Origin of the sequence: Pelagerythrobacter marinus (assembly GCF_009827515.1) — a bacterium.
In the GTDB taxonomy this organism is placed as follows: Bacteria; Pseudomonadota; Alphaproteobacteria; order Sphingomonadales; family Sphingomonadaceae; genus Pelagerythrobacter; species Pelagerythrobacter marinus.
On record NZ_WTYO01000008.1, the window covers coordinates 1 to 56363 of the forward strand.

51 protein-coding genes and 4 pseudogenes (1 of these 55 running past the window's edge) are annotated in these 56363 nt (G+C 66.3%); 36 read left to right on the top strand and 19 right to left on the bottom strand.

Translation table 11 applies throughout. The features are described from left to right. Nucleotides 1-810 (bottom strand): annotated as a pseudogene (locus GRI72_RS13585) (IS3-like element ISEli1 family transposase); the annotation flags it as partial. A 39-nt stretch (nucleotides 811-849) separates the two neighbouring features. Here GRI72_RS13585 and GRI72_RS13590 point away from each other — a divergent pair. The 5 genes from GRI72_RS13590 to GRI72_RS13610 all read left to right on the top strand — a co-directional run bounded on the left by GRI72_RS13590 (nucleotide 850) and on the right by GRI72_RS13610 (nucleotide 7992). After that, entirely contained in the window at nucleotides 850-2046 is a 1197-nt protein-coding gene (locus tag GRI72_RS13590) for a TolC family protein (RefSeq protein ID WP_202389129.1), read from the top strand. Nucleotides 2047-2057: 11 nt separating this feature from the next. Continuing rightward, the gene (locus tag GRI72_RS13595; protein WP_160734463.1) at nucleotides 2058-3206 is read left to right on the top strand and encodes an efflux RND transporter periplasmic adaptor subunit; all 1149 of its coding nucleotides are present in this window, start codon (nucleotides 2058-2060) and stop codon (nucleotides 3204-3206) included. Between the two features lie 43 nt (nucleotides 3207-3249). Then, entirely contained in the window at nucleotides 3250-6513 is a 3264-nt protein-coding gene (locus GRI72_RS13600; RefSeq protein WP_160734513.1) for an efflux RND transporter permease subunit, read from the top strand. 163 nt (nucleotides 6514-6676) lie between these two features. Then, the gene (locus tag GRI72_RS13605; protein WP_160734464.1) at nucleotides 6677-7315 is read left to right on the top strand and encodes a cation diffusion facilitator family transporter; all 639 of its coding nucleotides are present in this window, start codon (nucleotides 6677-6679) and stop codon (nucleotides 7313-7315) included. 233 nt (nucleotides 7316-7548) lie between these two features. Continuing rightward, on the top strand, nucleotides 7549-7992 hold the full coding sequence (locus tag GRI72_RS13610; protein ID WP_067468590.1) for a CBS domain-containing protein: 444 nt from the start codon (nucleotides 7549-7551) through the stop codon (nucleotides 7990-7992). Between the two features lie 218 nt (nucleotides 7993-8210). Here GRI72_RS13610 and GRI72_RS13615 read toward each other — a convergent pair. Beyond that, a pseudogene (locus GRI72_RS13615) lies at nucleotides 8211-9573 on the bottom strand (IS3 family transposase). Between the two features lie 69 nt (nucleotides 9574-9642). Here GRI72_RS13615 and GRI72_RS13620 point away from each other — a divergent pair. From GRI72_RS13620 to GRI72_RS13635, 4 genes and pseudogenes are all read left to right on the top strand, one after another. Continuing rightward, nucleotides 9643-10506, top strand: coding sequence for a multicopper oxidase family protein (locus GRI72_RS13620; RefSeq protein ID WP_238474068.1), 864 nt, complete (start codon nucleotides 9643-9645; stop codon nucleotides 10504-10506). 12 nt (nucleotides 10507-10518) lie between these two features. Beyond that, a pseudogene (locus GRI72_RS13625) lies at nucleotides 10519-10763 on the top strand (YHS domain-containing protein); the annotation flags it as partial. Nucleotides 10764-11432: 669 nt separating this feature from the next. Beyond that, on the top strand, nucleotides 11433-12338 hold the full coding sequence (locus GRI72_RS13630) for an alpha/beta fold hydrolase (protein ID WP_160734465.1): 906 nt from the start codon (nucleotides 11433-11435) through the stop codon (nucleotides 12336-12338). Continuing rightward, a complete protein-coding gene (locus GRI72_RS13635) occupies nucleotides 12335-12829 on the top strand; it encodes a hotdog fold thioesterase (RefSeq protein WP_160734466.1) in 495 nt (164 codons plus the stop codon). The genes GRI72_RS13630 and GRI72_RS13635 overlap by 4 nt, the downstream gene beginning before the upstream one ends. Here GRI72_RS13635 and GRI72_RS13640 read toward each other — a convergent pair. From GRI72_RS13640 to GRI72_RS13650, 3 genes are read right to left on the bottom strand one after another with little or no spacing between them, the layout of a single operon-like run. Then, on the bottom strand, nucleotides 12759-14219 hold the full coding sequence (locus GRI72_RS13640; protein ID WP_160734467.1) for an efflux transporter outer membrane subunit: 1461 nt from the start codon (nucleotides 14217-14219) through the stop codon (nucleotides 12759-12761). The genes GRI72_RS13635 and GRI72_RS13640 overlap by 71 nt on opposite strands. Before the next feature lie 10 nt (nucleotides 14220-14229). Next, nucleotides 14230-15801 carry an MDR family MFS transporter gene (locus GRI72_RS13645; protein WP_160734468.1) on the bottom strand — a complete coding sequence of 524 codons (1572 nt, stop codon included), beginning with the start codon at nucleotides 15799-15801 and terminating at the stop codon, nucleotides 14230-14232. Further along, nucleotides 15798-16925, bottom strand: coding sequence for an HlyD family secretion protein (locus tag GRI72_RS13650; protein ID WP_160734469.1), 1128 nt, complete (start codon nucleotides 16923-16925; stop codon nucleotides 15798-15800). Before GRI72_RS13650 ends, GRI72_RS13645 begins: the two co-directional genes overlap by 4 nt. Nucleotides 16926-17050: 125 nt before the next feature. On the opposite strand from GRI72_RS13650, the gene GRI72_RS13655 reads away from it, so the two are divergent. From GRI72_RS13655 to GRI72_RS13665, 3 genes are all read left to right on the top strand, one after another. Beyond that, on the top strand, nucleotides 17051-17542 hold the full coding sequence (locus tag GRI72_RS13655; protein ID WP_054523095.1) for a MarR family winged helix-turn-helix transcriptional regulator: 492 nt from the start codon (nucleotides 17051-17053) through the stop codon (nucleotides 17540-17542). Continuing rightward, nucleotides 17493-19133, top strand: coding sequence for an ABC1 kinase family protein (locus tag GRI72_RS13660; RefSeq protein WP_237487201.1), 1641 nt, complete (start codon nucleotides 17493-17495; stop codon nucleotides 19131-19133). The genes GRI72_RS13655 and GRI72_RS13660 overlap by 50 nt, the downstream gene beginning before the upstream one ends. 311 nt (nucleotides 19134-19444) lie before the next feature. After that, nucleotides 19445-20467: a hypothetical protein gene (locus GRI72_RS13665; protein ID WP_160734470.1), complete on the top strand. Its 1023-nt coding sequence runs from the start codon at nucleotides 19445-19447 to the stop codon at nucleotides 20465-20467. A 39-nt stretch (nucleotides 20468-20506) separates the two neighbouring features. On the opposite strand, the pseudogene GRI72_RS13670 reads toward GRI72_RS13665, so the two are convergent. Beyond that, nucleotides 20507-21160: pseudogene (locus GRI72_RS13670) on the bottom strand (magnesium chelatase domain-containing protein); the annotation flags it as partial. Nucleotides 21161-21392: 232 nt separating this feature from the next. On the opposite strand from GRI72_RS13670, the gene GRI72_RS13675 reads away from it, so the two are divergent. The 8 genes from GRI72_RS13675 (at nucleotide 21393) to bla (ending at nucleotide 26987) form a co-directional block, all read left to right on the top strand. Further along, on the top strand, nucleotides 21393-22115 hold the full coding sequence (locus GRI72_RS13675) for an alpha/beta hydrolase (protein WP_202389130.1): 723 nt from the start codon (nucleotides 21393-21395) through the stop codon (nucleotides 22113-22115). 98 nt (nucleotides 22116-22213) lie between these two features. Beyond that, nucleotides 22214-22348: a 50S ribosomal protein L34 gene (gene rpmH, locus GRI72_RS13680; RefSeq protein WP_160734471.1), complete on the top strand. Its 135-nt coding sequence runs from the start codon at nucleotides 22214-22216 to the stop codon at nucleotides 22346-22348. A gap of 162 nt (nucleotides 22349-22510) precedes the next feature. After that, entirely contained in the window at nucleotides 22511-22903 is a 393-nt protein-coding gene (gene rnpA / locus GRI72_RS13685; RefSeq protein WP_160734472.1) for a ribonuclease P protein component, read from the top strand. Further along, nucleotides 22900-23109, top strand: coding sequence for a membrane protein insertion efficiency factor YidD (gene yidD / locus GRI72_RS13690; protein WP_160734473.1), 210 nt, complete (start codon nucleotides 22900-22902; stop codon nucleotides 23107-23109). The genes rnpA and yidD overlap by 4 nt, the downstream gene beginning before the upstream one ends. Before the next feature lie 45 nt (nucleotides 23110-23154). Then, on the top strand, nucleotides 23155-24927 hold the full coding sequence (gene yidC, locus GRI72_RS13695) for a membrane protein insertase YidC (protein WP_160734474.1): 1773 nt from the start codon (nucleotides 23155-23157) through the stop codon (nucleotides 24925-24927). Next, nucleotides 24924-25562 carry a ribosome biogenesis GTP-binding protein YihA/YsxC gene (gene yihA, locus GRI72_RS13700; RefSeq protein WP_160734475.1) on the top strand — a complete coding sequence of 213 codons (639 nt, stop codon included), beginning with the start codon at nucleotides 24924-24926 and terminating at the stop codon, nucleotides 25560-25562. Before yidC ends, yihA begins: the two co-directional genes overlap by 4 nt. Before the next feature lie 55 nt (nucleotides 25563-25617). Then, nucleotides 25618-26079, top strand: a complete 462-nt coding sequence (locus tag GRI72_RS13705; protein WP_160734476.1) for a GNAT family N-acetyltransferase — start codon at nucleotides 25618-25620, stop codon at nucleotides 26077-26079. Next, the gene (bla, locus tag GRI72_RS13710; RefSeq protein WP_160734477.1) at nucleotides 26076-26987 is read left to right on the top strand and encodes a class A beta-lactamase; all 912 of its coding nucleotides are present in this window, start codon (nucleotides 26076-26078) and stop codon (nucleotides 26985-26987) included. The genes GRI72_RS13705 and bla overlap by 4 nt, the downstream gene beginning before the upstream one ends. Before the next feature lie 50 nt (nucleotides 26988-27037). On the opposite strand, the gene GRI72_RS13715 is transcribed toward bla, so the two are convergent. Then, a complete protein-coding gene (locus GRI72_RS13715; protein WP_160734478.1) occupies nucleotides 27038-28045 on the bottom strand; it encodes an isoaspartyl peptidase/L-asparaginase family protein in 1008 nt (335 codons plus the stop codon). Nucleotides 28046-28216: 171 nt separating this feature from the next. Here GRI72_RS13715 and GRI72_RS13720 point away from each other — a divergent pair, with 171 nt between their 5' ends. Continuing rightward, a complete protein-coding gene (locus tag GRI72_RS13720) occupies nucleotides 28217-29440 on the top strand; it encodes a mechanosensitive ion channel (RefSeq protein ID WP_160734479.1) in 1224 nt (407 codons plus the stop codon). Nucleotides 29441-29527: 87 nt separating this feature from the next. Here GRI72_RS13720 and GRI72_RS13725 read toward each other — a convergent pair whose 3' ends face one another. After that, on the bottom strand, nucleotides 29528-30208 hold the full coding sequence (locus tag GRI72_RS13725; protein ID WP_160734480.1) for a hypothetical protein: 681 nt from the start codon (nucleotides 30206-30208) through the stop codon (nucleotides 29528-29530). Nucleotides 30209-30462: 254 nt separating this feature from the next. Here GRI72_RS13725 and ispG point away from each other — a divergent pair, with 254 nt between their 5' ends. Together ispG and GRI72_RS13735 are read left to right on the top strand one after the other, a co-directional pair. After that, entirely contained in the window at nucleotides 30463-31614 is a 1152-nt protein-coding gene (gene ispG, locus GRI72_RS13730; RefSeq protein WP_160734481.1) for a flavodoxin-dependent (E)-4-hydroxy-3-methylbut-2-enyl-diphosphate synthase, read from the top strand. Between the two features lie 87 nt (nucleotides 31615-31701). Further along, the gene (locus GRI72_RS13735; protein ID WP_160734482.1) at nucleotides 31702-32418 is read left to right on the top strand and encodes a murein L,D-transpeptidase catalytic domain-containing protein; all 717 of its coding nucleotides are present in this window, start codon (nucleotides 31702-31704) and stop codon (nucleotides 32416-32418) included. A 24-nt stretch (nucleotides 32419-32442) separates the two neighbouring features. Here GRI72_RS13735 and GRI72_RS13740 read toward each other — a convergent pair whose 3' ends face one another. After that, nucleotides 32443-33924, bottom strand: a complete 1482-nt coding sequence (locus GRI72_RS13740; protein WP_160734483.1) for a L,D-transpeptidase family protein — start codon at nucleotides 33922-33924, stop codon at nucleotides 32443-32445. A gap of 149 nt (nucleotides 33925-34073) precedes the next feature. Here GRI72_RS13740 and GRI72_RS13745 point away from each other — a divergent pair, with 149 nt between their 5' ends. Further along, the gene (locus GRI72_RS13745; RefSeq protein ID WP_337191199.1) at nucleotides 34074-34955 is read left to right on the top strand and encodes a DMT family transporter; all 882 of its coding nucleotides are present in this window, start codon (nucleotides 34074-34076) and stop codon (nucleotides 34953-34955) included. On the opposite strand, the gene GRI72_RS13750 is transcribed toward GRI72_RS13745, so the two are convergent. Next, complete coding sequence (locus GRI72_RS13750; RefSeq protein ID WP_160734484.1) at nucleotides 34952-35107, bottom strand: hypothetical protein; 156 nt, start codon at nucleotides 35105-35107, stop codon at nucleotides 34952-34954. The genes GRI72_RS13745 and GRI72_RS13750 overlap by 4 nt on opposite strands. A 214-nt stretch (nucleotides 35108-35321) precedes the next feature. Between GRI72_RS13750 and acnA the strand changes: the two genes are divergently transcribed. Both acnA and GRI72_RS14780 read left to right on the top strand, forming a co-directional pair. After that, nucleotides 35322-37994: an aconitate hydratase AcnA gene (acnA, locus tag GRI72_RS13755; RefSeq protein ID WP_160734485.1), complete on the top strand. Its 2673-nt coding sequence runs from the start codon at nucleotides 35322-35324 to the stop codon at nucleotides 37992-37994. Between the two features lie 245 nt (nucleotides 37995-38239). Beyond that, nucleotides 38240-38833, top strand: a complete 594-nt coding sequence (locus GRI72_RS14780; RefSeq protein WP_237487206.1) for a hypothetical protein — start codon at nucleotides 38240-38242, stop codon at nucleotides 38831-38833. A gap of 547 nt (nucleotides 38834-39380) precedes the next feature. Here GRI72_RS14780 and ruvB read toward each other — a convergent pair. Beyond that, nucleotides 39381-40412 carry a Holliday junction branch migration DNA helicase RuvB gene (gene ruvB, locus GRI72_RS13765; RefSeq protein ID WP_160734487.1) on the bottom strand — a complete coding sequence of 344 codons (1032 nt, stop codon included), beginning with the start codon at nucleotides 40410-40412 and terminating at the stop codon, nucleotides 39381-39383. A gap of 133 nt (nucleotides 40413-40545) precedes the next feature. On the opposite strand from ruvB, the gene GRI72_RS13770 reads away from it, so the two are divergent. Further along, nucleotides 40546-40881, top strand: a complete 336-nt coding sequence (locus GRI72_RS13770) for a GIY-YIG nuclease family protein (protein WP_237487208.1) — start codon at nucleotides 40546-40548, stop codon at nucleotides 40879-40881. Nucleotides 40882-40934: 53 nt separating this feature from the next. On the opposite strand, the gene ruvA is transcribed toward GRI72_RS13770, so the two are convergent. After that, nucleotides 40935-41543, bottom strand: a complete 609-nt coding sequence (gene ruvA, locus GRI72_RS13775) for a Holliday junction branch migration protein RuvA (protein ID WP_160734489.1) — start codon at nucleotides 41541-41543, stop codon at nucleotides 40935-40937. A gap of 292 nt (nucleotides 41544-41835) precedes the next feature. On the opposite strand from ruvA, the gene aroC reads away from it, so the two are divergent. From aroC to ahpF, 4 genes are all read left to right on the top strand, one after another. After that, the gene (gene aroC / locus GRI72_RS13780) at nucleotides 41836-42918 is read left to right on the top strand and encodes a chorismate synthase (protein ID WP_160734490.1); all 1083 of its coding nucleotides are present in this window, start codon (nucleotides 41836-41838) and stop codon (nucleotides 42916-42918) included. Between the two features lie 103 nt (nucleotides 42919-43021). Continuing rightward, nucleotides 43022-43819 (top strand): TSUP family transporter, encoded by a 798-nt coding sequence (locus GRI72_RS13785; RefSeq protein ID WP_160734491.1) that lies wholly within the window; start codon nucleotides 43022-43024, stop codon nucleotides 43817-43819. A 158-nt stretch (nucleotides 43820-43977) separates the two neighbouring features. Then, a complete protein-coding gene (gene ahpC, locus GRI72_RS13790; RefSeq protein ID WP_160734492.1) occupies nucleotides 43978-44544 on the top strand; it encodes an alkyl hydroperoxide reductase subunit C in 567 nt (188 codons plus the stop codon). Between the two features lie 210 nt (nucleotides 44545-44754). Then, complete coding sequence (ahpF, locus tag GRI72_RS13795; RefSeq protein ID WP_160734493.1) at nucleotides 44755-46341, top strand: alkyl hydroperoxide reductase subunit F; 1587 nt, start codon at nucleotides 44755-44757, stop codon at nucleotides 46339-46341. Between the two features lie 28 nt (nucleotides 46342-46369). Here the strand turns inward: ahpF and GRI72_RS14950 are convergent, their stop codons facing one another. From GRI72_RS14950 to GRI72_RS13810, 3 genes are all read right to left on the bottom strand, one after another. Beyond that, entirely contained in the window at nucleotides 46370-46768 is a 399-nt protein-coding gene (locus GRI72_RS14950; RefSeq protein ID WP_322295685.1) for a Smr/MutS family protein, read from the bottom strand. A 233-nt stretch (nucleotides 46769-47001) separates the two neighbouring features. Next, nucleotides 47002-48210, bottom strand: a complete 1209-nt coding sequence (gene mltA / locus GRI72_RS13805; RefSeq protein ID WP_160734495.1) for a murein transglycosylase A — start codon at nucleotides 48208-48210, stop codon at nucleotides 47002-47004. Between the two features lie 25 nt (nucleotides 48211-48235). Next, nucleotides 48236-48886 carry a Tim44/TimA family putative adaptor protein gene (locus GRI72_RS13810; RefSeq protein WP_251104891.1) on the bottom strand — a complete coding sequence of 217 codons (651 nt, stop codon included), beginning with the start codon at nucleotides 48884-48886 and terminating at the stop codon, nucleotides 48236-48238. 230 nt (nucleotides 48887-49116) lie between these two features. On the opposite strand from GRI72_RS13810, the gene secB reads away from it, so the two are divergent. The 4 genes from secB (at nucleotide 49117) to GRI72_RS13830 (ending at nucleotide 53242) form a co-directional block, all read left to right on the top strand. Then, entirely contained in the window at nucleotides 49117-49641 is a 525-nt protein-coding gene (gene secB / locus GRI72_RS13815) for a protein-export chaperone SecB (RefSeq protein WP_160734496.1), read from the top strand. A 37-nt stretch (nucleotides 49642-49678) separates the two neighbouring features. Next, nucleotides 49679-51250, top strand: a complete 1572-nt coding sequence (gene murJ, locus GRI72_RS13820) for a murein biosynthesis integral membrane protein MurJ (RefSeq protein WP_160734497.1) — start codon at nucleotides 49679-49681, stop codon at nucleotides 51248-51250. Between the two features lie 73 nt (nucleotides 51251-51323). Then, entirely contained in the window at nucleotides 51324-52340 is a 1017-nt protein-coding gene (gene trpS, locus GRI72_RS13825) for a tryptophan--tRNA ligase (protein WP_160734498.1), read from the top strand. A gap of 191 nt (nucleotides 52341-52531) precedes the next feature. After that, nucleotides 52532-53242, top strand: a complete 711-nt coding sequence (locus GRI72_RS13830; protein ID WP_160734499.1) for a DUF4136 domain-containing protein — start codon at nucleotides 52532-52534, stop codon at nucleotides 53240-53242. A 93-nt stretch (nucleotides 53243-53335) separates the two neighbouring features. Here the strand turns inward: GRI72_RS13830 and dut are convergent, their stop codons facing one another. Together dut and coaBC are read right to left on the bottom strand one after the other, a co-directional pair. Beyond that, nucleotides 53336-53797, bottom strand: a complete 462-nt coding sequence (gene dut / locus GRI72_RS13835; RefSeq protein ID WP_160734500.1) for a dUTP diphosphatase — start codon at nucleotides 53795-53797, stop codon at nucleotides 53336-53338. Beyond that, nucleotides 53794-55095: a bifunctional phosphopantothenoylcysteine decarboxylase/phosphopantothenate--cysteine ligase CoaBC gene (gene coaBC / locus GRI72_RS13840; RefSeq protein ID WP_160734501.1), complete on the bottom strand. Its 1302-nt coding sequence runs from the start codon at nucleotides 55093-55095 to the stop codon at nucleotides 53794-53796. Before coaBC ends, dut begins: the two co-directional genes overlap by 4 nt. 176 nt (nucleotides 55096-55271) lie before the next feature. On the opposite strand from coaBC, the gene GRI72_RS13845 reads away from it, so the two are divergent. Further along, nucleotides 55272-55655, top strand: a complete 384-nt coding sequence (locus GRI72_RS13845; RefSeq protein WP_160734502.1) for a DUF4345 family protein — start codon at nucleotides 55272-55274, stop codon at nucleotides 55653-55655. A gap of 8 nt (nucleotides 55656-55663) precedes the next feature. Here the strand turns inward: GRI72_RS13845 and GRI72_RS13850 are convergent, their stop codons facing one another. Further along, entirely contained in the window at nucleotides 55664-56092 is a 429-nt protein-coding gene (locus GRI72_RS13850) for a hypothetical protein (protein ID WP_160734503.1), read from the bottom strand. Between the two features lie 32 nt (nucleotides 56093-56124). Beyond that, nucleotides 56125-56363, bottom strand: partial view of a 2-polyprenylphenol 6-hydroxylase gene (ubiB, locus tag GRI72_RS13855; protein ID WP_160734504.1) — the end only. Its footprint extends 1318 nt past the window's final position; only the last 239 of its 1557 coding nucleotides appear in the window; the start codon falls outside the window, past its right edge; its stop codon occupies nucleotides 56125-56127.

The following is a 56363-nucleotide window of genomic DNA, read 5'->3' on the forward strand; positions in this document are numbered from 1 at the left end:
CGTTGTCGCTGACGATCATGCCGGGCTTGCCACGCTGGGCGATCAGCTCGGTCAGCTCGCGAACGACACGGCGACCAGAGATCGAGGTATCCGGCACCGCTGCGAGACACTCCCTCGTCACGTCATCGACGACGTTGAGCACGCGGAACCGCCTGCCAGACGCCATCTGATCGTGAACGAAGTCGAGGCTCCAGCGCTGGTTCGGTAAGGCGAGCACCGGAGCAGGTGCCCTCGTGCCGACTGCGCGCCTGCGGCTGCGTCGACGCCTCACCGCCAAGCCTTCCTCCTTGTAGAGCCTCTGGGTCTTCTTCCGGTTGATCATGATCCCCTCCCGACGCAGCAGGATATGCAGACGGCGATAGCCGAACCGGCGACGCTGGTTGGCCAGCTCCCGCAGCTTCTCTCGCAGACCGGCATCATCGTCCCGGGTGGAACGGTAACGCACGCTCTTGCGATCGGCATCGATGACACGGCACGCCCGCCGCTCGCTCATCCCGTGGCATGCCTGAAGATGAGCGACAGCTTCCCGCTGCGCGGCGGGCGTCAGAACTTTTTTGCCAGAAGATCCTTCAGCGCAGCCTTGTCCAACATCGCATCGGCCAGCAACCGCTTGAGCTTGGCGTTCTCGCTCTCCAGCTCCTTGAGCCGCCGGGCATCGGATACCTCCAGCCCGCCATACTTCGACTTCCAGTTGTAGATCGTCGCTTCCGAAACCCCGTGTCGCCGGGCCAGGTCGGCGGTCTTCGCTCCCGCCTCCGCCTCCTTGAGCACGCCGATGATCTGCTCTTCTGAAAACCTCGTTCTCTTCATCTCGTCCGTCCTTCTGTCAGGGCCGGACTCTAATCCAACTTGGAGGAAAATCAGGGGGTCACGTCAGAGCTTCTGACGCTCGAGGATGCATTGAGCCGGACAGGCGTGGTCGGCGAAACTGCAGACCCCGAATTAAACCCGCGCATCGTCGGTCCGCGGGCGGAGGCCGAGGCAGCACAGGCGCTAGTCGGTCAGGCGCGGCTGCGGCCCAATCCTGAAGTATCGCTCGAGGTTGAGAACATCGCCGGTAGTGGTGCATTCTCGGGACTCAGCGCAACCGAATATACGCTTGCTGTCGGCCAGCAGCTCGAACTTGGAGGCAAGCGTGGCGCGCGCGTGGAGGCTGCACGGGCACAGGCGCAGCTGGCAGGCTTGCGAGCCGACCTCGCCGATGTCGAGCTCAGCTTTCTCGTTCGTGAGCGCTACGTTGCGGCAGTTGCGGCTGCCTCGCGTGTCGCACTCGCTCGCGATGTGGTTGAGCGGAACGAAGAACTCGCCCGCATAGCCGGTGTGCTGGTCGAAGTGGGCCGCGAACCGCCTCTACGCGCATTGCGCGCAGAAGCGGCCCTGGCGGAAGCACGTGCCGAGCTTCAAGCGGCGCAAGCAGCCAGTCTCGCGGCGCGCACGGCGCTCGCCTCGCTTTGGAGCGACCAGGAAGCGCCGCCGCTCGTTCCGACCGACTTTCCCGAAATCGTGCCTCCGGGCATCGTAATGGCCTCGGCGACGGGGCTGCAATTACAAGTAGCGCGAGCCGAAAGCACCGCCGCAGCCGCCGAGATCGATCGTGAGCGCAGCTTGCGCATTCCCGATCCTGTCGTATCCGCCGGTGTTCGCCGCTTTGAGGAAAGCAACGACAGTGCCTTTCTTGTCGGCGTCTCGATACCGCTTCCTTTCCGCAATCGGAACCAGGGTAACATCGCTGCTGCCGAGGCTAGGCTGCGGGCCGCCAATGCCCGCGAGGCAGTTGCGCTCGCTGACTTCGAACAGTCCATAACCCGCGCTCGTGCCGAATATCTTGCCGCCGAAGCGCGCGTCGAGACACTTTCCACGACATCACTCCCCCAGGCTGAAGAGGCGCTGCGGCTTGTTCGCATCGGGTATCGCAACGGTCGCTTTCCGCTGATCGAGGTGTTGAGCGCAGCCGAAGCGCGTGACGCCATACGCGAGGCGTTGATCGCCGCGCAGCAAGACCGGGGACAAGCTGCCGCCGAACTGATCAGGCTGGCCGCACAATGAGGAACCTCCCAATGAACCGCAGAAAACTGGCGATCGTCGCCGGAATCGTCATACTCGCCGCGGCACTGCTATTATTGCTGTGGCCTGACTATCAAGCTGATCCTCTTGCAGAAAACGAAGCCGCCGAAACTGAATTGCCAGAAGGCCTCGTTCTGATCGACGAAGAACAGATCCGCACGGCAGAGATCGAGGTCGCCGCAGTGCAGGCCGGTGCTGCAGTCGAACTGGTCTTCCCAGCGACCGTTGCGGCGAGCCCGACCGCAAGTGCAAGAATCGATGCGCGCGCTTCGGGCGTCGTCCGCAGCGTTGGCAAGACGCTTGGCGACTATGTCCGCAAAGGCGAGACTGTTGCACGGATCGAAAGCGCCGATGCGGCGGCACTCGCTTCCCAGCTTAGTTCCGCCCGCGCCCGCGTGACCGAGCTTTCGGCAGCCTATGAGCGGGAGCGTCGTCTTTTTGAAGCTAACGTGACAGCGCGCCAAGATCTCGAAGCGGCGCGCGCCAATCTTGACGTTGCCCGTGCCGAATTGAACCGTGCGCAGGCTGCTGTCGCTGCAGCGGGTGTAAGTGGTGATGGACGTTCGCTTGCGGTGACGAGTCCACTCTCGGGCCGCGTCACCGCTGCCCCGATCGTGCTCGGCTCGTTCGTCGATGCCGGTGAAGAACTCTACCGCGTGGTCAATCCGAACGGCCTTCAGGTAGAAGTTGCGCTGCCTTCCGAAGATGCCGCGCGCATTCAGCCTGGCGATGAAGCCGCGGTGATCGTGGGGGATGGCCGCGAGATCGGCGCACGTGTCCGATCGGTCACGCCTTCGCTCGATCCGGAGAGCCGCAGTGCCACCGCCGTGCTCAGTCTCACACGCGCTGTTCCCGGCCTCCAGCCCGGTTCGTTTCTCCAGGTACGCATTCGCCCGTCAGGCGAAGTCGACCAGAGCCGCATCACGGTTCCAGAGGACGCCGTGCAAGTGCTCGAAGGGCGCGATGTCGTTTTCGTGCGCACACAGCGCGGGTTCCAGGCGCGTGAAGTGGCCACAGGCAGCCGGTCCGCCGGAATGGTGACGATACTGTCCGGTCTTGAGCCGGGGCAACAGATCGCGACCGACAATGCCTTTCTGCTGAAGGCCGAACTCGAAAAGGAGAACGTCGAAGATGACGACTGATCATGTATCGACGCCTTCGGATGAGGGCAGCCACCGCCATGGCCTGATCGGGATGGTGCTGGATATCGCCGTGCGTTTTCGCTGGGCGATCATCGCTCTAACCATACTTGCTGCGATCTACGGCGCGCTCAATTTGTTGCGTTTGCCGATCGATGCGGTGCCTGACATCACCAATACGCAGGTCCAGATCAACACCACCGCGCCTGCGCTCTCGCCTTCGCAGGTCGAGACGCAAGTAACTTTTCCCATCGAGACCGGATTGGCCGGGATTGAGGGATTGGAGATGACTCGCTCGATCTCGCGCAATGGCTTCAGCCAGGTCACCGCTATCTTCGAGGAAGGGACCGATCTCTATTTCGCGCGGAGCCAGGTAAACGAGCGTCTTGCACCAATCGGTGCTTCGCTGCCTGAGGGAGCGGAGCCCACCATGGGGCCGATTTCCACCGGCCTTGGCGAAGTGCTGATGTATACGATCGAGTATGAGCACCCCGGTGGCAAGGGTGCGACCACTGGCGGCCGGACAGGCTGGCAGTCCGATGGCAGCTTTATCACCGAACGTGGCGACCGCCTCGAAAGCGATGTCGCCAAGGCGGCCTATCTGCGCACTGTGCAGGACTGGGTCGTCGCACCGCTGATGCGTTCAGTCGACGGCGTCGCCGGGGTGGACTCAATCGGAGGCTTTGAAAAGCAATTCCTTGTTCAACCCGATCCGGCCCGTTTGACCGGCTACGGTTTGTCCTTCGACTCTCTGATCGATGCGCTCGAGGCGGCCAATCTGGCGGCCGGTGCCAATTTCGTCGACCGCGCAGACGAGGCTCTGCTTGTAAGGGTCGATGCGCGGCTTGGCGGGATCGCGGATATCGAGCAAGCAGTCGTCGCCACCCGCGAAGGTGTGCCTATCCGTATAGGTGATGTCGCCGATGTCGAGATCGGTGGCGACCTGCGAACAGGCGCCGCATCGTTAAACGGCGAAGAAGCCGTGGTCGGAACGGTTCTGATGCGCAGCGGTGAGAACAGCCGCACGGTATCGGCTCAGGCAGCCGAACGACTTGAAGAAGTCCGTGACTCGCTCCCTGCGGGGGTAGAGGCCGATATCGTCTATAACCGGTCGTCTCTTGTCGATGCGACCATAGCCACAGTCGAGAAAAACCTGCTCGAAGGCGCGCTGCTGGTCATTGCGGTGCTATTCCTCCTACTTGGCAACATCCGCGCCGCGATCATAACGGCACTGGTTATCCCAGTCTCCATGCTGATGGCAGCGGTCGGTATGAACCGGCTCGGCGTGTCGGGCAATCTGATGAGTCTCGGAGCGCTCGACTTCGGCCTTATCGTCGATGGCGCGGTGATCATTGTCGAGAACAGCGTCGCACGTCTCGCGGCGCGACAACACCGGGAGGGGCGACTTCTCACCTTGGGCGAGCGGCTCACCGAAACACGCCTTGCGGCGCAGGAAATGATCAAGCCGACCGTCTACGGGCAGGCGATCATCTTCCTCGTCTTCGCCCCGCTGCTCACTTTTACCGGAGTCGAAGGCAAGACGTTCTCGCCAATGGCGATCACGATGATGCTCGCGCTGGCGTCGGCCTTCGTGCTTTCGCTGACCTTCGTTCCGGCGATGATCGCGGTCCTGCTCAACAAGAAGCTCACCGAAAAGGAGGTGAAGCCCATTCGCTGGTCGAAGGAGCGTTATGGCCCAGCGGTTCGCAAGGCCATTGCGCGGCCTTGGCCGGTTATCGGCACCGGTTTCGGCATCTTCGCGGTTGCAGCTGTCGCCTTTAGTCTTCTGGGGAGTGAATTCACTCCACAGCTCGACGAAAGGGATCTCCTAGTCCAGTCGATCCGCATTCCTTCGACCCCCATCGAACGCTCGGTCGAAATGCAAAGACGGGTTGAAGACCGGCTCGTTGGTTTTCCTGAAGTTGAACTGGTTTTTTCGAAAACCGGTACCGCAGAAGTGGCGAGCGATCCCATGCCGCCAAATATCTCGGATGCCTTCGTCATACTTCGCCCGCGGGACGAATGGCCCGACCCCTCCAAGAGCAAAGAAGAGCTCATATCAGAAATAGAGGAGGAGCTCGGCGGTTTAGTTGGAAATCTGTATGAATTCACCCAACCTATCGAAATGCGCTTCAACGAATTGATTGCCGGTAGCCGCAGCGATCTGGCCGTTAAGATCTATGGCAACGATCTGGCGCAATTGACAGCCGCAGCTGATGACGTGGCCGGTGTTTTGCGGCAGGTCGAAGGTGCGGCAGACGTTCGCGTTCAACAAGTTACCGGCTTTCCCACACTCGACATCGCTTTCGATCGTCCGGTCATCGCACGATATGGGCTAACCGTCGAAGACGTGGCTCAGTCGGTCGCCATTGCGCTAGGCGGACGGCCTGCGGGTCTGGTGTTCGAAGGCGATCGGCGGTTCGACGTCGTCGTGCGTTTGCAAGATGCCACCCGAAACGATTTCGACCAGCTCGGCGCTCTCCCGATCGTCCTTGAAAACGGCGTGACGGTTCCGCTGCGAACATTGGCTGATTTCGAAGTGGTTGATGGCCTCGCCGAGGTCCGCCGTGAACAAGGGCGGCGGCTGGTGATCGTCTCGGCCAACGTGCGCGAACGCGATCTCGGGTCCTTCGTCCAAGAAGCACAGGCCGGGGTCGAAGCGCAGGTTGATCTGCCACCTGCATCTTTCATCGAATGGGGCGGCCAGTATCAGAACCTTCAAGAAGCACAGGCAAGGCTTGCGATCGTGGTGCCCATCTGTTTCGCTATGGTCCTCCTGCTCCTTTATCTGGCGCTTGGCGGATGGATCCCGGCCCTCGCGGTGTTTAGCGCCATTCCTATGGCGCTTGCAGGAGGCGTGTTCGCTCTGGTGCTGAGGGGCATGCCCTTCTCGGTCTCTACCGCGGTCGGGTTCATTGCACTCTCAGGTGTGGCGGTGCTCAACGGTCTCGTCATGATGACCGCGATCCGGCAGCGTCTCGAGAGAGGAATGCCGCTCGACGAAGCTATTGCCGATGGCGCGCTTGCACGTCTGCGACCGGTGTTGATGACGGCGCTGGTGGCTTCGCTCGGCTTCGTGCCTATGGCACTCGCTACCGGAACCGGGGCCGAGGTGCAACGTCCACTGGCGACGGTGGTGATCGGTGGGCTGATCACGGCAACCGCGCTGACGCTGTTCGTTCTTCCTGCAATAGCGCGGCTTGTGCTGCACCGTTCTGATGACGAGCGCAGCTGGCGCGAGAAATGGTGGGACCGTCTGCGGCGCAACGTAACGCGCGAGGAGCGGCGGGAATTAAAAAATGTAACATGACCGTACAGAGTTGGAGACGTCGAATGTTGGAAATTACCGAAGACAAACCATCGACCGGACTACAAGTCGGAGGAACATCTGAAAGTTTTGACCAAGACCTTTTTGTGGGTCGGTTCACGCCGGCTGCTGCCAAAGTTTCATGCCGGAGCGGAGGGAGTACCACATGAGCGGCGAAGGAGAAGTTGAGCTCGACTCGGCCGATAAGCGACGTACACTTTGGATCGTTTTATGGCTCAATGTGGCGATCGCTATAGGTTTTTTCATTGTTGGATATTTTGCTGATTCCAACGGATTGCTTGCAAACGGCTTGGACAATTCGTCCGACGCGATAGTCTATCTGTTAAGCCTTCTGGCACTAACCCGTTCTCGAACCTGGAAGCGCGGTGCCGCGCGCTTTTCTGGTATCATGCTCCTCATCTTCGCTGGCGGCGTCATCGCCGATGCTTTCCGACGCTTTGTGGAAGGCTCCGATCCGGGCGGCGTCATGATGATGGTGATGGCGGCGGTGGCCGGCGTGGTGAATCTCGTCTGCCTGCGAATGCTTCAGAACATGAAGAAGAAGGACGTCAATCTGCGCGCTGCCACGACCTTTAGCTTCAACGATTTCATCTCTAACGGCGGGATCATCATTGCGGGCATCATCGTCATGCTTACCGGCGCGAACTGGCCCGATCTTGTCGTGGGTGTCGCCGTTGCGGGTATCGCGCTTTACGGCGGCATCGACATTTTGCGAGATGCGCATAAGGATCGCCATGACGAAGAGGGTACCGAGCACCGCAAGGGCGACGAATTTGGCAGATAACCGGCCAAGGTGGTTATATTTGCGACGCGTTTGACATCCGGCTGCGAACCCTTGGTTATCTACATTGCTGATGCAGTCGGAACCCAAGCCTCCGCTATAAGAGGCGACGCCGGACAGAAATCTCAGAACGGGATAGCTTCTACGCCCCACAGGTGGCCGACATGCGCGGAACTAACACTCGGAATGCCTCGTTTCCACCATTGAAAGCTCGATTACGAATGAGGAGATAAGCCATGAAAGCCCAAGATGTAATGACAGCTAACCCCGCATGCTGCAGTCCATCGAGCACCGTGCAAGAGGCAGCTTCATTGATGGTCGATAATGATTGCGGCGAAATCCCCGTTGTCGATGATTCCGGTGCGTTGGTGGGCGTGGTGACCGACAGGGACATCGCCTGCCGCTGTGTTGCCAAAGGCAATTCCTCCGACCAACGCGTTGAGGAGGTGATGACATCATCACCTGTTACTGTCACCGCCGATGCAAGCGTCGACGAATGCTGCACCAAGATGGAAGACAATCAGGTTCGGCGGCTTCCGGTGGTCGATGACGAAGGCAAATGCTGCGGCATCGTTGCGCAGGCCGATATCGCCAGAAGCGCAGCTGAGAAGGAAACGGGTGACCTCGTGCGCGAGGTATCCGAAGCTAGTTCGGAGCCAGCTTCGGCGGGATGCTGCTAGTCGCAAAAGACTATTTATTTTACGCGCTTAAAGCGGACGGGGCGATCTGATCGGTCCCCGTCCGCAATCGCTCGTTACTTGCCAATCGCCTCGCCCCCGACTATCCCGGGCCGGTGAAGTTCATTCGTACCTTGACCTTGATCCTGTCCGTCGTCAGAACATTTGGCGCAGATCGCTGCGTAAATTAGCGGAGTGTGGGCCTCGTTCTGGGGTTGATATTAAGCGGCGAGCCTGCGGTGCTGCAAGCGCCGATGTTCGATGGTCTGTCGCTTGATCCTTTCGCGCTGTTTGATGATGGCGGGTGCCTTGCCGAGGTAGGTATCGGCGGGTGTCACGTTGTCGAGGCTCTCGTGGTAGCGGCGGTGATTGTAATGTTCGACGAACGCCTCGATCTCCTGCTCGAGATCGCCGGGCAGGAAGTAGTTTTCGAGAAGGATGCGGTTTTTCAGGGTCTGGTGCCAACGTTCGATCTTGCCCTGGGTTTGCGGATGGAACGGGGCGCCGCGCACATGGGTCATCTTCTGGGCCTCGATATATTCCGCCAGCTCGCCCGCGATGTACTGGGACCGTTGTCGCTGAGCAGCCTGGGCTTGTGCAACACGGTGGCGCTGTCGCAGCCCGAAGCCGCAAGAGCGAGGTCCAGCGAGTCGGTGACGTCGCTGGCGCACATGGTGGAGCACAGGCGCCAGGCGATGATGTAGCGGGAGTAATCGTCGAGCACGGTCGACAGATACATCCAGCCCCACCCGATGATTTTGAAGTAGGTAAAATCGGTCTGCCACATCTCGTTCGGGCGTGTGGTCTGCGTGTGGAACGCCTCGGCCGCCTTGATCACGACATAGGCCGGGCTGGTGATCAGATCGTGGGCCTTGAGCAGGCGGTAGACCGTGGCTTCCGACACGAAGTAGCGCTTCTCGTCGGTGAAGCGCACGGCCAGTTCGCGCGGTGACAACTCGGTCTGCTCCAGCGCCATCTCGATGATCTGGCCGCGGATATCGTCCTCGATCCGGTTCCATACCCGGCTCGGCGCCGATGGCCGATCCTCCAGCGCCTCCGGCCCGCCTTCGCGGTAGCGGTCATACCAGCGGTAGAAGGTCCGGCGGGCGATGCCGAGCCCGTCCAGCGTGCGTTTGGCAGGCAGGTGCGACTGCTCGACGATCCTGATGATCTCGAGCTTCTCGGATGCTGGGTATCTCATGCGTCGTCGTCCCCATCCGCGATCATGCTTTTTTTAAGCAGGCGGTTCTCGATAGTGAGATCGGCCACGCATTCCTTCAGGTCGCGCGCCTCGCGGCGCAGGCCCTTCACTTCGTCCGTCGTGGCGGCACGGGCGGTGTCGCCCGCCAAGCGACGCTTGCCGGCTTCCATGAACTCCTTCGACCAGGTGTAATACAGGCTCTGCGCGATACCTTCCCGTCGGCACAGCTCGGCAATGCTGTCATCGCCGCGCAGGCCATCGAGCACGATCCGGATCTTGTCCTCGGCCGAGAAATGCCGGCGGGTCTGGCGCCGGATGTTCTTCACCACCTGTGCCGCAGGAGCCTTGGCTGGCGATTTTGCATTGGAGGATTTGGGCTTCATCTTCGTTCCTTCGTCACTACGACGAAGCCCAAATCCTCCTTAAATCACAACCTCAAATCTGTGCCATTGGTGCTGACGGCGGACAGCGGGGATCGTATCTACGTCAATGGCACGCAAAACGCGGTGTTTGACGCTCGGACCGGTCAGTTACGCTTGCGGATCCTCAATGGATCGAACGCACGCTTCTACGATTTCTCGCTGTCCGGTGGTCAGACCATGGAGCTCATCGCGAGCGATAGCGGCTTGCTGGATCGCCCGCATGCGGTCCGCTCGCTCAGGCTCGCACCGGGTGAGCGGGCGCAGATCCTCGTCGATCTTTCCGAAGGGCGCCCACTCAGCCTTGTGGCGACCAGTCCGGACAATTCGATGGGCATGATGGGAGGCGACGGCGGCGGTATGATGGGAGGCGGTATGGGCCGACGGCGCGACGATGCCCGGATGGACGAGCCGTTCCGCGCCCTCGATATCAGGCCCGCCGGCTCCTCGCCGCGAAGGATTCTTCCGCCGCAGCTTGCCGCGCTCCCAGCACTCAACCCTTCACTTGCAGTGCGAACCCGGCGGTTCGTGCTCGATATGGGAATGAGGGGCGGCGGGATGTCTATAAATGGTGCCAACATGGACATGAATGTCATCAACCAGCGGGTGCCCGTCGACCAGTGGGAGATTTGGGAGATCGCCAATGCCTCGATGATGGCCCATCCCTTTCATATCCATAATGCGCAGTTTCGCGTGATCGATCGCGGCGGCCGCACGCCGCCGCCGCTGGAAACGGGATTCAAGGATACGGTCGTCGTCAATCCGCGCGAGCAGGTGCGCGTGCTCCTGCGCTTCGCGGAACATAACGATCCGGACCTGCCTTACATGTATCACTGCCACATTCTCGAACATGAGGACGCAGGCATGATGGGACAGTTCGTCGTGGTGAAGAGCTAGAAAGGAGTTCGCATGAGCAAGGAGGACAGCGTTATTAAGGGCACAGCGAACGATCCGGTCTGCGGTATGCGCGTTACGGTCGAGGGCGCCAAACAGAGGCCCGCCACGAGGGCTCTGAGCATTATTTCTGTTCATCGCGCTGTCTCGACAAATTCGAGATTGATCCCGAGCTTTATCTCTCACGAGCGCATCTCGACGCGGTGGAGGACTTGCCGACCGGCATGATTTACACCTGCCCGATGCATCCCGAGATACGTTCAACGGAGGGCCATTCGGAGAGGTATTTTATTGAATAGCGCCCCGATCCACGAACAGCCATAGCAATCGATATCGACAATCTCTTCGATACGTCAAACCAACGGGAACGGTTGATGTTTTTTCCGAGCTGTGCCCGGATCAACCGCTAGAGAGTTTCGTGAGCGAAACCGCCATCTGAACTTCGGCATCACGTTGAAGCGCAGCTTCGGCAGCGCCAACACCCCCACCAAGCAGTGTACGCCTCGAGCTTCTAACTCCAAGACGGGTCTCCCTTAAGGGTGTCCGCTTTCGGGCGATTGCGATTAGTTCCCAAATGCCCGGATGGAGGGCGCGAAGCTGCTGTTGCGTGAAATGCAATTGGCGGCTGTGCCATTTTGAGCAGGTTGGATACAGCTACACCGGTCGTGTGGAAGCCTGTGGATAGGCCGATCAAATGGCAGAGATTGGGCCGGAAGCGGAAAGGCAGCTTTTATATCTTTGAGCGGATTATGCGGACAGCGACTGCTGACCGAATCGCAAGCCGGTGCATTAGAGAATGGTCTGGAGAAACCCCTCTTGGCATAGACTTTTGCCGTCGTTGAAACGCCCCTGCAGGACAGTCAACACGGAGCCGAGAGCCACAAACTAAATCGGTTTGCTATTTAGCGCGCCTTTCCTACCATCCAGAGATGGCGAGAGAAACCTTTACGATTGAGGGCGCAGGCGCGATTTCTCTTACAGCCGAGGCTGAGGGGGATGCCTACGCCATACCCGTCCTTCTTGCGCACGGCGGCGGGCAGACACGGCGCGCGTGGAGAAGGGTGGTCAGCGAGCTGGCTCAAGCCGGCTTTCGCGCAATCGCCTTCGACATGCGCGGTCACGGAGACAGCGATTGGTCGCCATGCGGAGCTTATGAAATGCGCGACTTCGCGGCGGATCTGGTCGCTGCAGCGTCGCGCCTGGACCAGAAGCCAGCGCTGGTCGGCGCTTCACTGGGCGGGCTCGCCGGACTGATTGCCGAAGGGGAGCTTGCTCCAGGTAGCTTTGCTTCGCTCACATTGGTCGACATTGCCCCGCTTATGGAACCCAGCGGTGTGATGCGCGTGGTTGGTTTCATGGAAGAGCATGTCGATAGCGGCTTCGCCTCACCAGAGGAGGCGGCCGACGTGATCGCTCGCTACATGCCGCATCGTCCCAGGCGGGGCGCGAGCGATGGTCTGAAAAGCTATCTGCGGCAGAAGCCGGATGGGCGCTTCTATTGGCACTGGGACCCTGTGTTTATCCGTAATATAATGTCAGCCAGACAAGGCGACCCAGACAGCCAAGAACGTCAATCGGCAATGCTGAGCCAAGCTGCGGCGAATCTCACGCTTCCGCTTCACCTCATCCGAGGCGGCTCTAGCGACCTTGTTTCCGAAGAGGCCGTTTTGCATCTGCGACAACTCGCCCCCCATGCAGAATACACCGATATTGCCGATGCCACGCACATGGTCGTGGGCGATGCGAACGATGCCTTTTCCGCCGCTATCGTCGATTTCCTAGGGCGCTATCACTCATCCGATACGGCTCAGCCACAGGGGACGAGGGAGCTATGATCGATCGAGAGCGCTTGCAGGAAATGCTGAATATCGCGCCGTTTCACCGATGGCTTGGGCTGGAGATTGCAACATGCTCCGACCAGTCAATCTCGATCACCATGCCATGGCGCGAAGAGATCGTGTCGAACCCTATGATTGGGTCGGCGCATGGAGGGGTCCTGGCTTCACTGGTCGACCTCACCGGGCTTTATACTCTGCTTGCCGGGGGCGTCGCGGCGAGAGCGACGGCCGATCTGCATGTCGATTACCACCGTCCTGCAACCTCAGGACCTCTCACTGCTCACGGACAGATCGTGAAGATCGGGCGACAGATTTCGGTGGCGGAAACCCGGGTTCTCGAGCCCGACGGCAAGTTGGTCGCCAGCGGCAGGGGCGCTTACTTCTCGTCAACCGGATCAATTGATCAGCGCCGCGGGACTATTGATCTCGAACAGGCTCTTGCCACCCAAGGCCCAGCGACTTCTGCAGCGCAATCCACGACAGCGTAAGGGCGCCTCTTGCCCGGACGAGGTCTCCTGAGGCCTGCTGCTGTTCTCGCAGGGCCCGGTTGAGGTCAGCCTTCGAGATCGCTCCTGCGGCAAAACGTTGGCGGTTCAGGTCTGCCGCGACGTCAGCCTGCTTCTTGATTTGCATACTGGCAGCGAGCGCAACACGCTGCTGGCCGAAGCGAGCCAAGGCACGTTCGGCGTCTTGCAGTGCCAGAAGCACCGTCTGCTGGTAATTGGCGACTGCTTCGTTGCGCGCTGCCCCGGCTTGGTCGATCGCAGCGTCTACCCTGCCGAAATCCAGAAAATTCCACTGGAGGCGCGGAATCGCGAGTGCGGAGAAATCGCCGACATCGACAACGTCGTCCAACGAGGATCCGCCGAGGCCCAGGATCCCTGTGAAGGACAATTTCGGGAACCGCGCCGCCTCGGCCACCCCGATCCGCGCCGTCGACGCGGCAAGAGACCGTTCGGCCGCCCTTATGTCAGGCCGACGCGCCACCAGGCTTGCCGGATCGCCGATCGCGACCTGCTCTGGCGGCATGGGAATGGAATGCGCAGTCGTGAGCGCTGCATCAACTGATCCCGGCACCTGTCCGGTCAGTATAGCGAGTGCATCAGACAGGACTGCGATATCCGCTTCAGCTTCGGCAAGTTGTGACTTGAGCATCTGCAGTTCGGCATTCGCGGTGCCTACCGGGAAAAGCGGCAATGCACCGCGCTGATAGCGTTGGTATGTCAGCGCCAGGATCTCTTCCTGCAACGAAATCTGCGCCTCAAATTGTTCTGCGCGGAATTGGGCCTCCCGCAAATTGACGTAGGTGCTGGCCACTTGGGCAGTCAACTGGACCTTTGCGTCCTCTGCATTGGCCACCGTTGCAGCAGCTTGGGCATTGCTGGCTTCAATGCGCCTGCGCGAGCCACCGGCGAACTCCAGCTCCCAGTTGGCGTTAAGGCCCACATTGAAAAAGCTGAGCGAGTCATCGGTTTCTGCGTCGGAATTGGTTTGCTCTGACGGGGGGGGCGCCCCGCCTTGAATGTCGAGACCAGGAAGCCGGCCCTGCACGGTGGTGGCCTGTGCCCCAAGCGATGGCATTCGACCCGCACGGTCTTGCCTGATGGATGCCCGTGCCTGGGCAATGCGCGCCTGCGCTGCGGCGAGCGAAGGGTTGCCGGACAGCGCAGCCTCCACCAGCCGCGTCAACTCGGGATCGCCGAGCAGCAGCCACCATTGAGCGACAACCGGATCAGATGCGCTCACATCACTGCCAGCGCGCACAAAGCGAGTGCCCGTGTCTGCTGACACAACTTCCGGGGGGCCTGCATAATCGGGCCCTGCCGTGCATCCAGCTAGCAAGGCGATAGTGATAATCGGAGGTAGCAAGTGGCGCATCGTGTAGGGCTCAGTGCATCGAAAGGGAGACATTTTTTGGAAGCGGCCTCAGGAAGAGGACCAGCGGAACCGTCGCGAGGGTCAGAATCCCCATAACCAGGAACACATCATTGTAGGTCATTATGAACGCCTCGCGTTGGAGGGTGCGGCTCAGGACGGCCATCGCCCCCTCCATGCCGCCGAAGTTTCGCGCCAGCCCGTCGAGATAGTCCTGTAGCGAAACGCTGTTCGCATTCAGGGTCTCTTCCATCCGCCGGCTATGATGCCAGATCCGCTGGTCCTGGAACGATGCCAGTGCCGAAAGAGCGAAAGAGCCACCGAGATTGCGGGCCGCGTTGAAAATGCCCGAGGCATCGCCCGCGTCTTCCTTGGCCACCGACGCAACCGTTGCCTGATTCAGGAACATCATCGCAAGTATCATTCCGGCCCCGCGGATAAGCTGACTTTCAGTGAAGACAGCGCCGCCGGATTCGGCGGTCAGACTCGTGCTGACAAAGCAGCTGATCGCCATCAGCAGCATTCCGGTGCCGACGGCAATGCGGATGTCCACCTTGCGGATCATCAGGGGCAGAACCGGCATCAGGAGAAAGGCCGGGACACCCATCCAGAAGATGACCAGTCCCGTCTGAAAAGCATTATAGTCAGAGATGATCGCGAGGAACTGGGGGATAACGTAGGTTGAACCATACATCACCATGCCCAGGGCGAGCGCCATGATCGCGACGCTGGCGAACTGTCGATTGAACAGGAGCCGAAGTTTCAAGACCGGCTTGCGTGCTTTCACTTGTCCGTAAATCAAACAGGCAAAGCCGATAATGGTCACCATCGTTAGCAAGCGAATGAGAGAGGATTCAAACCATTCCTCGCGGTGGCCCTCCTCAAGGACGACCGTAAGTCCGCCCAGCCCCAAGATAAGCCCGACAATGCCCGCCCAATCGGCGTCCGTGAGATATTCCCACTTGGGCTTCTCGTGAGGCAGCCCGATAAACAGCAAGAGCAGCAGGATTGCGCAGACTGGCACATTGACGAAAAAGGCATAGTGCCAGCTCAGGTTCTCGGTCAGCCAGCCGCCGATCAATGGCCCCATCACGGGGCCAAGAACCACAGTCATGCCGAACAGGGCCATTCCGATTGGCTGTTGGTGCGGCGGCAATCGTTTAGCCACAATAGTCATTGCGGTCGGAATGAGGACTCCGCCCATGAAGCCCTGGCCCGTTCGGCCAATGATCATGGTCGTAAGGTCGGTGGCTACACCGCATAGCACCGAAAATGCGGTGAACGCGCTGACCGCGATGATGAGGAGGGTTCGCAGACCGAACAGCCGTTCCAGCCAAGCGCTCAGCGGAATGACGACGATTTCAGCAACGAGAAATGACGTAGCAATCCAGGTGCCTTCGGCGCCTGTGGCACCGATCTCGCCCTGAATGACGGGGAGTGCGGAATTGACGATTGATATGTCCAGCGTCGCGAGCATGGCGCCGAGCGCGCCCGCGGCCACAGCGACCCAGGCAGTCACGTCTGCGTTCTTTCGGCTCCCGGCCGGCCCGATCGAAGTGTCCTGCGCTGCCAGTATCTCGGTCATTGAGTCCGACTCGAGATCTCTTCCAATTCGCCGGCAGCATTCCGGGTGTCGACCGTAGCCACTACCGACATGCCGGGAACGAGCAGACGCCGCACTTCAGGGGGAGCATCGATAGCGATGCGGACGGGTATCCGTTGAACGATCTTGGTAAAGTTGCCGGTGGCATTTTCGGGGGGGAGGATGGAAAATTCCGCGCCCGTTCCCGGCGATATGCTGACCACTCGTCCCGCGATCTCAAGGCCTGGCAGGGCGTCAACTTCGAGCCTGACGCTCTGGCCGGCCCGGATGAGGCCGACCTGCGTTTCTTTGAAGTTCGCGGTCACGTAGATCGCGTTCACCGGAACCACCGTCATCAAACGTTGACCCGGTTGCACGAACTGGCCCACCCTCACCGAGAGATCGCCGACGCGGCCGGCCTTGCTGGCGCGCAGCAAGGTCGATTCAACCGTAAGGTCGGCTGTTTCCAGCTGAGCGCGGGCAGCGTCCGCCTGCGCCTGGGTCTGGCTGATCTGCTCGAACAGGGTCCCCCGGCGAGCGGTCGCGGCAGCCACCGCCGCCTGCGCAGCGGCGAGTTCGGCCCGCGCCTGCCGCGCCTGCGCCTCATACTGGTCTAGCTTTTCCCGCGGTTCGGCTCCTGTCGCGGCAAGGGGCCGATATCGCGCCACCTGGTCGTTCGCGAGGTCCAGTGCTGCGCGCGCGGCGGCGAGTTGGGCCCGCGCCTGGCGAATGGCTGCATCCTGTTCGGCTACCTGAGAACGGATTGTGTCGGCACCGGCCAGGGTCGCAGCGATCTGCGCGCGCGCCTGTTGCGCTTGCGCCTGATAATCCCGCAAATCCAGTTGTACGAGGGCTCCGCCGCGAGCAACCTGCTCGTTCTCCCCCACGAAGACCTCTTCGACGTATCCCGCTACCTTGGAAGAGATAACGACGCTGTCGGCAGCGACATAGGCGTTATCGGTCGACTGCATGTACTGTCCGTAGGTTACGTGCCGGTAGTACCACCAGATCCCGCCAAGCAGCACGGCAAGACCAACGATGATTAGCACGATGCGCAAGCCACGACGCGATTGCGGTTTCGTTGGGGTTGTGCCCTCCTGCTCCGGTTGGTTGGAGTTATCGGTCATCTGACTCTTTCGGCAGCCTCAGTAAAAGGTGAACGCGTCTCGCGCCCTATGAGCCGTGAGTCAAATAGTAAAGGCATTTAGCAGTTTGCATTTGGGCATCCGAGGCTATCCGACTACACAGCGCTATGGATGAAAAACCAGATACCATGTCACGGTCTCAGCGTCGGCAGAAGGTCATCACCGATAATGACCGCATTCTCTATCTTATGGACGAGATCAGTCGCGGCGCGCGCAGAGTGTACGATGCGAGGGTCGCCAGGATCGGTCTCAATCAGACACAGTGGAGGATCATCGGACAACTTCTTCGCGATCCTGCCCTTACGCAGGCTGAAATCGCCAAGAAACTGGAACTGGAATCGGCGACCATCGGCCAGGCGGTTGCAGGTCTTTGCGCACGCGGGCTGATGAAAAGGCTTCGAGCTGAGACGGATCGGCGAGCGTGGCAGCTCATCCTCACGGAGCAGCTTGACGATCTGCTGCCCGAACTGAGAGGCTCCGCGGATAGGCTTCATGATCTGCTTTGGCGCGACATTGCCGCCGACGAGAAGCGAACGCTGCAGCAGATTCTTGAAAGGGTATCGGAAAATCTGGACCAACACCGTGCCGAGGCTGAATAAAATCATGGCATCGCCCCCGGAAAAGCCTATCGGCAGCATCGCTCGCGCCGCGGAGATTGGCCGAATCCTAATGAGGCACGGAGCGAAGAATCTCGCCGGAGCCCTCGGGTTTATTCCCTCTTCGAACAATGTCATCGACCCTCGCGAATTTCGCCCGGCCGCAGTTGTCGCGTTCCTCCGTGACATCGGGCCAGTCGGCATAAAACTGGGGCAGCTCCTCGCCACCCGAAGCGATCTGTTCACCGAACACTGGATCACGGCATTCTCAACCCTGCACGATCAGGTGTCGCCAGTGCGCTTCGCAGATATCGAGCCCGTACTTGCTTCAAGCTGGGGTGAGGACTGGCGGAACGACTTTGCGCAGTTCGACGAAAAGCCTTTGGCGTCCGCCTCGATTGCACAGACCTATTCCGCCGAGCTAAGGGACGGTAGCAAGGTCATCGTGAAGGTTCGACGCCCGGGCACCGCCGCGCGGATGGAAGCCGATGTGCGTCTGCTTGTGCGTCTTGCCGAGATCGCAGAAGCACGCTCTCCTGACATCGCGCGTTACCGGCCAGTCGAGTTTCTGCGGACCTTCGGCCGCAATCTTGCCTGGGAGATGGACCTCGCTGCGGAATCCCGAGCCTGCGAGCGGATCGGCGCATATCTCGATACCATCGGCGTCAGGACCCCGGCCATCCATTGGGAACTGACCGGGCTGCGGGTGAACGTTCAGGAACGCCTGTACGGCAGGCCCGCGTCTTCGCTGGGCAGCCCATCGGGCGACCCGCGGGTGACGGCTTTCGCTAAAAGCTATGCCAACGCTGTCCTGCGGATGATCATCCTGAACGGCGAATTTCACGGCGACCCCCATCCGGGTAACGTCTTCCTGATCGGCGAGCAGGATGTCGGCTTCATCGACTTCGGATCAGTCGGGACGCTCACCAAGGCCAGGCGCGACGAGATCGTCCGCCTCGTGCTTGCGATTGCTGGTGAGAAAACCAGCGATGTCGCGAATGTCCTGCTCGCATGGGCGGGGGAGCCGAAGGTGGATCGCGATGCGCTCGCGGTGGATCTGGATCAGTTGATCGGAGAGTTCAGGGGAACCGTGCTATCTGGCATCGAGTTCTCGCAGATTTTTTCCCGCGTTTTCGACCTGTTGCGGGATTATCGACTGGTTCTGCCACCTGATCTGGCCATTCTTCTGCGTACCTTGTTGACTGCAGAGGGCTTCGTCCGATCGCTGGCACCGGACTACAACATCGCCGAAGAGACCCGGCCGATCATGACGGAGCTTCTCGCCGAGCGGTTCTCGCTCGGCAGCGCTCGGTCGGGTTTGAAGAAACTTCGCGGTCAGCTGCTGGGGTTGTCGGCGTCCTTGCCCGACATACTCGCCACTGCGAACTCGATCGCAAAGTCAGGATATGTGCCGGTTCAGCTCGATCCGCTCAGTATCGAGCAGCTCGCTGGACTTCGCAATGAGCGGCAGTCCTTGCAAGGCCCTCTAGCTGCCGCATTGATCGTGGCTAGCGCATTGCTTGTCGATCAATCCTGGCTTCTGGCTGGCGGCGCGCTTGTGGTTGCTGGGGTGGTGCTCATCCGAAAGTCATAATGAAGGAGCAACTTAATTCGTGCACGGTCACGATACGGCAAAGCCGAACTTAACGAGGATTTCATGCGCCTCACTTCAGCGACCAAGACGCATCGCGAAGAAAATTTTTCGACCTATTGCGATTGAAGGCTTATTTTCCTCAATCAGACGAAACTTTGGAACGGCAGCTTTCAGGCGTGTCCTCGCCTGACTTTATGGCCGCTATTAGGGCGCAAGGCGGAAACCACCTCTACCAATGTCCATGGTGGTTGGGCTGCCTGCGGCGAGCATCCTATAAGCGGTCGTAAGTTCGAGCTTGTAGAGGTGTCATCATGTCCAACTCACGCACAGCGACGCAATCGGACCATTTCCAAAAGATCGTGTTCACGAATGATCGGGTGGACGGTCGAGTAATCTGGGCAAAGGCTCGCCGACATGAGGAAGCGTTTCGGAATGTGCTGTGCCGGATGGGCTTCGAACAATCCTTTCCCATGAAATTGGAAGTACAGCACGGGTTTACCAATTTCGTCGTAGATGTGCTCGACTGTCAGCAGGCATCTGGATCGGGACCTCGGCTCCTCATTCAGGTGGATCCCCGATCCAGGCCGGATAAGCGCTCTATTGAAGCAACATTGGCCAGGTCCATTGGACTGATGTTCGAAAACGCCGAGATGTACGAACAGATCTGGGTGGCCACTTACGGCGATCTTCTGTCCCGGTTCTCAAACAGGCCAGAGGCTTCCCTCCAATGTCTGGACTTTATGGCAGGCCCTCATGATTGGCTGTTGCTTCATGCCCAGTTTTTACGTCTTGGGCACAATTTCTCTACGGCTCGATCGAGGCGGATCGCTTCCGATATCGAAGAGCTGATCGAGGCGATTGACTTCGACCTTCGCGAACATGATCGCAATGTCGCTGCCCTGACAGTTGACGAATCCGGATCTCGTCGAAGAAAGATTACAGGTCTTGCCGCCCATGTTCTCGAGCTCGCTGGCATCAGCCCGGACGAACTGCCGTTGCTCTTCAATGACGATGGTGATCAACCCTTCACATCGGTCGATGGCTCTCTCCCGTTTTCCGCGGGGCGGTTCTATTGGATGAGAGGAACGCTCGAGTGCTCGCTCGAATTGCGCAAAGGCCGGTGCTGGATCGATGGCAGAAGGGTCATACTTTCGCACCCTTCCAATCTTCCTGCGACAACCCTTTCGTCCTGTGTCGAACGGCCACTAAATACCCTGCTACAGATTGAAGGGTTGGAATTCGAAGCGACTATAAAAACGGTACACGCGGCGAGAGATTGCATCGTAGTGGAAATCGAAATGCCCAAGGATGAATTCCCAGATCAAATCGATTGAGATACAAAGAACAGATTCCGTATCTAACCCTGCAATCCGCGGTCGCGCGAACATGAGCAGGTTGTGGCCGCCGGCCGCCGCGATCTCCAGCGCGCGCTTGGCCGTTTCCTGCCCCTTGACCTGCCGCAGGTCCGGACCGGGGGCGGCGGTTTCCACTTCGCCCGGCGGCGGGTCGGGCAGGCGTTGTGTGCCCTTGAGATGGTTGAGCAGGGCGACGAGGTCGGGCGCGGCGACGATCGCCACGTCGCTGGCCCAGCGCGCCTCCGCCCCCTGCGCGGCAGGGCAGATCAGGCCGGCATCCTGCTGGCTCGCGTGCAGCGCGGCCAGGAGAACGCCGGGCGAGGCGACGACCCGCCCGTCAAGCGCCAGTTCCCCGACCGCGACGAAATCCGCCACTTGCTCGGCATCGACAATGCCCATCACCGCCAGCAGGGCCAGCGCGATCGGCAGGTCGTAGTGCGATCCTTCCTTGGGCAGGTCGGCCGGGGACAGGTTGATCGTGATTCGCTTGGGCGGGAGCGCGAGCCCCATCGCCGAAAGCGCGGCGCGCACGCGTTCCTTGCTTTCGCCGACGGCCTTGTCCGCCAGCCCGACGATATTGAACTTCGGCAGACCCGGCGCGATCGAGCACTGGACCTCGACCGCCCGCGCCTCCAGCCCCAGGTAGGCGACCGTCTTCACCAGTGCGACCACGCGCAAGCCCCCCCGTTATCGCGTCCCGTTCCCCTGGCGTGCGGTTCTGGCGCGGCCGGGCGCCGCTGTCGAGGGCGGCGCGGGCCTTCGATCCGATCCGGAGCGATTCATCGCTAACCTTTGCGAAAGCATCTTGCTTTGCACTCGGGCAAGGCGCGCGCGCGCAAATGGGCGCATGGTCCGCTTCGCCGCTCTCCTTGCCCCCGCTTTCCTGGCAGCCCTTGGCGCGCTGATGCCGGCACCGCTTGCCGCGCGCGAGACGGTGACCGTGATCGTGACAGAGGAATGGGTGGCCAGCGGGTCGGCGCGGTTCGTTCCCGCGGGCCTCGCGGTCGAGCGGCAGGCGATCGCCCGCTACGGCCCGTTCCGGGTGATCGACGGGCGGCGCGCGGCCCTGGTCGACGTGACCGATTCGGCCAGCCCCGCCCAGTTCGGCGCGATGCTGCGCGATTTTCCCGCCATCGAAACGCTCGAGATGGTCGAATGCCCGGGGACCGAGGACGACCGCGCCAACCTCGCGCTCGGGCGCATGATTCGCGCCGCCGGCATCGCGACCCACGTGCCGCCGCGCGGATCGGTGCGATCGGGCGCGGTCGAGCTGTTTCTCGCCGGCGCCGATCGCCGGATCGACGACGGGGCGGAGTTCGCCGTCCATTCGTGGATCGACGAGGACGGCCGGGAGGCGCGCGACTACGCGCCCGATGCGGCGATCCATGCCCCCTATATCGCCTATTACCGCGAAATGGGCATGGACGAGGCCGGCGCGCGCGCCTTCTACGCCATGACCAATTCGGTCGGGTTCGCCGATGCGAAGTGGCTGCGGGCCGAGGAAATGCGCCGCTGGCTGGGGCAGGAACCGGCGCCGGAAGGCCCCGCCCCTGCTTCCGGGGCCCGCCCCTCCGATCACCGCGCGCCGCGCATCGCCTATCTTGACTTGGGCGTCGCGCTGCCCTAGTCGCGCGCCCCTACGGCGGTCGCCTGGTTGCAGGCGGCCCTTCCATTGGTGCCGATTGCCACGGCTTGGGGCACCGATCTGAGTTTTTCGAGGATATTATGAAGCGGACTTTCCAGCCCAGCAACCTCGTGCGCAAGCGGCGCCACGGCTTTTTCGCCCGCAAGGCGACCCCCGGCGGCCGCAAGGTCCTGCGTGCGCGTCGCAAGCGCGGCCGCAAGTCGCTCTGCGCCTGATTCGCCTGGCCCGCGCCCTCGCCGGCGCGGGCGGCAATTCCTGACCGGCCGACCGATCCCGGTGGCCGGACCGAACGGCCTCGCGGCCATGCGGGCTCCCTCGCGGGGGCCCGTTTCGTGCGTGCTTACCATCCTGTCCGAATCCCCCTATTCTTGCCCGCGATGAGCCTCGGGATCATTCGCAAGCGTGCCGATTTCCTGGCGGCGAACCGCGGCCTGCGCGTCGCGCGGCCCGGTTTCGTCCTGCTCGCGCGCCCGAACGGCGGGCAGGGCAAGCGGTTCGGCGTCACGGTGACGAAGAAGATCGGGAACGCGGTCGTGCGCAACCGGATGAAGCGGCGTTTCCGCGAGCTGCTGCGCGCCGCGCTGCCTGAGGCCGGGCTGCCCGATCACGATCACGTGCTGATCGGCCGCGAGAACGGGATCGAGCGCGATTTCGCACGCATGGCGCAGGAACTGGACGAGGCGCTGCGACGCGCGGCGCAGGGCAAGGGCGATCCCCCGCGCCGGCCGGGGCGCCGGGCCGGGCGCCGGCCCCGGGGGCAGCGCCAGTGAAACGGGTGCTGATCCTCGTCGCGCGGGCGTGGCAATGGGGCCCTTCGCGGATCCTGCCGCCGACCTGCCGCTACGCCCCCAGTTGTTCCGAATACGCGATCGAGGCGCTGCAGCGCCACGGGGCAATCAAGGGTGGATGGATGGCCGCTAAGCGTATAATGCGCTGCCACCCATGGGGCGGGCACGGCTATGATCCTGTGCCGTAATGCCCATATAATACACCTGCTGCGATAATCACGGGATCGAATACCTTGCAAAACCAGCGCAATCTCCTGCTTGCCGTCCTGCTCAGCGGCCTGCTGATCCTTGGCTGGGACACGGCGATGGGGTGGCTCTATCCGCAGACCGACCGCGCGGTCACCGAAGGCCGGATCGACACGCCTTCCGAAGCGATCGAGGCGCGCCAGACGCGCGAGGGCGGGCTGTCCGCGCCGGGCGAGATCGCGCAGGAACAGGCCGACCTGGCGACGTCGCTGGCCGCCCCCGGCCGCACCGCGATCGAGGCGCCGGCAATCGCCGGCTCGATCAACCCGGTCGGCGCGCGGATCGACGACGTCACGCTGAAGCACCACCGCGAGTCGGTGGACGAGGACAGCGGCCCGGTTCGCCTGTTCTCGCCGCAGGGCACCCCGGCGCAGCACTTCGCGCAGTTCGGCTGGGTGGGCGAGGGGCTGCGCGCGCCCACCGACGAGACGGTGTGGCAGGTCGAAGGTGGCCCGCTCTCGCCCGACAGCCCGGTCACCATGCGGTGGGACAACGGCGAAGGGCAGCTGTTCACGATCGAACTGACTGTGGACGACAATTACCTGATCACCGCGCGGCAGACGGTCGCCAATACCGGTGACGGGGCGGTGATCGTGCGGCCGTTCGCGCTGGTCAACCGCACCAGCCGCACCGCCAGCGCCAGCCAGTGGATCCTGCATTCGGGCCCGATCGGCTATTTCGGCGACGGCGTGCAGTTCGGCCCCGACTACGACGACCTCGACGAAGACGGGTTGCAGGAGCCCGAAGGCCGCGCCGGCTGGATCGGCTTTACCGACATCTACTGGATGTCCGCCATCGTGCCCCAGGCGGGCAGCGACGCGGCCGCGGAATTCCGCGCCATGGGCGGCGAGCGCTATCGGGCCTCGCTCGTCTACCAGCCGGTCAGCGTCGCTTCCGGCCGGCAGGTCTCGCGCACGACGCGGCTGTTCGTCGGCGCGAAGGACAGCGCGATCCTGAACGATTACGAAGAGGCGGGCATTCCCGGGTTCGACAACGCGATCGATTGGGGATGGTTCGGCGTGATCGAGAAGCCGATCCTGTGGCTGCTGAAGCAGCTTTACGACCTTGCCGGCAACTTCGGCGTGGCGATCATCCTGCTGACCGTGGTCGTGCGCCTGGTGATGTTCCCGATCGCGCAGAAACAGTTCGCCTCGATGGCCGCGATGAAGGCCGTCCAGCCGAAGATGAAGGCGATCCAGGAACGCTACAAGGACGATCGCCAGCAGCAGCAACAGAAGATCATGGCGCTGTACAAGGAAGAGGGCGTGAACCCCCTGGCCGGCTGCCTGCCGCTGCTGTTGCAGATCCCGATCTTCTTCGGCCTCTACAAGGTGCTGATGCTGTCGATTGAGATGCGGCACAAGCCCTTCGCGCTGTGGATCGACGACCTCTCCGCGCCCGATCCGGCGCATATCCTGAACCTGTTCGGCCTGCTGCCGTTCGACGTGCCCTCGCTGATCGCGATCGGGCCGCTCGCGGTGCTGCTGGGCGTGACGATGTGGCTGACGTTCAAGCTCAACCCGTCGACCATGGACCCGATGCAGCAGCAGATCTTCAACATCATGCCCTGGGTCCTGATGTTCGTCATGGCGCCGTTCGCCGCCGGCCTGCTGCTGTACTGGATCACCAACAACGTGCTGACGCTGGCCCAGCAGAGCTATCTCTATTCGAAGAACCCGCAGCTGCGCGCCCAGGCCGAGAAAGAGAAGGCCGAGAAGGAAAAGGCTGCCGAAGGCGGCGCGAAGAAGGGCAAGGCGTGACCGGCGATCCTGGAGCGGAGGAACGCGCGGCAAGGCTGTTTTCCGGCCGGGTCGAGTTCCTCCTGTCGGCCCCCCAGCTCAAGTTCCTGCCCGAACCGACGGTGCCGGAAATCGCCTTCTGCGGGCGCAGCAACGTGGGCAAGAGCTCGCTGCTCAACGCGCTGACGGGGCGGCGCGCCATCGCCCGCACCTCGGTCACCCCGGGGCGGACGCAGGAACTGAACTTCTTCGAAGTCGGCGACCCGACCCTGTTCCGCCTGGTCGACATGCCCGGCTACGGCTTTGCCAAGGCGCCGGTGAAAGTGGTCGAGCGCTGGCGGCAGCTCGTGCGGACCTACCTGAAGGGGCGGCAGGTGCTGCACCGCACGCTGGTGCTGGTCGATTCGCGCCACGGCCTCAAGGACGTGGACCGCGAGATGATGACGATGCTCGATGAAACGGCGGTCGGCTATCGCCTCGTCCTGACCAAGGCGGACAAGGTCAAGGCCAGCGAACTGGCCGCGGTGCGCGCCGCGACCGAGGCCGAGGCGCGCCGGCATCCCGCGGCGCACCCGGTGCTCCACGTCACCAGCTCCGAAAAAGGCATGGGCATCGCCGAACTGCGCGCCGCCGTGCTGGAAGACGCGCACGTCTGAACCGGCGGGCCGCGAGCTCTTGCCGGGCGCGCCCGGGCGGCGCACAAGGCTGGCCATGGGATATGCGATCGCGCCCGACAGGCTGGAGGATGCCGAAGTCCTCGCGCTGCTCCAGCTCCATCTCGACGAGATGCACAGCTGGTCCCCCGCCTGCAAGGTCCACGCCCTTCCGGCCGAGCGCCTGCGCGCGTGCGATGTCGCGTTCTTCGCCGCGCGCGCAGGCGGCACGCTGGCAGCGGTCGGCGCGCTGAAGGAACTCTCCCCCGATCGCGGGGAGCTGAAGTCCATGCGCGCCGCGCCCGCTTTCCGCGGGAAGGGGGCGGGGGAGGCTATCCTGCTGCATCTCCTGGCCGAGGCGCGCGGGCGGGGCTACCGCTGGGTCGGGCTGGAAACCGGGCGGCCGGAGCCGTTCCGGCCGGCAATGCGCCTCTATGCCAGGCACGGGTTTGCCGAATGCCCGGCGTTCGGCGACTACGTGGCCGACGAGTTCAGCCTGTGCATGGAGAAGTGGCTGTGACCTGCAATCGCCGAACCGCCCTTGCCGGCGCGCTCGCCATCGCCGCGGGCGCCTGCGTGCCCGTGCGCCGCGATCGCGCGGGCCGCCACGGGGCGCTGCTCAATATCCTCGAGACGGCGGCCAATGGCACGCTGGGCGTCGCCGTCCTCGACACCGGCACCGGCGCGCTCTGGGGCCACAACGACTACGCGCGCTTCCCGCAGCTTTCCTCGTTCAAGCTGTCGCTGGCGGCGCTGGTGCTGCACCTCGACGAACGCGGGGATATCGATGCCGACGAACGCATCGGCTGGGGTGCCGACGAGCTGCTCGATCATGCCCCCTTCGCGCGGGAGCGGCTGGGCGGGGGCGCGACGCTGCGCGAACTGGCCGAGGCGACGCAGAAGCTGAGCGACAACACGGCCGCCAACGTCCTGCTGCGCCGCCTTGGCGGGCCGGCGCGGCTGACGGCCTTCTGGCGCGCGATCGGCGACGAGGCGAGCCGGCTCGACCGGACCGAGCCCGACCTGAACGCCGTGCCGCCGGGCGAAATCCGCGACACGACGACCCCGGCGGCGGCGGCCCAGATGCTGGGGCGCCTGCTCTACGGCGATGCGCTGGGGGCCGGGGCGCGGGCGACGCTGAAGGCATGGATGGCCGACACCCGCACCGGGCAGCGGCGGGTCCGCGCCGGCTTGCCCGCCGAATGGCCGGCGGGCGACAAGACCGGGACGTCGCTCTGGCCCGGCATGGGCAGCGTCTATGTCGATGTCGGCTTCGTCGAACCGCCCGGCGCCGCGCCGTTGACCTTCGCGACCTATTTCCGTGCCGCCCGCCAGCATACCCGCATCGATCCGGCGGCGGAGGGCGTCCTGGCCGAAGTCGGGCGCGTGATCGCCCGTTATGCGCGGGACGAGGGGGGCGCGCGCTAGCCCGCGCCCTGGGATTAGCGCCTTGGGGCCGGCGGCTTGGGGCCGCGCGGTCAGTCCCCGGCGAAGATCGCGACTTCGCGCGTTCCGGTGCTGTCGGCGCGGCCGCGGTACATCCCGGCGGTGTTGAAGCTGTAGACCGTCTCCCCCTCGGCTGAGACCACGATCACGCCGCCGTCGCCGCCCATCGCGGCAACCTCGCCGATCACCGTGTCGGCCGCCTGCTGCACCCCTTCGCCCGCGAGGCGGACCCGGTCGCAGATCGCCTGGGCGACGCCGGCGCGGATGAAGAATTCCCCCCACCCGGTCGCCGAGACGGCACAGGAACGGTCGTCGGCCCAGGTCCCGGCGCCGATCACCGGCGCATCGCCGATCCGGCCCCAGCGCTTGCCGGTCATCCCGCCGGTCGAGGTCCCCGCGGCGAGGTGGCCGGCCTGGTCGCGCGCGACCGCGCCGACGGTGCCGAACTTGAACTCCACGTCGAGCGCGCCGACCCGCTCGGCCTTCATAGTTTCCAGCTGGCGGCGACGGCGTTCGGTCGCGAACCATTCGGGCCCGGCCGGCTCCAGCCCCCGCTGCGAGGCGAACCGTTCCGCCCCCGCGCCCGACAGGAAGACATGGCGCCCGTCGTCCATCACGCTGCGCGCCAGCCGGATCGGGTTGCGCACCGTCGTCACCCCCGCGACCGCGCCGGCGGCGCGGGTGCGCCCGTCCATGATCGATGCGTCGAGCTCGTTCGTCCCTTCCCAGGTGAAGACCGCGCCCCGGCCAGCGTTGAAGCGGGGATCGTCTTCCAGCAGGACGATCGCGGCCTCGACCGCGTCGAGCGCCTCGCCGCCTTCGGCCAGCACTTTCGCCCCGGCGTCGAGCGCGGCGGCCAACGCGGCGCGATAGGCCTTTTCCTCCTCCGCGGTCATGTTCTTGCGCTGGAGCGTGCCCGCGCCGCCGTGGATGGCGATCGACCAGCTGGGCGTTGCGGCAGCGTCGGCGGCCGGCGCGGCCAGGACGGGGGCGGAAAACAGGGCGGCGAGCGCCAGCAGCGCGGCAAAGGGTCTGATCATGGCCGCGCAAGCTAGCGCCTCGCGCGGGCAGGGCAAGCGCCTTGCGCCGGCACCGGGGCAAGGCGCCCCGGTCGCAGCGCCCGGCCGCAGAACCCCGGCCGCAGCGAGGGCGATTTCGCCTTTTCCGCCCCGCGTGTTAGGACGTTAACCATCAAGCAGGGGAGCAATCCGATGCAATTTGGCAACTACCGCTTCGACGAGGACCTGGCGCTGCAGATCGGCGAGAAAGTGATCTGGGCGCTGCTGATCCTGGCCATCACCTGGGCCCTGGCCCGCGCGTCCAAGTGGGCCTTCGCCCGCCTGGTCGACAATGTCGCGATTTTCCGCCGCAGTACCGGCAGCGGGGCGAGCCTGGGCGAATCGCTCGGCCGCATCGTCAGCCTCCTGGTCTGGCTCTTCGGGCTGATGATCATCCTCAGCGTGCTCGGCCTCGGCAACGTCGTCGGCCCGCTCGATACGCTGCTGAACAGCGTGATGGCCTTCATTCCGAAGCTGGTTGCCGCCGGGCTGATCTTCTTCATCGGCCTGATGATCGCGCGGATCGTGCGCGATCTCGTGGTCACGACGCTGCAGACGGTCGATTTCGACAAGTGGGCCAATCGCGGCGGGGTCGATACCGCCACCGGCAACACCGCGATCAGCAGCACGATCGGCACGATGCTCTATGCCCTGGTCGTGATCTTCGTCGCGATCCTGGCGCTCGACGTGCTCGATCTCGAAAGCGTCTCGGCACCGGCCAGCAACATGCTGCAGCTGATCTTCGATGCCATCCCGCGGATCGTCGGCGCGGCCGTGCTGCTCGGCATCGGCTACCTGATCGGCCGGTTCCTCGTCCCGCTGATCAAGGACGTGCTTGTCGGCCTGGGCGTCGATCGCGCGCTGGGGGCGACCGAGCTCCTGCCCGACAACACGACCGCGACCGACGTGATGGCCCGCGTGGCGCAGATCGCGATCGTGCTGTTCTTCGCCATTGCCGCGACCCGGCTGCTCGGTTTCCCCGAGTTGACCGCGATCCTCGACGAGATCCTCGAACTCGGCGGGCGCGTGATCTTCGGCGCCGTCGTCATCCTCGTCGGGTTCCTGATCGCCCGGCTGCTGGTCCGGATGATCTCGGGCGCGGGGGAAGCCACGCTGGCGGCGACGATCGTCAAGTGGGCGACGATCTTCGTCTTCACCTTCATGGGCCTCAGCTTCATGCAGGTGGGCGACCGGATCGTCAGCATCTTCTTCAGCGCGCTGGTGATCGGCGGTGCCGCCGCCGCTGCGCTCGCCTTCGGCCTCGGCGGGCGCGACTGGGCCGCGCGCAAGCTGGAGGAATGGGACCGCGAGAGCGCGGACCTCGCGCGCCGGCCGCACGGGAAGACGGACGACGATCCCCTGCCGCCCGGCGCCTGACCGGCGGTCTTTCGGGACGGGAGGGCGCGGGCCGCGAGGCGCGCGCCCTTTCCGTTCGGCGCCGGTCCGCGGGCGGGCGCCGGCGCTTCAGGCCGGCGAGCCGCGCCGCCGGCGCGCTTCGTCGAACAGCGCGAGCGCGACGAGGAAGGCGATGCAGATCATCGCGAACTCGCCCCCGTCCTCCACGAACGTCGCGAACTCGCGCATGGCGGGCGTGCGATCGCCCCAGACGACGACCAGGTCCATGACCACGCCGAAGAAGGCCGCGGCCGCGATGCAGCCGGCCAGGATCACCGACTCGATCGCCGCCCGCAGGCGCGCGTGGTGGAGGCTGACGAGCAGCGCGGCGATCCAGACCGCGCCGATCGCGAGGAACAGGCTCGCCTCCCCGATATCGTTGGCGCCGACGGGCAGGGGCCACCCTTCGAACCGGTGCGCGAAGGCATGGCCGAACCGTTCGTGCAGTTCGGCGCTGTTGTCGAGCGTGAGCCAGGCGAACAGAAGCGCGTTCGCCAGGTAGACGCTGGCCCCTTCCCACAGCCAGGTGACGAACAGCATGGCCGACACCGCCGTCGTCAGCGAATATTCCAACCACTCGCCAAAACCCCCGTCGGACGAGAGGAAGAACTGCACCGGCAGGTGCGCCTCGGTCAGCCTGCCGTAATGGGCCGCGACATCGAGGCCCACCAGCACGCCGGCATAGGGCAGCAGCAGCAGCGCGGCGATGCGCAGGCTGCGGTTGAAGGCGATCTCCCGCAGGATCGTCATGGTTTCGCGGTGGATGGACGCGGGGCGCACGGGCGGTTCTCCTGGCAAGAGGCTCGCGCAGGCGAGCGAACGGGCCACGGTGGCGGCAATTGCGCGTAATGCAAGCCGGTTGGCGGGGCGGCGCCTGGATCCTTGCGCCGTTTCCCGTAACGGGACGCGCCCGTGAGGCCGCTATAGGGGGAGCAGGGCGGCCTGCGTGCCCTGCGCCCGACGGGTCATTGCCCCGTCATCGCCCGGTGCGTATATGGCGGCCCATGTCAGCAATTCGCCCCTGGCGCACGATCGAACGTCGCAAGAGCCGCCAGATCATGGTCGGCAAGGTGCCCGTGGGCGGCGATGCGCCGATCACGGTGCAGACGATGACCAACACCCCGACCGAGGACGCGGCGGCGACGATCGACCAGATCCGCCGGTGCGAGGACGCCGGGGCGGACATCATCCGCGTTTCCTGCCCTACCGAAGAAGCGACCGCGGCCATGCCGGCGATCGTGCGCGCGGCGAATATCCCGATCGTCGCCGACATTCACTTCCACTACAAGCGCGCGCTGGAAGCGGCGGACGCCGGGGCCGCCTGCCTGCGGATCAACCCGGGCAATATCGGCAGCGACGCCCGCGTCGCCGAAGTGGTCCGCGCGGCCAAGGCCAACGGCTGCGCGATCCGCATCGGGGTCAACGCCGGGAGCCTGGAGAAGGACCTGCTGGAGAAATACGGCGAACCCTGCCCCGAGGCGCTGGTCGAAAGCGCGCTCGACCATATCAAGCTGCTGCAGGATCACGATTTCCACGATTACAAGGTGGCGGTGAAGGCGAGCGACGTGTTCCTGGCCGTCAGCGCCTACATGGGCCTGGCCGAAGCGGTCGATTGCCCCTTGCACCTGGGCATCACCGAGGCCGGCGGCCTGATCGGCGGGACGGTGAAATCGAGCATCGGCATCGGCAACCTGCTCTGGGCCGGGATCGGCGACACGATCCGCGTCTCGCTCTCCGCCGAACCGGAAGACGAGGTGCGCGTCGGGTTCGAGATCCTGAAGGCGCTGGGCCTGCGAACCCGCGGCGTGCGCGTGGTCTCCTGCCCCAGCTGCGCCCGGCAGGGCTTCGACGTGATCCGCACGGTCCAGGCGCTGGAGGAGCGGCTGCAGCATATCAAGACCCCGCTCTCGCTCTCGGTCCTCGGCTGCGTCGTCAACGGCCCGGGCGAGGCGCGCGAGACCGACATCGGCATTACCGGCGGCGGCAAGGGCAAGCACATGGTCTATCTGTCGGGGATGACCGACCACCACGTGGCCGACGCCGACATGCTCGACCACATCGTCCGCCTGGTGGAGGAAAAGGCGGCCGAGATCCAGGCGGGGATGACCGACGCCGGCGAGGCCGACGAAGCGCCCGCGCCGCAGCCCGCCGGATGAGGTGCCGCGGCCGCGCCTGGCCGGGCCCTGCCGGCAAAACTGGGTCGTTCACGCTCCCGTTACCGGTTCGTGTGCTAGGATAGGCGGATGGACAGACGCGGCATCATCAGGGGCACCCTGGCGCTCGGCGCCTCGCTGGCGCTGCCGGCCCGGCTCCCCGCGCAGGCGCGCGGGGGGAACCCGCGCGACGCGATCCTGGCGCAGATCGCCCGGCGCGAGCAGCAGAAGGCCGGCGACCGCCTGTGGCGGACCGACATCGTCGGCATCGCCGATTTCGGGCTCCACAGCTCGCAGCCGCGTTTCCACTTCGTGAACCTGGAGGCGGGGCGGGTCGATTCCTACCTCGTCACCCACGGCAGCGGGTCGGACCCGGAACACGACGGCTGGCTCAACTGGTTTTCCAACGTGCCCGAATCGCTGTGCACCAGCCGCGGCGCCTACATGACCTATGGCTGGTACACCGGGCGTTTCGGCACCTCGATCCGGCTCGACGGGCTGGAGGCGGACAATTCCAACGCGCTCGACCGCGCGATCGTGATGCACCGGGCCGACTATGCGGAGCCGGGGCACGTCGCGCGCTGGGGCCGGCTGGGCCGGTCGAACGGCTGCTTCGCGATGGGCGATGCCGATTTCAAGCTCGCCCTGCTCCAGCTGGGCGGCGGGCGCGTGCTTTTCGCCGACCGGCTGGGCCTCGCCCCCGATGGCTCCACCATCGTGCGCCCGCAGCAGGAACAGGGCGAGATCCGCCCGCTGATGCCCGATCCCCCGCGCGGGGAGGACCTGGTGAACCCCGGCGTCTATTGAGCGCCGGGTATCGGGCCGCCGGGATCAGGTGGTCTTCATGTCGTCGATGATCTCGACCGCTTCCTCGCTGGTGCGGCGGGCGCGGTGCTGCTGGCGCGGGGCGTCGAGCGCGGCCAGGACCGGGGCGTCGCGGCCGTAGATGTCGTCGAAGCTGCGCAGCTTGCCGTCGATGTCGGTGCCCATCGTGAAATAGGTGATGTAGACCGGCATCCGGCTTTCGAACGGGACGCGGGTGTACTTGCCCGATTTCAGGATCTCGACCGCTTCCTGCGCGGCGGCCTTGCGCTCGGCGTCGTCGGTCGGGTTCTGGGCCAGGATCGCGAGGGTGATCGCCAGCTCGCTCGCCCGCTCGGTGCGGATGCAGCCGTGACTCAGCGCCCGGTCGGCCCGGTTGAACAGGTGGCGCGAAGGCGTGTCGTGCAGGAAGATCGCGTGCGGATTGGGCATGTCGAGCTTCATCAGGCCGAGCGAGTTGCCCGGGCCCGGCTGCTGGACGACGGTGACGAACCCGGTCTTCTTGTCGCGCCAGCCCTTGTATCCGTTGGCCTTGGCCCAGCCCGGGTTGTTCAGCACCCGCGCGCCCAGACCTTCGCCTTTCACGATCGACTGCGGGACGGTCCAGTTCGGGTTGAAGATCACCCCTTCGACCGTCTCCGCCAGCTGCGGGGTCGCCGTGCGTCCCGGCTTGCCGACGATCGTCTTGTACGTGCGCATGATCTTGTCGTTGACCGTCAGGCGCAGCTGGTATTCGGGGACGTTGGTGATCAGGTACTGGCTGCCCAGGTCGCGCGCCAGCCAGCGCCAGCGATCCATGTTGGCGCGGATCAGCTTGCGGCGGGCGGTCTGGCCGGCCGGCGTCGCGGCCAGTTCGTCGCGCAGGCGCGCATAGTCGGGGTGCAGCGGCGCGACCGCTTCGATCGCGCCGGCGATGTCGCCGCTGGCCAGCGCTTCGGCCATGACATCGGCGGTGCGATAGCGGTCGGGATCGGGATCGACGACGAACCACTGGCGCCGCGCCTCCATCGGCGTGCGGCCGTCGCGCATGTCCTCCACCAGCCAGGCGAAGGCGCGGCTGGCCAGCCGGTCGAGCTCTTCGCCCGGGCCGGCCAGGATCGCACTGCGCAGCGCGGCCGGATCGTAGTCGGCCGGGTCGAGGCCCTCGGCCCCGATCCCCTCGATCACGGCGAGGAGCCGCTCGGCATTCGCGCTCGACCAGGGCTGGACCTCCGGCGCGAACTGCTGGACGACCTCGCGCGCGACGCTCCTCACCGGGTCGGCGGAGGCTTCGGAGCCGGCGGCCGGGGCCGCAGGCGCGGCGGCCGGTTCCGGCCTCGCGGCCGGTTCGCTGACGACGGCATCGTCGTCGGGCTGGACCGGGTATTCGCCGATGGCCTGCGCCTCGGGCAAGAGGTTGGCCGGCGAACGCGCCTGTGCGCCGGCCGCGGCCGGCAGCAGCGCGGCCAGCGAGGCCGCGGCGAGGAAAGTCGATCGAAGATGGATGTTCATGAGCCTGCTCAAACCCCTGGGCGCCGATCGCCCGGCTGGTGCGGGGCGAATCTGCCCCATTGCGCGACGCGCTTCAAGCATCGCGGCTGACTGGGCGCTGAATTGCGAAGCCGCGTGACGCGGCGGGGCGCCGCCCCTATGGCGCGACGGTGGCATCGGACCATCGCCTCCTGCCCGTGCTCGCGACCGCGATCGGCATCGGCCTGTTCGCGGCGATGGACGCGTTCATGAAATCGGCCGCGATCATTACCGGCGCCTATAGCGCGCTGATCCTGCGCAGCGCGATCGGGCTGGCGATCGTCGCCCCGGCCTGGATCGCGCTGGGCGGGCGCTGGCCGCGCGCCGCCGTTCTGCGGATCCACGTCAAGCGCGGGATCGTGGTCGCCTTCATGGCGCTTTCGTTCTTCTTCGCGCTCGTGCGCCTGCCCATGGCCGATGCGATCGCGCTGTCGTTCGTCGCCCCGCTGATCGCGCTCTACCTCGCCGCGATCCTGCTCGGCGAGACGATCGAGCGCCGCGCGGTCGTCGCGGCCCTGCTGGGGCTGGCCGGGGTGATCGTTATCATCGGGGGCAAGCTGGGCAGCCAGGCGCTCGATCGCGACACCGCGCTCGGGCTCGGGGCGATGGGGTTCTCGACCCTGCTCTATGCCTGGAACCTGGTGATCCAGCGCGAACAGGCGCTGGTCGCCGCGCCGCTGGAAGTGGCCAGCTTCCAGAACGGGATCGTCGCGATCGCCCTCCTGCCGCTGGCTCCGCTGCTCTTCGCGGTGCCGGGGGGCGAGGCGTGGCGCGATATCGCCGCGGCCGCGGTGCTTGCCACCGGGGCGGCGATCCTCCTTGCCTGGGCCTATGCCCGCGCGCAGGCGCAGATCCTCGTTCCGGTCGAATACAGCGCCTTCCTGTGGGCGGCGCTGTTCGGGTGGCTGTTCTTCCGCGAAGGGCTGGGGCCCGGCACGGTGGCCGGCGCCACGCTGATCGTGATCGGTTGCTGGATCGCGGCCCGGCGGCGGCCGGAGCAAAGCGCGCTCTAGCGCTCCGACGCGGTTTCCTCCGCGGCCTCGGCCGGGCCGCCGGAAAAGTTCCAGGCCGCCCCGAAACACGCGACGACCAGCAGCGCGCCGGCGGCTATCGCGAGGCGCGCGATCCGCGTCAGTCCCGATTTCGGCTCTTCGTGCTGTTTCACCTGTTTCCCCCGTATCGCGCCCGGATATGGCGCGGGATTGCGATAATGGCATGAATGTCGTTGGTTTTCGTGCAATTAATGCATTGCACGCGCCTGCGGTTCCGGTGTGTGCCCTTGACGCAACGCGCGCGAACGCGCAGTTGCCGCGACACATCGCGACTCTCCGCCGGGGCGCAACGCGGCGGTCGCTACCCATGAAAGGACGACGCACAGCATGACCCAGGTCGGCAAGGACACGCTCGGAACCCGCTCCACGCTCACCGTCAACGGCAAGGACTACGCCTATTACTCGTTCGCCAAGGCGGCCGAACACGTCGGCGACGTCTCGCGGCTGCCGTTCTCGCTCAAGGTCCTGCTCGAGAACATGCTCCGCTTCGAGGACGAAGGCTTCACCGTGGGCAAGGAACATGTCCAGGCGATCGCCGACTGGCAGAAGAACCCGGCGACCGGGCAGGAAATTCAGTACCGCCCGGCGCGCGTGCTGCTGCAGGATTTCACCGGCGTGCCCTGCGTGGTGGACCTTGCCGCGATGCGCGACGCGATCGCCCAGCTCGGCGGCGACACGGCCAAGATCAACCCGCAGGTCCCGGTCAACCTGGTGATCGACCACTCGGTCATGGTCGACGAGTTCGGCCATCCCAAGGCGTTCGAGAAGAACGTCGAGCTGGAATACCAGCGCAATGCCGAACGCTACGACTTCCTCAAGTGGGGGTCGAAGAGCTTCAAGAACTTCTCCGCCGTGCCGCCGGGCACCGGCATCTGCCACCAGGTCAACCTGGAGCATATCGCCCAGGGCGTCTGGGCGAGCGAGGACGAGGATGGCCAGCTGGTCGCCTATCCCGATACCTGCGTCGGCACCGACAGCCACACGACGATGATCAACGGCCTCGGCGTGCTGGGCTGGGGCGTCGGCGGGATCGAGGCGGAGGCCGCGATGCTGGGCCAGCCGGTCTCGATGCTGATCCCCGAAGTCGTCGGCTTCAAGCTGACCGGTTCGCTGGCCGAGGGCGTGACCGCGACCGACCTGGTGCTCACCTGCGTGCAGATGCTGCGCGAAGTCGGCGTGGTCGGCCGCTTCGTCGAGTTCTACGGCCCCGGCGTCTCGACGCTGAGCCTGGCCGACCGCGCGACGATCGCCAACATGGCCCCCGAATACGGCGCGACCTGCGGCTTCTTCGGGATCGACGAGAAGACGCTCGACTACATGCGCCTGACCGGCCGCAGCGAAGACACGATCGCGCTGGTCGAGGCCTATAGCCGCGAACAGGGCATGTGGTTCGAACCCGATAACGAGCCGGTCTTCACCAAGACGCTGGAGCTCGACATCGGCGCCGTCGTCCCCAGCCTGGCCGGGCCCAAGCGTCCGCAGGACAAGGTCATCCTCCCCGAAGTGGACGAGCTGTTCAATTCGGACCTCGAGAAGCTTTACGGCAAGAGCGAGCCCGAACGGGTCGAGGTCGAGGGCAAGGACCACGACATCGGCGACGGCGACGTCGTGATCGCGGCGATCACCAGCTGCACCAACACCAGCAACCCCGACGTGCTGATCGCCGCGGGCCTGGTGGCCAAGAAGGCGCACGAGAAGGGGCTGAAGCCCAAGCCGTGGGTCAAGACCAGCCTCGCCCCCGGTTCGCAGGTCGTCACCGATTACCTGGAGAAGGCGGGCCTGCAGGACCACCTCGACGCGATCGGCTTCGACCTCGTCGGCTATGGCTGCACGACCTGCATCGGCAACTCGGGGCCGCTCGCTCCGCCGATCAGCCAGGCGATCAACGGCAACGACATCGTCGCCGCCAGCGTCCTTTCGGGCAACCGCAACTTCGAAGGGCGCGTCAGCCCCGACGTGCGCGCGAACTTCCTCGCCAGCCCGCCGCTGGTGGTCGCCTACGCGCTCAAGGGCACGGTGACCGAGGATATCACGACGACCCCGATCGGCACCGACAACGACGGGAACGACGTGTTCCTGAAGGACATCTGGCCCTCCAACGACGAAGTGGCCGAAATCCGCTCGGGCGCGATCGACCGGGGCATGTTCGAAGCGCGCTATGCCGACGTCTACAAGGGCGACGCGCACTGGCAGGCGATCGACGTGACCGGTTCGGACACCTACCAGTGGCGCCCGGGCAGCACTTACGTCGCCAACCCGCCCTATTTCGAAGGGATGGACATGACGCCGGCCCCGGTGACCGACATCGTCGAGGCCAAGCCGCTGGCGATCCTGGGCGACAGCGTCACCACCGATCACATCAGCCCGGCCGGCTCGATCAAGGAAGACAGCCCGGCGGGCAAGTACCTGCTGGAAAACCAGGTCGCCAAGGCGGACTTCAATTCCTACGGCTCGCGCCGCGGCAACCATGAAGTGATGATGCGTGGCACGTTCGCCAATATCCGCATCCGCAACGAGATGGTGCCGGGCGTCGAAGGGGGCTTCACCACCTTCGAGGGCGAGGAAATGCCGATCTACGACGCGGCGATGAAGCACAAGGCCAACGGCACGCCGCTGGTCGTCGTCGCCGGCAAGGAATACGGCACCGGCTCCAGCCGCGACTGGGCGGCCAAGGGCACGATCCTGCTGGGCGTGCGCGCGGTGATCGTCGAGAGCTTCGAACGCATCCACCGTTCCAACCTCGTCGGCATGGGCGTGCTGCCGCTGCAGTTCCGCGAAGGCGACACGCGCGAGACGCTCGGCCTTACCGGCGACGACAGCTTCTCGATCCGCGGCCTGGCCGACCTGAAGCCGGGCCAGGACGTCGAAGTCGACGTGACCCGCGCCAACGGGGAAAGCTTCACCTTCACCGCCAAGTGCCGGATCGATACCGCGAACGAGATGGAATATTACCGCAACGGCGGCATCCTCCACTACGTCCTGCGCAAGCTGGCGGCCTGATCGCCGGCCTTACCCGCCGCGCCGGCGCCGGGCCTTGCCCGCGCCGCCGGCCGGACCGGGGCCGGGCCGAGGCGCGAAAAAGGGCGGCTCCCTCAAGCGGGGGGCCGCCCTTCTTGCGAGTTCGAAGCGTGGGAGTGTGCTTCTAGGCGCCCCTGACGAGGCGCAGTTTCTTGCGGCCGAGCACCGCCGCGGCGGCAAGGCCGAACAGGATCGTCATCGGCGGCGCGGGCACCTGGGTGCCGCTCGTGCTGCCGTTGCTCGAGCTCGAGGTCGAGCTGGACGTCGAGGAGCTGGTCGAACTGCTCGTGCTCGAGCTGGTGGACGAGCTGGTCGAGCTGCTGGTGCTCGTGCTGCTGGTCACGTTGCCCGAGGTGGACGTGCTGGTCGAGACGTTGCCCGAAGTCGAGGTGGTCGAGGTCACGCCCCCGGTCGAGGTCGAAGTCGAGGTGGTCGAGGTAACGCCGCCGGTCGAGGACGAGGTCGTCGAGGTGACGCCGCCGGTCGACGTCGAGGTCGTCGAGGTGACGCCGCCGGTCGACGTCGAGGTCGAGCTGCCCCCGGTGGAGGTGGAGGTCGAGCTTCCGCCGGTGGACGTCGAGGTCGAGCCACCCGAGGTCGAGGTCGACCCGCCCGAGGTGGAGGTCGATCCACCCGACGAGGTCGAGGTGACGACGACGCTGCCGCTGCTGCCGCCGCTGCCGCCGAAGAAGCCGCCGAAGAACCCGCCGCCGAAGCCGCCGAAACCGCCGCTGCCGCCGATCACCGTGACCCCGCCGCTGCTGCCGCCCGAAACGGGCGGGGCGGGGGGCAGGGGCACCGGCGCCATCGCGACCTGGTAGATCGGGGGGCATTCCTCGGCATAGGCATCGCCGTAGGCGGTGACCGGCGCGGCCGGCGCGGCGCCGGGGCCCATCGGGCCGGCGGGCACGCATTCGACCGTGCGGCGCACGATCCGGCGCTTGCGCTTGGTTTCCTTGGGCACGGTGCGCTTGGCAATCTTCTTCGGCGCCTGCTTGACGTAGCGGACCGGCGCGGTCTTCCCCTTGTCCGACTTGTACGACGGTTTATCGGTGATCGGCATTTCGGCCACGTGGACCGCGCCGCCTGCCAGCAGGACACCGCCCGCGGCAGTCGCGGACAATTTCGCCAGGGCCATTTTTACCGACATGGGCAAGCTCTCTTCATTGCATCGCGGGGAGCGCCAAGGCCGACGGGTTCGGCATCCCGGCTGGTCCCTCTGCCTTCAGGAAGGCCCATGCGGGGGGTGAGGGCAATGGAATTAACCATCGCCGGGGCGCCAAAACGGGAAAAAACCGGCCGCTTGCGCGATGTCGGCCAGACTTGTCCCGCGATGGGTCGGAAACCGGGCGAATCCTTTCCGCCGCGTTAGGGATTTCCGTCGAACAAACCCGATTGCGCGCCCTTGGGCGGCGTCATTTCGAGGTGCTGCCAGCCCGATTCGTTCAGGCACCGGCCGCGCGCCGTGCGCGCCACCAGGCCCAGCTGGATCAGGTAGGGCTCGATCACTTCCTCCACCGTGTCGCGCGGTTCGGAAAGGCCCGCGGCGAGCGTCTCCACCCCCACCGGCCCGCCGCGATAGGTCGTCGCGATCATGGTCAGGTAGCGGCGATCCATCGCGTCGAGGCCGAGGCGGTCGATCTCGAGCCGGGTCAGGGCCTCGTCGGCCACCTTGCGCGTGACCGTGCCCCCGCCGGCGACATGCGCGAAGTCGCGCACCCGGCGCAGCAGCCGCCCGGCGACGCGGGGGGTGCCGCGGCTGCGCCGGGCAATCTCGCGCGCGCCGGCGGCGTCGATGTCCATTCCCAGCAGGCGCGCGCCGCGGGTGACGACCCGGTCCAGTTCCTCGTGGGTGTAGAAGTTCAGCCGCACCGGGATGCCGAATCGGTCGCGCAGCGGCGTCGTCAGCAGGCCCTGGCGGGTGGTCGCGCCGACCAGGGTGAAGGGCGGCAGGTCGATCCGCACGCTGCGGGCGGACGGCCCCTCGCCGATGATCAGGTCGAGCGCGCGATCTTCCATCGCGGGGTAGAGCACTTCCTCGACCACCGGGTTCAGCCGGTGGATCTCGTCGATGAACAGGACATCGTGCGGCTCGAGGTTGGTCAGCAGCGCGGCGAGGTCGCCCGCCTTGGCGATCACCGGGCCGGACGTGGCGCGAAAGCCCACGCCCAGTTCCTTGGCCACGATCTGCGCCAGCGTGGTCTTGCCCAGCCCCGGCGGGCCGAAGAACAGCACGTGGTCCATCGCCTCGCCGCGCGACTTCGCGCTTTCGATGAAAACCTTCAGGTTCCCGCGCGCGGCCTCCTGCCCGACGAACTCGTCCAGCGACTTCGGCCGCAGGGCCGCGTCCGGGTCTTCCGGCTGGCGATCGGGGGTGTGGAGGGGGACGGGATCGGTCATGCCGGTGTAGCGCTAGACGCTAAATGGACGCTGAAACAAGTTCAGGGTGACAGGGAGGGAACCCGATCCATTTCCGACTCGATCCGTCATGCTGAACTTGTTTCAGCATCCATCTCCCGGCACCCTCCGCCCCATGCCGTTCGAGCGCAACCCCTGCGTCTACGTCCTCGCCAGCGGTCGCTACGGCACCCTCTACATCGGCGTCACCAGCGGTCTGATACAGCGGCTCTATCAGCACCGCGAAGGAATCGCGGGCGGATTCACGAAGCGATACCGGGTCCACCGGCTCGTTCGCTACGAAATGTTCGGCGACATGGAAGGGGCGATCCTGCGCGAGAGGCAGCTCGAACGCTGGCACCGGCAGTGGAAGATCAACCTGATCGAGCGGGACAACCCGCACTGGGCGGACCTGGCGGTGGGACTCGGCTTCGAGCCGCCGGCTTTGCGCGGGGGGCGCAATGGATCCTGAAACGAGTTCAGGATGACGGGTGGGGCCGGGGCGCCGGACGGAACAGGTTTCCATCACCCCGCCGCCCGTTTCAGCGCGACGCGGATCAGGTCGCTTTCGCTCGCGTCTTCGCCCAGTTCGCCTTGCGCGGCGGCGACGGCGCGGGCGGCGACGGCGGGCTTGAAGCCGAGGTTCTCGAGCGCCGAGACGGCATCGGCGCTGGCGCCGCCCGCCGGGGCCGCCGCGCCGATGGCGGCGCCCGCCATGCCACCGCCGGGCAGGGCGCCGGCCTTGTCCTTCAACTCGTTGACGATCCGCCCGGCCAGCTTCGGTCCCACGCCTTGCGCGCGCGCCACCATCGCCGCGTCGCCGCCCGAGCAGGCGGCCCGCAGTTCGCCCGGCGAGAGGGTGGAGAGGATCGCCAGCGCGACCTTGCTGCCCACGCCCTGCACCTGGGTCAGCAGGCGGAACCAGTCGCGTTCGCCCGCCTCGGCGAAGCCGAGCAGGCGCATGTCGTTCTCGCTCACCTGCAGGTCGGTATAGACGGTGCAGGCTTCCCCGGTCTCGCCCAGCGCGGCCAGCGTCTTGGACGAACAGTGCACGAGGTAGCCGACGCCCGCGACGTCGATCACCGCCCAGTCCGTGCCGGTTTCGTCGAGCAGGCCCCGCAGTTTCGCAATCATGGTTTGTTCCTGCCCGAGCGCGCGCGGTTTGGCCAGCCGCCGCGCGCACTTGTCCGCAAGGGGGCCGAAATCGGAGACTTGGACCGGGTGTTACACTGTCCTGGACCAAAACTTTCGGCCCGGCGCAGCATGTCCTGAACGGCAGGCCCGGGCGCTGGGAAGGGGGCGGGGCGGGGCGGCATGGCGAGGCCGATCATGGCACGGCCCGGCCCCTGTAGGAAAACGGTTCTTCGCACGAACGCAGCAAAGGTGAAGTGGACAGCCCCCGCGCCATCGGACAGAAGGCACGGCCATGAGCTGGAACACCTTCGGACGCGCCCTGCGCATGACGACCTGGGGCGAAAGCCACGGGCCCGCGCTGGGCGCGGTGGTGGACGGGTGCCCGCCGGGCCTGGCGCTGGACGAGCAGGCGATCCAGCCTTTCCTCGACGCGCGCCGTCCGGGGCAGAGCAAGTTCACCACCCAGCGGCAGGAGGCGGACGCGGTCCGGATCCTGTCGGGCGTGTTCGAGGGGAAGACCACCGGCACCCCGATCAGCCTGATGATCGAGAACACCGATCAGCGATCGAAGGACTATTCCGAGATCGCCGATCGCTATCGCCCCGGCCATGCCGACTATGCCTACGACGCGAAATACGGCTTTCGCGACTATCGCGGCGGCGGCCGGTCGAGCGCACGCGAAACCGCCGCGCGGGTCGCGGCCGGCGCCGTGGCGCGGCTGATCGTGCCCGAAACGACGATCCACGCCTATGTCGTCCAGGTGGGCGAGGACCGGATCGAGCGCGCGGCGATCGACTTGGCGACCATTGGCGACAATCCGTTCTTCTGCCCCGATCCGCAGGCGGCCCGGCGGTGGGAAGGGCTCGTGGACGCGGCGCGCAAGGAGGGGTCGAGCCTCGGCGCGGTGGTCGAATGCGTCGCCACCGGGGTGCCGGCGGGCTGGGGCGCGCCGGTCTATGCCAAGCTCGACGCCGATCTCGCGGGGGCGATGATGGGCATCAACGCGGTCAAGGGGGTCGAGATCGGCGACGGGTTCGCCGCCGCCGCCCTGCGCGGCGAAGACAATGCCGATCCGATGCGGCCCGCCGCCCCGGGCCGGGCGGACGACGGGCCGCAATTCACCGCCAACCACGCGGGCGGGATCGCGGGCGGGATATCGACCGGGCAGCCGGTCGTGTGCCGGGTGGCGTTCAAGCCGACCAGCTCGATCCTGACCCCGGTCGATTCGATCACCCGGTCGGGGGAGGCGACGCAAGTGCGGACCCGGGGCCGCCACGATCCCTGCGTCGGCATTCGCGGCGCGCCGGTGGTCGCGGCGATGATGGCGCTGGTCCTGGCGGACCACAAGTTGCTGCACCGCGCCCAGTGCGGCTGATGCGGGGGCGGCTGATGCGCGCGCGGCTGATGCGGGGGCGGCTGATGCGTGCGCGGCTGATGCGCGCGCGACGCGGCGCCGCGGGCGCCGGCTGACCGGCGCGGTGGAACTGGGGGCGGATATCGTCGCGCTGCTGGCGCTGGCGGCGTTCCTGGCGGGCATGATCGATGCCGTCGCCGGCGGCGGCGGGCTGATTACCATTCCCGCGCTGATGGCGGCCGGCGTGCCGCCGGTCCAGGCGCTCGCGACCAACAAGCTGCAATCGGCCTTCGGCACCGGCGGCGCGGTGATCGCCTATGCGCGCAAGGGGCTGGTGGACCTGCGGCGTTTCGCCTGGCCGACCGTCGCCGCCTTCGCCGGGGCGGCGGGCGGCGCCTTCGTCCTGACCCGGATCGATCCGGGCTTCCTCGAGGGGTTCCTGCCGATCCTGCTGGTCGCGATGGCGATCTACTTCGCGCTCGCGCGGCGCGGCGCGGAGGAAGACCGCCATACGCGGGCCGGGCCGGCGGCGCTGTTCGGCACGGCCATGGGGATCGGCTGGTACGACGGGTTCTTCGGCCCCGGGACGGGATCGTTCTTCACCACCGCGCTGATGGCGGTCTTCGGCCTCGGCGTCCTGCGCGCGGTGGCCCATGCCAAGTTGCTCAATTTCGCCAGCAACCTCGCCGGGCTGGCGGTGCTGGTGGCGGGCGGGCACGTGCTGTGGATGCTGGGGCTGGCGATGGCGGCGGCCAATGTCGCCGGGGCGCAAGTCGGCGCCTGGGGCGCGATCCGCTGGGGTGCGGGAATCGCGCGCCCGCTACTGATCGTCGTGTCGCTGGCGCTGACGGTGAAACTGCTGGCGGACCCGGCCAATCCGCTGACCGCGGCTGTGCTGGCAATGCTGCGTTCCGCCGGCTGACACGCGGGTTTCGCGGCCGCATTCGCGGTTTTCGATCGTTTCCGCCGATTGATCGAAAATTTCGATGTTAGCTATCGCACAAAAACGCTTTTGTGCATCGCGGTAGCCACTATCTGGGGCTTCGAGTTTCACACCTGCAAGAAAGAGGAACCACACGCATGGGTATCATCGGAAGCACGATCAAGCCGTTCACCGCCACGGCCTTCCAGAAGGGCAAGGACTTCTTCGAGGTTTCCGAGAAGGATCTCGAGGGCAAGTGGTCGGTCTTCTTCTTCTATCCGGCGGATTTCACTTTCGTCTGCCCGACCGAGCTGGAAGACCTGGGTGAAAAGTACGCGATGCTGCAGAGCATGGGCGTCGACGTCTATGCCGTCAGCACCGACACGCACTTCAGCCACAAGGCCTGGCACGACACGTCGGAGAAGATCAACAAGCTCGAATTCGCCTTCCTCGGCGACCAGAACCACATCCTCGCCAACAACTTCGGCGTGCTGCGCGAAGGCGCGGGCCTGGCCGACCGTGCGACCTTCGTGGTCGATCCCGACGGCGTGATCCAGATCATGGAAATCACCTGCGAAGGCGTGGGCCGCAATGCCAACGAACTGACCCGCAAGATCAAGGCGGCGCAGTACGTTCGCGAGAACCCGGGCCAGGTCTGCCCCGCGGCGTGGGAAGAAGGCAGCGACACGCTGGCCCCCTCGCTCGACCTCGTCGGCAAGATCTGATCCGGCACCGACTTGCAGGAACCCGGGCCTTCGGGCCCGGGTTGCTCCGAAGGCCCGGGGCCCGTTCCCCCCTCTCCCCCTGAGCGCCCCGGGCCTTCCCCCTTCTGCCAACCCTGCACGCGGGCGCCGGCCGGCATCCGCGGTTCGCCCGCGGCGTGGCGCATGGCGCCGCCGCGCGCGGCCGGGCCATCCACGACCAGGAGTTTCGCCATGCTCGACACGGCAGTGCAGCAACAGCTCAAGCAATACCTCGCCAACCTGCGCGAGCCGATCGAGCTTGTCGCCTCGCTGGGCGACGACGCAAAATCGGAAGAGACGCGCGCCCTCCTGACCGAGATCGCGGGCCTGCACGACCTGGTTTCCGCCAGCTTCGACGGCACCGACGATCGCCGGCCGAGCTTCATCATCCGCCGCGCTTCGGACGCGGAAAAGTGGGTTCGCTTCGCCGGCCTGCCGATGGGGCACGAGTTCACCTCGCTGGTGCTCGCGCTGCTCTGGGCCGGCGGCCATCCGCCCAAGGTCGATCCCGAAACGCTGGAGGCGATCGCCCGGCTGGAGGGGGATTACAACTTCGAGATGTATTTCTCGCTCTCGTGCCACAACTGCCCCGACGTGGTGCAGGCGCTGACGCTGATGGCGCTGACCAATTCGCGGATCACCGCGACCCTGATCGAAGGCGGCACGTTCAAGGACGAGGTGGATGCGCGCGACGTGATGGCGGTGCCCGCGACGTTCCTTAACGGCGAGCCGTTCTTCAACGGCAAGATGAACGTGGACGACATCCTCGCGCGGCTCGACAGCGGGGCGGGCGAGCGCCAGGCGGCGAAGCTGGCGGAAAAGGAACCGTTCGACGTGCTCGTCGTCGGCGGCGGCCCGGCGGGCGCCTCGGCCGCGATCTATACCGCGCGCAAGGGCTTCGCCACCGGCATCGCGGCCGAACGCTTCGGCGGGCAGCTGCACGACACGCTGGGGATCGAGAACCTGACCGGAACGACCTATACCGAGGGGCCGAAGCTCGCCGCGCAGCTCGAAAGCCACGTCGGCGAATACGAGATCGACCTGATGGACCGGCTCCAGGCCGAAAAGCTGATCCCCGCCAGCGAACCGGGCGGGATGCACGAAGTGGTCTTCGCCAATGGCGCGTCGCTGAAAACGCGCGCGCTGATCCTCGCCACCGGGGCGCGCTGGCGCAACCTCGGCGTGCCGGGGGAGGCGGAATATCGCAACAAGGGCGTGGCCTATTGCCCGCACTGCGACGGCCCGCTGTTCAAGGGCAAGCCGATCGCGGTGATCGGCGGCGGCAATTCGGGCGTCGAGGCGGCGATCGACCTGGCCAAGATCGTCGGCCACGTGACGCTGATCGAATTCGATACGAAGCTGCGCGCCGACGAGGTGCTGCAGGCCAAGCTGCACAGCCTGCCCAACGTCACCGTGCTGACCAATGCCCAGACGACCGAGATCACCGGCGCGAACGGCCGGGTCGACGGCCTGGTCTACAAGGACCGCGCGAGCGGCGAGGAGCACCGGGTGGAGCTGGAAGGCGTGTTCGTCCAAATCGGCCTCGTCCCCAATACAGAATGGCTGAAGGACAGCGGCCTGGGGCTGAGCAAGTTCGGCGAGATCGCGATCGACGGCAATGCCGCGACCGACTTGCCCGGCGTGTTCGCCGCGGGCGACTGCACGACGGTGCCTTACAAGCAGATCGTGATCGCGATGGGCGAAGGGTCGAAGGCGGCGCTGAGCGCGTTCGATTACCTGATCCGGACCGAGCCGGCCGAAGTGGCCGAGGCGGCCTGACCCCGCCCGGGGTTACCACCACCCGGCGTCACCGCCGCCGCTTGAGCACCAGGTAGAGCGCACCCTCGCCCCCGTGGCGACGGTGCGCTTTTCGTATCGCGGCGATATCGGTGCCGTGCGGCCCGGCGGCGAGCCAGTCGAGCACCTTGGCCCGGATCGCCCCGCGCCGGCTGCCGCGGTCGGCGGCATCGACCGGGCGCGGGCGGCCCGCGATCAGCAGGACGACCCGCGCGCCCATCGCCTTGGCCTGCATCAGCCCGTCATCGAGCCGGGCGTGGGCGCTGTCGAGCGTGTGGCCGTGCAGGTCGAGCGTGAAATCGGGCGCGATGGACCCTGCGCGAAAACGCCGGTCCCAGTGCGAATCGAGGCCCGCCTCCCGGTCCGCACCGGGCGGCGCGGGCGCGGTGCGCGGGGCGCTCGCGGCCATGCTCGTCCTCACCGCCGGCGTGGGCCGGGGCGGGGCGGGGGCAGGGACGGGGGGAGCCGCGCCCTTGGCCCTGTCCCGACCGGCCCCGCCTTTCCCGGTCCGCGGTTCGGCCCGAGCCGCGGCGGGCGGGGCAGGCGGTGAGTTCGGCGGCGGCGCCGGGCGCAGCGGGGTGACCGTCGCGGCGAGGCGTTCCCAGGCGGCGCGTTCCTCCGGCGTCAGGCCCCGCGGGGCGCTCATCGGTCGCGGCGCGAGGCGTCGATCCGGGCCACCGCGCCCTTGGGCAGCAGGATCAGGGCCTGGCCGCGCGCGCTCATCCCCCCGGCGATCCGGCGCGCTTCCTCGCCCGCGCCCCAGAACGTGTCGAACCGGTTCGGCCCCTTGATCGCGCCGCCGGTGTCCTGCGCGACCCACAGGCCGTTCGCCTCCGGCCGGTCGAGCTCCAGCCAGACCGGCGCGCCGTAGGGCACGAACGAGGGATCGACCGCGACCGAGCTTTCGCGCCGCACCGGCACCCCGATCGAACCGAGCGGCCCGTCGCCGGTCAGCTCGCGGAAGAAGACCCAGCTCTTGTTGAGCTGCATCAGCTCGCGGCCTTCCCGCGGGTTTTCGCGGATATAGGCCATGATCCCCTGCATCGAGCCGGGATACTGGCCCGGACCGTCGCCGATCAGCCCGCGCTCGCGCATGACCCGGCCGATGCCGACATATTCGCGGCCGTTCTGCCCGGCATAGCCGATCCGCATCACGTCGCCGTCGGGCCCGCGCAGGCGGCCCGAACCCTGGATCTGGAGGAAGAAGAACTCGACCGGGTCGGCCGCCCAGGCGATCTCCAACCCGCGCCCGGCCAGGGCCCCGGCCTCGATCGCGGCGCGATCGTGGTAGAGCACGAAGCGGCCGCTTTCGTCGTAGCGGCCCAGCGGCGGGCGCCCTTCGCGCTCGCTTTCGGGCACGTCGTCGGGCCAGGCGCGCACGAGATCGTCGGGCAGGCCGTAGACCGGCACGTCGTATCCCGGCCGGCGGACCCGGCTGCCGCGGATTTCCGGTTCGAAATAGCCGGTGGCGAAAGCCGCCCCGTCGCCGACCCGCGCGGTTTCGAAGAAGCGGGCGAAGAACGCCGCCCCGCGGTCGTAAGGCCAGGTGCGCGCCGCCTCGCAGGCCGGGCGCCAGTCTTCGGGGTAGGTCAGCCCGCTGGCGTCGCGGTGGCCGAGCAGGCGCGGACAGCTTTCGAGGAAGGCGGCCAGCGCCATGCCGGCATCGTCCTGCCGCAGGCCCAGCGTTTCGACCGCCGGGCCTGCGCGCACGCCGGCAAAGGCCGCGCTGGTCACGCTGGTCGGCGGGGCGACCGGCGGGCCCACGGGCCGCGGGGCGCGGTCGCCCCCCGGTACGATCGTGCAGCTTGTCAGCAGGGCCGCCAGCGCGGCCAGTATCCCCCAGCGGCGCATGCCTCGTGCCCCCTTCTGCCCGGCGTCAGCCCTCGTCGGTTTCGTCGAGCAGCCAGTTCGGATCGGCCGAATCGACGTTGCGGCTGAAAGTCCAGATGTCGCGGCTCTCGATCGCGTCGTCGAGCGAGCCGGCAACGACGTTGCCTTCGCGGTCGCGGGTGACCGCGGCGATATCGGCCACGAACAGCACCGCGATGCGCGCCTGCCGCCCTTCCAGGTGGGCGCTGTGCACGCTCGTATCCTCGATCCGGATCAGGCGGTTGTCGAGCGTTTCGCCCGCTTCCTCGCGCGCGGTGATGGCGGCATCGAACCCGGCGTAGACATCCGCGTCGCACAGTTCCTTCAGCGTTTCGCGATCGCCGTTCCAGAACGCTTCGAGGATCATCGCGTAGGCGCCCTTGGCCCCTTCGAGGAAGGCCATGAGATCGAACGTGCGGTCCGCCGCGGCGATTTCCTGCACCCCGCGTTCGACCGCGGGGACGACCCCGGCGGCGCGCGGAACGGGGTTGGCCTGGCGCGGGACCGGCGCGGCCTGGGCGGTCGGTTCACGTTTCGCCTTGTCGAAGCGGGTCGGAATCGCTTCCTCCTCGTGCTCGGCCCGGCGGCCGAGAACCGAATAGAGCCGCATGCCGAGGAAGGCCGCGATCATGGCGAGGATGACGATTTCGTAGATCACAAATTGCTGTCCGTTTGCCTTGCGGGGCGGCCAGGGGGCCGCGCCCGATCCAATCGTGCCCTAGATAGTGCCAAAATACAAATGAACAACGCGTGATGCCGCGCCTGCGGGCCGCGTCGTCGCAGCGGCGCGCCGCGAGTTGCGGGCCGGGGCCCGGGGTGCTAGGCGCGCGGCCGGGCCCGCCGCTGCGCGGGGATGTCAATTCACCTCTCGACGAAAGCGTATCCATCATGGCCGACGAAGGCGACGTGCTTACCGATCTCGACCTCGATCCCGCACCCAACGGCGCGGACAATCAGCCCGCAGCCGGGATCATCACCCAGTATGTGAAGGACATGTCGGTCGAAGTGCCCAACGCGCCGGCCTCGTTCCAGTGGAAGGACGCGCCGCAGGTCGATGTCCAGTTCAACATCGCCGCGCGCCAGATCGACGGCGAAGTCCACGAGGTCGAACTGAAGATCAACGCCACGGCCAAGGCCGAACAGGGCAATGCCTTCCTGGTCGAGGTCGCCTATTGCGGCCTCGTGGGGATGCGCAACCTGCCCGAGGACCAGGCCCACGCCTTCCTCTATGCCGAGGCGCCGCGCCTGCTGTTCCCCTTCGCCCGCCGGATCGTCGCCGACGCCAGCCGCGATGCCGGGCAGCAGCCACTGGTGATCGACCCGATCGATTTCAACGGCCTCTATCTCCAGCGCCTCCAGGCCAAGAAGGCGGAAGAGGCGGCGGCGGCCGGCCAGCCAGCCGGCGAAGCCTGAGCCGGCGGCCACGGCCGGCCCCCGGGCGGACCCCGGCATGAGCCTGCTCAGGAACGTCGGGACGATCGGCGGGCTGACGATGGTCAGCCGGCTGTTCGGCTTCGTGCGCGACATGCTGCTCGCGCGCGTGCTCGGCGCGGGCGGGGTGGGCGACGCCTGGCAGCTGGCGTTCCAGCTGCCCAATATCTTCCGCCGCCTGTTTGCCGAAGGCGCCTTCGCCAGCGCCTTCGTGCCGCTGTTCAACCGGCGCATGGCCGGGCGCGACGACTTGTCCGAGGCACGCCGTTTCGCCGAGGAAGTGCTCGCCTTCCTGATCCCGGTGCTGATCGTGTTCGGCGCGCTGGCGCTGATCGCGATGCCATGGATCGCCGGCCTCTTCGCGAACGAGGGGATCGAAAGCGATCCCGAGCTGTTCGACCTCGCCGTGCTGATGGCGCGGATCGCCTTCCCCTATCTCGCCTTCATGAGCCTGGCGACGCTGTTCGCCGCGGTGCTCAACTCGCTGTCGCGCTTCGCGGCCGCGGCGGCCGCGCCGATCCTGCTCAACATCTGCCTGATCGCGGCGCTGGTCGTGGGCATGACCCTGGGCGACGGGGTCGCCGCGCGGCGCGCGACCGGCGAGCTCCTGGCCATCGCGGTCACCGTTTCGGGCCTGCTCCAGCTCCTGTGGCTCTGGGTCTGGGCGCACCGTTCGGGCTTTCGCATGCGGCTGCGCCGCCCGCGCCTTACCGGCGGAGTGAAGGAACTGGGCGTGCTGATCCTGCCTGCCGTGTTCGGCGCGGGGGTGTACCAGATCAGCCGCTTCATCGACCTGTTCTTCCTCGCCACCCTGCCCGACGGGGCCTATACCTTCCTCGCCATGGGCGACCGGCTGAACCAGCTGCCGCTGGGGATCATCGGGATCGCGCTCGGCACCGCGATCCTGCCGGCGCTGTCGCGCCATATCGCCAGCGAGGATCACGACGCGGCCCGGCGCCTGCAATCGAACGCGATCGAGCTGGCCATGCTGCTGACCGTGCCCGCCGCGGTCGCGCTGTTCGTCACCGGCAGCGCGTTCACCCGCGCGTTCTACACCGGCGGGGCCTTCACCCTGTCCGACGCGATGGCGACCGGCGCGGTCACCTCGGCGCTCGTCGTCGGCCTGCCCGCCTATGTCCTGATCAAGGTGCTGGTGCCCAATTACTTCGCGCGCAAGGACACGCGCACGCCGGTCTATACCGCGCTCGCCGCGCTCGTGCTCAACGTCGCGCTCAACTTCCTGCTCGTGCCGCGGCTGGGCGTCGTCGGGCTGGCCCTGGCCGGGTCGATCGGGGCCTGGACCAATGTCGCCCTGCTTTACCTGCTGCTGGCGCGCGGCGACCGCTTCCGCCTGACGCTGCGCGTGGCGGGGCGGATCGCGCGGATCGCGCTGGCGGCCGCGCTGATGGGCGCGGCGCTGTGGTACCTCATGCCCTACGGCGCGCCGTACTACGCGGGCAGCGTGCTCGAACGGGTGGCGGCGATCGCCGCGCTGGTGGCGACCGGGGCCGCGATCTATTTCGCGCTGGCGGCCGTGCTGGGCGTGCTCGACCGGGCGACGGTGACGCGCCTGATGCGCCGCGAGGGTTGACATCGGGCGGCCGGGGCCGGAAGCGCCGGTTCATTCCAACCCCGGGGCCAGCGCCCCCAGCGACAGGATCGTCATGCGCATCGTTTCCGGCATCCAGCCCACCGGCAATCTCCATCTCGGAAATTACCTCGGGGCGATCCGCAACTGGGTGCGGATGCAGGACGAACTGGCCGAAGGCGGCGAATGCCTGTTCTTCCTGGCCGACCTGCACGCGATCTCGATGCCGCACGAGCCCGCCGCGCTGCACCGCGCGACGCTGGAGATGGTCGCCGCGCTGGTCGCCTGCGGGATCGACCCGGATCGCTCGGTCCTGTTCAACCAGGCCCAGGTCCCCGCCCATGCGGAACTGCAATGGCTGCTGAACGGCACTGCGCGGATGGGCTGGCTCAACCGGATGACGCAGTTCAAGGACAAGAGCAGGAAGAACCGTGAAGGCGCCAGCGCCGCGCTGTTCACTTATCCCGTGCTCCAGGCGGCCGACGTCCTGCTGTACCAGACGACGCACGTGCCCGTGGGCGAGGACCAGAAACAGCACCTGGAGCTGGCGCGCGACGTGGCGCAGAAGTTCAACAACGATTTCGCCAGCGAGGACGCGCCGGTCTTCACCCTGCCCGAACCGATCACCCCGCCCGAGGCGGCGCGGATCATGAGCCTGCGCGACGGCAGCCGCAAGATGAGCAAGTCCGACCCCTCGGACATGGCGCGCATCAACCTGACCGACGATGCCGACACGATCGTGAAGAAGATCAAGAAGGCGAAGACCGATCCCGAGCCGCTGCCGTCCGAGGCGGCCGGCCTGGCCGAGCGGCCCGAGGCCCAGAACCTCGTCGCGATCTACGGCGCGCTGTCGGGCGAGACGGTCGATGCGGTCCTCGCGCGGTTCGGCGGGCAGGGCTTCGGCGCGTTCAAGCCCGCGCTGGCCGAGCTGATGGTCGAAGCGATCGCGCCGATCACCGCGCGCTTTCGCAGCCTGCTGGAAGACCGCGAGGCGCTCGACGCGATCCTCGCCCGGGGCGCGGCGCGGGCGCGCGAACGGGCCGCGCCGACGCTGGAGGCGGCCTATCGCGCGCTGGGCCTGGTGCGCGGGTAGCGGGCGCAGTAACGCGTTGGGGGCTGCGCGGGGCGGATCAACAAATCGTTATTATTCAGTCGCTTTGGCCCGGCGGACATTCAATCCACGTTCAGCCCGCCGGCTTTACAACACGCCCCATCGATGACAGCGTGCACCGGTGTGAGGGACGGGACGCGCTATGCGTTGCTGTTTCCAAAGGGGATAACACGATGAACACCCACAAGAAAAACTGGGGTCGCGCAATCAGGCTGGCGGCGGTGCCGCTGCTGCTGGCCGGGCTGGCCGCCTGCGCCACGCCGTTCAAGGCCGACGTTTCGCGCTTCCAGTCGCAATTGCCCGCCCCGCAGGGCCAGACGTTCGCGGTCGTGGCCGACGACCCGGCGCTCGCCGGCGGGCTCGAGTTCGCGCAATATGCCGACTACGTCGAGGCCGAGATGGCGCGCCTCGGCTATAGCCAGGCCGCGCCCGAAGACGCGACCCTGCTGGTCCGCTTCGACTACGGCGTCGACAACGGGCGCGAGCGGGTCCGCTCGACCCCCGGCTATCGCGACCCGTTCTACGATCCGTGGTACGGTTTCTCGCGCCGCCCGGTCTATGTCCGCACGCCGCACGGCTACCGCGTGGCCTACGTCCCCGCCCGCTCGTGGGGCTATGGCTTCTACGATCCGTGGTTCGGCGGGCGCGACGTGCGCAGCTACACCGTCTATACCAGCGGGATCGACCTGAAGATCGACCGCGCGGCCGACGGCACCCGCCTGTTCGAAGGCAAGGCGGAAGCGGTCTCGACCTCCAACCGGCTGCAGTACCTGGTGCCCAACCTGGTCGATGCCATGTTCACCGATTTCCCCGGCAACTCGGGCGAGACGGTGCGCATCTCGATCAAGCCGGAAGGCGAGAAGACGATCCGCGCGATCGACTGACCGCAGGCGGCGGCATCCGCGATCACCGAAGGGGCGGGCCTGCGTGAGCGGGTCCGCCTTTTTCGTGCCCCGTGGCCCCTTCGTCCGGCGATGTCAGGCGAGCGCGGCGTGCCCCCCGGTCGAGCCGAAGCCGCCCGCGCCGCGCGCGGTCTCGTCGAGGTCGTCGACTTCTTCCCACCCGGCGCGGGTCACGGGGGCGAGCACGAGCTGGGCCACGCGCTCGCCCCGCGCGATCGCGAAAGCCTCGCTGCCGTGGTTGACCAGGATGACCTTCAGCTCGCCGCGATAGTCCGAATCGATCGTGCCCGGCGCATTGGGGACCGAGATCCCGTGCTTGAGCGCGAGGCCCGAGCGCGGGCGGACCTGGATCTCGTAGCCCGGCGGAATCGCCAGCGCGAGCCCGGTCGCGACCGCGTGGCGCGCGCCGGGGGACAGGGTCACGTCCTCGGCGGCGACGACGTCCATCCCCGCCGCCCCCTGCGTGGCGTAGCGCGGCAGGTCGAGCCCTTCGCCATGGGGCAGGCGCTTGATCTTCACGGGAATCGTATCGGTCATTCGGTTTCAACCGTCTCCAGGTGGCTGGCAATGCGCGCGACCAGCGTGCGCGCGAGATCCGTCTTGGCCATGCGTTCGAGCGTCTCGACCCCTTGCGCGGTGACGATGTGGGCGCGGTTGTGATCGCCCCCCATCACGCTTTCGCCGCGGTCGCCCGAAACGTCGTTGGCGACGATCCAGTCGGCACCCTTGCGCTCGCGCTTGGCGCGCGCGTTGGCGACCACGTCCTCGGTCTCGGCCGCGAAGCCGATCAGGAGCCCGGGCCGCGCCTTCCCGGCGGCGAGGCCGGCGAGGATGTCGGGGTTCTCGGTCAGCGCCAGATCGGGCAGGCCGGTGCGGGCCTTCTTCATCTTCTGCCCGGCGACGTCGCGCGTGCGCCAGTCGGCGACGGCGGCGACCATGATCGCGACGTCGGCGGGCAGGGCGCCATCGACCGCGCTTGCCATCTCGCGCGCGGATTCGACGTCGATCCGGTCGACCCCGTGCGGCGTGTCCAGCGCGACCGGGCCGGCCACCAGCGTCACCCGCGCGCCGGCCTCCGCCGCGGCGGCGGCAATGGCGAAGCCCTGTTTCCCGCTCGACCGGTTGGCGATGTAGCGGACCGGGTCGATCGGCTCGTGCGTCGGCCCGGCGGTCACCAGGACGTGGCGGCCGTAGAGCGGGCGGTGGTCGGGCGCGGCATCGAAATCGGGCTGTCCGGAAAGGAGGTCCGCCCCGCCGCCTCCGGCCAGGCGCGCGCGGATCGCGGCATCGATCGCCTCCGGCTCCGGCAGGCGGCCGGGGCCATATTCGCCGCAGGCCATCGGCCCTTCGTCGGGTTCGAGCACCTCGACCCCGCTCTGGCGCAGCCAGGCGACGTTGCGCTGCGTCGCCGCGTGCTGCCACATGCGCACGTTCATCGCCGGCACCGCCATGACCGGCTTGTCGGTCGCGAGGATCAGCGTCGTCGCCAGGTCGTCGGCGATCCCGGCGGCCATTTTCGCCAGCAGGTCGGCGCTGGCCGGGCAGACCACGACCAGGTCGGCCTCGCGGCTGAGCTGGATATGGCCCATCTCGGCCTCGTTCCTGAGATCCCACAGCGTGGTATAGACGGGGTTTTCCGACAGGGCGGCGAGCGTCATCGGGGTGACGAACTCCTGCCCGCCCTCGGTCACGACGCAAGTGACCGCGCCCCCGCCCTTGCGGATCAGGCGGACGAGTTCGCACGCCTTGTAGGCGGCAATGCCCCCGCCGACGACGAGGAGGATGCGTGGCGTCGCGGCCCCCGCCTCGGCACCGGCCGTCTTGTCACCGGTCATCGCAGATCGTCCTTCCTTTCACCGCGCGAACCTAGCCGCGCGCTGCGCCGCGTGCCAGCCCGCAGCGGGCGGCGGCACGAATTGCCTGGTGGTATATCGCGCCGAACCTGTAAACATCGCGCCAACGACGCGGGCGGACTGCGCCGCCCGGGGGCGAAACGATGGGGAGAGGAACGATGCGGATCTTGCTGACGGCGCTCATTTTCGTGGGCGGGCTGTTCTATTTCGTCACCGGGCTGGGTTTCCTGGTCGATCCGGTCAACTCGGGCGCGACCTTCGGCCTCACCGCCTCGGGCGCGGACGGGCTTTCGACGATGCGCGCGGACATGACCGCGTTCTTCGTCGTCGCCGCCACCTGCATGCTGTTCGGCGCCTGGCGGCGCAACGGCGACGTGCTGCTGGTGCCGGCGGGGCTGTTCGGCATCGCGCTGCTCGGCCGGATCGTCAGCGTCGCGGCCGACGGGACCGAGCCGGGATTCTGGCTGCCGATGGCGGTCGAGGCGATCACGGTCGTCGTGCTGCTGGTGGCGAGCCGCGTCCTGCCGCACCCCGCGACCTGAGCCGCCCGTCAGGCGAAGATGTCGAGATCGACCGCGGTTCTCGCGGCGATCTTGCGCGCGACCATCCGATGACAGAGCAGCGCGCCCAGCAGGCCGAGGGCCGCGGCGAAGGCGCTGGCCACCAGCAGCGCCGCGACATCCTCTTCGATCGACAGACCGAACAGGGCCCCGATGGCCCCGCCCACTGCCGTGCCGGCGAAGGACCATGCCCTCCGCGTGGCCCAGCGCGGATCGCTCGCCGCCAGGCGAACCATCGGCGTTCCTGCGATCAGCGCCGCCGGGGTGGCGACGATCAGCCCGAACGCCGCACCGAAGACCAGAACGATCATCAGAAACCCGCTGCCCGATCCGCCGCCTGTGATGAGGGATATGACGACCAGAACGAACCCGCCGACCACGCCTAGAACCGGTCCGGTCAGCAGTGCCGGGCCCAGCATTGCCCGGAAGGCCTGTCCCCACTCCACCGCGCTCAGCCGATCCAGCCCAGCGCCATTGCCCCCCAGGCCGTGCCGCCGCCGATCAGCGCGGCCAGCAGGTAGCCGGGCCAGCCGCGCCGCTTGCGCTCGCGCCGCTGCCACATCAGTTCGACCGGCGGCAGGGGCGGCGGCTCGGGCGCGCCACCGCGCGGGGGGTAGCGGTCCTCGATCCGCCGCACGAGGTCGGGGATGCGCAGCAGGGTCGCGGTGTCTTCGCGGATCCGGTCGGCCA

Bases quoted from the DNA above. Each gene is read 5' to 3' on its own strand.
- GRI72_RS13830 (WP_160734499.1), top strand. From the start codon at position 52,532: ATGAACACCCACAAGAAAAACTGGGGTCGCGCAATCAGGCTGGCGGCG.
- ahpC (WP_160734492.1), top strand. From the start codon at position 43,978: ATGGGTATCATCGGAAGCACGATCAAGCCGTTCACCGCCACGGCCTTC.
- GRI72_RS13675 (WP_202389130.1), top strand. From the start codon at position 21,393: ATGCCGGCACCGCTTGCCGCGCGCGAGACGGTGACCGTGATCGTGACA.
- aroC (WP_160734490.1), top strand. From the start codon at position 41,836: ATGAGCTGGAACACCTTCGGACGCGCCCTGCGCATGACGACCTGGGGC.
- trpS (WP_160734498.1), top strand. From the start codon at position 51,324: ATGCGCATCGTTTCCGGCATCCAGCCCACCGGCAATCTCCATCTCGGA.
- GRI72_RS13645 (WP_160734468.1), bottom strand. From the start codon at position 15,801: ATGACCGAGATACTGGCAGCGCAGGACACTTCGATCGGGCCGGCCGGG.
- rnpA (WP_160734472.1), top strand. From the start codon at position 22,511: ATGAGCCTCGGGATCATTCGCAAGCGTGCCGATTTCCTGGCGGCGAAC.
- murJ (WP_160734497.1), top strand. From the start codon at position 49,679: ATGAGCCTGCTCAGGAACGTCGGGACGATCGGCGGGCTGACGATGGTC.
- GRI72_RS13610 (WP_067468590.1), top strand. From the start codon at position 7,549: ATGAAAGCCCAAGATGTAATGACAGCTAACCCCGCATGCTGCAGTCCA.
- GRI72_RS14950 (WP_322295685.1), bottom strand. From the start codon at position 46,768: ATGGCCGCGAGCGCCCCGCGCACCGCGCCCGCGCCGCCCGGTGCGGAC.
- GRI72_RS13735 (WP_160734482.1), top strand. From the start codon at position 31,702: ATGGACAGACGCGGCATCATCAGGGGCACCCTGGCGCTCGGCGCCTCG.
- GRI72_RS13630 (WP_160734465.1), top strand. From the start codon at position 11,433: ATGGCGAGAGAAACCTTTACGATTGAGGGCGCAGGCGCGATTTCTCTT.
- GRI72_RS13715 (WP_160734478.1), bottom strand. From the start codon at position 28,045: ATGATCAGACCCTTTGCCGCGCTGCTGGCGCTCGCCGCCCTGTTTTCC.
- ispG (WP_160734481.1), top strand. From the start codon at position 30,463: ATGTCAGCAATTCGCCCCTGGCGCACGATCGAACGTCGCAAGAGCCGC.
- coaBC (WP_160734501.1), bottom strand. From the start codon at position 55,095: ATGACCGGTGACAAGACGGCCGGTGCCGAGGCGGGGGCCGCGACGCCA.
- acnA (WP_160734485.1), top strand. From the start codon at position 35,322: ATGACCCAGGTCGGCAAGGACACGCTCGGAACCCGCTCCACGCTCACC.
- GRI72_RS13640 (WP_160734467.1), bottom strand. From the start codon at position 14,219: ATGCGCCACTTGCTACCTCCGATTATCACTATCGCCTTGCTAGCTGGA.
- secB (WP_160734496.1), top strand. From the start codon at position 49,117: ATGGCCGACGAAGGCGACGTGCTTACCGATCTCGACCTCGATCCCGCA.
- GRI72_RS13655 (WP_054523095.1), top strand. From the start codon at position 17,051: ATGGATGAAAAACCAGATACCATGTCACGGTCTCAGCGTCGGCAGAAG.
- dut (WP_160734500.1), bottom strand. From the start codon at position 53,797: ATGACCGATACGATTCCCGTGAAGATCAAGCGCCTGCCCCATGGCGAA.
- GRI72_RS13605 (WP_160734464.1), top strand. From the start codon at position 6,677: ATGAGCGGCGAAGGAGAAGTTGAGCTCGACTCGGCCGATAAGCGACGT.
- GRI72_RS13720 (WP_160734479.1), top strand. From the start codon at position 28,217: ATGCAATTTGGCAACTACCGCTTCGACGAGGACCTGGCGCTGCAGATC.
- GRI72_RS13850 (WP_160734503.1), bottom strand. From the start codon at position 56,092: ATGCTGGGCCCGGCACTGCTGACCGGACCGGTTCTAGGCGTGGTCGGC.
- ahpF (WP_160734493.1), top strand. From the start codon at position 44,755: ATGCTCGACACGGCAGTGCAGCAACAGCTCAAGCAATACCTCGCCAAC.
- GRI72_RS13595 (WP_160734463.1), top strand. From the start codon at position 2,058: ATGAACCGCAGAAAACTGGCGATCGTCGCCGGAATCGTCATACTCGCC.
- GRI72_RS13650 (WP_160734469.1), bottom strand. From the start codon at position 16,925: ATGACCGATAACTCCAACCAACCGGAGCAGGAGGGCACAACCCCAACG.
- GRI72_RS13725 (WP_160734480.1), bottom strand. From the start codon at position 30,208: ATGACGATCCTGCGGGAGATCGCCTTCAACCGCAGCCTGCGCATCGCC.
- GRI72_RS13740 (WP_160734483.1), bottom strand. From the start codon at position 33,924: ATGAACATCCATCTTCGATCGACTTTCCTCGCCGCGGCCTCGCTGGCC.
- GRI72_RS13845 (WP_160734502.1), top strand. From the start codon at position 55,272: ATGCGGATCTTGCTGACGGCGCTCATTTTCGTGGGCGGGCTGTTCTAT.
- GRI72_RS13705 (WP_160734476.1), top strand. From the start codon at position 25,618: ATGGGATATGCGATCGCGCCCGACAGGCTGGAGGATGCCGAAGTCCTC.
- mltA (WP_160734495.1), bottom strand. From the start codon at position 48,210: ATGCGCCGCTGGGGGATACTGGCCGCGCTGGCGGCCCTGCTGACAAGC.
- GRI72_RS13635 (WP_160734466.1), top strand. From the start codon at position 12,335: ATGATCGATCGAGAGCGCTTGCAGGAAATGCTGAATATCGCGCCGTTT.
- ruvB (WP_160734487.1), bottom strand. From the start codon at position 40,412: ATGACCGATCCCGTCCCCCTCCACACCCCCGATCGCCAGCCGGAAGAC.
- ruvA (WP_160734489.1), bottom strand. From the start codon at position 41,543: ATGATTGCGAAACTGCGGGGCCTGCTCGACGAAACCGGCACGGACTGG.
- GRI72_RS13770 (WP_237487208.1), top strand. From the start codon at position 40,546: ATGCCGTTCGAGCGCAACCCCTGCGTCTACGTCCTCGCCAGCGGTCGC.
- GRI72_RS13665 (WP_160734470.1), top strand. From the start codon at position 19,445: ATGTCCAACTCACGCACAGCGACGCAATCGGACCATTTCCAAAAGATC.
- rpmH (WP_160734471.1), top strand. From the start codon at position 22,214: ATGAAGCGGACTTTCCAGCCCAGCAACCTCGTGCGCAAGCGGCGCCAC.